The 57671-nt window shown below is 40.0% G+C and carries 52 protein-coding genes and 1 tRNA gene (2 of these 53 only partly in view); 28 read left to right on the top strand and 25 right to left on the bottom strand.

Annotated features, from left to right (window positions below; all coding sequences use genetic code 11):
- A protein-coding gene (locus I5M19_RS06315; RefSeq protein ID WP_200065358.1) for a hybrid sensor histidine kinase/response regulator transcription factor crosses the window boundary here: on the top strand, nucleotides 1-3214 show its 3' portion. The gene continues 908 nt to the left of window position 1, outside the view; 3214 of the gene's 4122 nt are visible here — the last part of the coding sequence; the start codon falls outside the window, past its left edge; the stop codon is at nucleotides 3212-3214.
- 11 nt (nucleotides 3215-3225) lie between these two features.
- On the opposite strand, the gene I5M19_RS06320 is transcribed toward I5M19_RS06315, so the two are convergent.
- On the bottom strand, nucleotides 3226-3750 hold the full coding sequence (locus I5M19_RS06320) for a DUF6702 family protein (protein ID WP_200065359.1): 525 nt from the start codon (nucleotides 3748-3750) through the stop codon (nucleotides 3226-3228).
- A 67-nt stretch (nucleotides 3751-3817) separates the two neighbouring features.
- Here I5M19_RS06320 and I5M19_RS06325 point away from each other — a divergent pair, with 67 nt between their 5' ends.
- The 3 genes from I5M19_RS06325 to I5M19_RS06335 all read left to right on the top strand — a co-directional run bounded on the left by I5M19_RS06325 (nucleotide 3818) and on the right by I5M19_RS06335 (nucleotide 8066).
- Nucleotides 3818-4396 carry a HupE/UreJ family protein gene (locus I5M19_RS06325; protein WP_200065360.1) on the top strand — a complete coding sequence of 193 codons (579 nt, stop codon included), beginning with the start codon at nucleotides 3818-3820 and terminating at the stop codon, nucleotides 4394-4396.
- A 29-nt stretch (nucleotides 4397-4425) separates the two neighbouring features.
- Complete coding sequence (locus tag I5M19_RS06330; protein WP_200065361.1) at nucleotides 4426-6834, top strand: M1 family metallopeptidase; 2409 nt, start codon at nucleotides 4426-4428, stop codon at nucleotides 6832-6834.
- Nucleotides 6835-6944: 110 nt separating this feature from the next.
- Nucleotides 6945-8066: a permease gene (locus I5M19_RS06335; RefSeq protein WP_200065362.1), complete on the top strand. Its 1122-nt coding sequence runs from the start codon at nucleotides 6945-6947 to the stop codon at nucleotides 8064-8066.
- On the opposite strand, the gene I5M19_RS06340 is transcribed toward I5M19_RS06335, so the two are convergent.
- From I5M19_RS06340 to I5M19_RS06365, 6 genes are all read right to left on the bottom strand, one after another.
- Complete coding sequence (locus I5M19_RS06340) at nucleotides 8063-8827, bottom strand: hypothetical protein (RefSeq protein ID WP_200065363.1); 765 nt, start codon at nucleotides 8825-8827, stop codon at nucleotides 8063-8065. The two genes, I5M19_RS06335 and I5M19_RS06340, sit on opposite strands and share 4 nt — an antisense overlap.
- Before the next feature lie 65 nt (nucleotides 8828-8892).
- The gene (locus tag I5M19_RS06345; protein WP_200065364.1) at nucleotides 8893-10164 is read right to left on the bottom strand and encodes a sensor histidine kinase; all 1272 of its coding nucleotides are present in this window, start codon (nucleotides 10162-10164) and stop codon (nucleotides 8893-8895) included.
- On the bottom strand, nucleotides 10161-10838 hold the full coding sequence (locus I5M19_RS06350; protein WP_200065365.1) for a response regulator transcription factor: 678 nt from the start codon (nucleotides 10836-10838) through the stop codon (nucleotides 10161-10163). The genes I5M19_RS06345 and I5M19_RS06350 overlap by 4 nt, the downstream gene beginning before the upstream one ends.
- A gap of 158 nt (nucleotides 10839-10996) precedes the next feature.
- Nucleotides 10997-12076 carry a mechanosensitive ion channel family protein gene (locus tag I5M19_RS06355; RefSeq protein ID WP_200065366.1) on the bottom strand — a complete coding sequence of 360 codons (1080 nt, stop codon included), beginning with the start codon at nucleotides 12074-12076 and terminating at the stop codon, nucleotides 10997-10999.
- Nucleotides 12077-12312: 236 nt separating this feature from the next.
- On the bottom strand, nucleotides 12313-13083 hold the full coding sequence (gene ku, locus I5M19_RS06360) for a non-homologous end joining protein Ku (RefSeq protein ID WP_200065367.1): 771 nt from the start codon (nucleotides 13081-13083) through the stop codon (nucleotides 12313-12315).
- A 2-nt stretch (nucleotides 13084-13085) separates the two neighbouring features.
- Entirely contained in the window at nucleotides 13086-13352 is a 267-nt protein-coding gene (locus I5M19_RS06365) for a hypothetical protein (protein ID WP_200065368.1), read from the bottom strand.
- A 163-nt stretch (nucleotides 13353-13515) separates the two neighbouring features.
- Between I5M19_RS06365 and I5M19_RS06370 the strand changes: the two genes are divergently transcribed.
- The gene (locus I5M19_RS06370) at nucleotides 13516-15855 is read left to right on the top strand and encodes a PAS domain S-box protein (protein WP_200065369.1); all 2340 of its coding nucleotides are present in this window, start codon (nucleotides 13516-13518) and stop codon (nucleotides 15853-15855) included.
- 158 nt (nucleotides 15856-16013) lie between these two features.
- The gene (locus I5M19_RS06375) at nucleotides 16014-16205 is read left to right on the top strand and encodes a cold-shock protein (protein ID WP_200065370.1); all 192 of its coding nucleotides are present in this window, start codon (nucleotides 16014-16016) and stop codon (nucleotides 16203-16205) included.
- A gap of 191 nt (nucleotides 16206-16396) precedes the next feature.
- Here the strand turns inward: I5M19_RS06375 and I5M19_RS06380 are convergent, their stop codons facing one another.
- The 3 genes from I5M19_RS06380 to I5M19_RS06390 all read right to left on the bottom strand — a co-directional run bounded on the left by I5M19_RS06380 (nucleotide 16397) and on the right by I5M19_RS06390 (nucleotide 19498).
- The gene (locus tag I5M19_RS06380) at nucleotides 16397-17143 is read right to left on the bottom strand and encodes a DUF4397 domain-containing protein (RefSeq protein ID WP_200065371.1); all 747 of its coding nucleotides are present in this window, start codon (nucleotides 17141-17143) and stop codon (nucleotides 16397-16399) included.
- Nucleotides 17144-17145: 2 nt separating this feature from the next.
- Nucleotides 17146-18408: an APC family permease gene (locus I5M19_RS06385; RefSeq protein WP_200065372.1), complete on the bottom strand. Its 1263-nt coding sequence runs from the start codon at nucleotides 18406-18408 to the stop codon at nucleotides 17146-17148.
- A 127-nt stretch (nucleotides 18409-18535) separates the two neighbouring features.
- Nucleotides 18536-19498: a GlxA family transcriptional regulator gene (locus tag I5M19_RS06390; protein ID WP_200065373.1), complete on the bottom strand. Its 963-nt coding sequence runs from the start codon at nucleotides 19496-19498 to the stop codon at nucleotides 18536-18538.
- 96 nt (nucleotides 19499-19594) lie between these two features.
- Here I5M19_RS06390 and I5M19_RS06395 point away from each other — a divergent pair, with 96 nt between their 5' ends.
- Nucleotides 19595-20338, top strand: coding sequence for an isocitrate lyase/PEP mutase family protein (locus I5M19_RS06395; protein ID WP_200065374.1), 744 nt, complete (start codon nucleotides 19595-19597; stop codon nucleotides 20336-20338).
- 1 nt (nucleotide 20339) lies between these two features.
- Nucleotides 20340-20957 carry a DinB family protein gene (locus I5M19_RS06400; RefSeq protein WP_200065375.1) on the top strand — a complete coding sequence of 206 codons (618 nt, stop codon included), beginning with the start codon at nucleotides 20340-20342 and terminating at the stop codon, nucleotides 20955-20957.
- A gap of 200 nt (nucleotides 20958-21157) precedes the next feature.
- Here I5M19_RS06400 and I5M19_RS06405 read toward each other — a convergent pair whose 3' ends face one another.
- The 5 genes from I5M19_RS06405 to pyrE form a co-directional block, all read right to left on the bottom strand.
- Nucleotides 21158-24274, bottom strand: a complete 3117-nt coding sequence (locus I5M19_RS06405; RefSeq protein ID WP_200065376.1) for a metallophosphoesterase — start codon at nucleotides 24272-24274, stop codon at nucleotides 21158-21160.
- A gap of 252 nt (nucleotides 24275-24526) precedes the next feature.
- Nucleotides 24527-24599: transfer RNA gene (locus I5M19_RS06410), tRNA-Lys, on the bottom strand.
- 103 nt (nucleotides 24600-24702) lie between these two features.
- A complete protein-coding gene (locus tag I5M19_RS06415) occupies nucleotides 24703-26331 on the bottom strand; it encodes an ABC-F family ATP-binding cassette domain-containing protein (RefSeq protein ID WP_200065377.1) in 1629 nt (542 codons plus the stop codon).
- Nucleotides 26332-26436: 105 nt separating this feature from the next.
- Nucleotides 26437-26832 (bottom strand): SRPBCC family protein, encoded by a 396-nt coding sequence (locus I5M19_RS06420; RefSeq protein WP_200065378.1) that lies wholly within the window; start codon nucleotides 26830-26832, stop codon nucleotides 26437-26439.
- Nucleotides 26833-26836: 4 nt separating this feature from the next.
- Nucleotides 26837-27478, bottom strand: coding sequence for an orotate phosphoribosyltransferase (gene pyrE / locus I5M19_RS06425; RefSeq protein WP_200065379.1), 642 nt, complete (start codon nucleotides 27476-27478; stop codon nucleotides 26837-26839).
- Here pyrE and I5M19_RS06430 point away from each other — a divergent pair.
- Nucleotides 27477-28100 (top strand): NUDIX hydrolase, encoded by a 624-nt coding sequence (locus tag I5M19_RS06430; protein WP_200065380.1) that lies wholly within the window; start codon nucleotides 27477-27479, stop codon nucleotides 28098-28100. The two genes, pyrE and I5M19_RS06430, sit on opposite strands and share 2 nt — an antisense overlap.
- On the opposite strand, the gene coaD is transcribed toward I5M19_RS06430, so the two are convergent.
- Genes coaD through I5M19_RS06450 form a run of 4 tightly spaced genes read right to left on the bottom strand, consistent with a single transcriptional unit; the run spans nucleotide 28084 to nucleotide 30517 of the window.
- Nucleotides 28084-28545 (bottom strand): pantetheine-phosphate adenylyltransferase, encoded by a 462-nt coding sequence (gene coaD / locus I5M19_RS06435; RefSeq protein ID WP_200065381.1) that lies wholly within the window; start codon nucleotides 28543-28545, stop codon nucleotides 28084-28086. The two genes, I5M19_RS06430 and coaD, sit on opposite strands and share 17 nt — an antisense overlap.
- Nucleotides 28546-28599: 54 nt before the next feature.
- Nucleotides 28600-29181 (bottom strand): GDP-mannose pyrophosphatase NudK, encoded by a 582-nt coding sequence (nudK, locus tag I5M19_RS06440; RefSeq protein WP_200065382.1) that lies wholly within the window; start codon nucleotides 29179-29181, stop codon nucleotides 28600-28602.
- Nucleotides 29181-29729: a 16S rRNA (guanine(966)-N(2))-methyltransferase RsmD gene (gene rsmD, locus I5M19_RS06445; RefSeq protein ID WP_200065383.1), complete on the bottom strand. Its 549-nt coding sequence runs from the start codon at nucleotides 29727-29729 to the stop codon at nucleotides 29181-29183. Before rsmD ends, nudK begins: the two co-directional genes overlap by 1 nt.
- A complete protein-coding gene (locus tag I5M19_RS06450; RefSeq protein WP_200065384.1) occupies nucleotides 29705-30517 on the bottom strand; it encodes a DUF3822 family protein in 813 nt (270 codons plus the stop codon). Before I5M19_RS06450 ends, rsmD begins: the two co-directional genes overlap by 25 nt.
- A gap of 66 nt (nucleotides 30518-30583) precedes the next feature.
- On the opposite strand from I5M19_RS06450, the gene I5M19_RS06455 reads away from it, so the two are divergent.
- Complete coding sequence (locus I5M19_RS06455; RefSeq protein ID WP_200065385.1) at nucleotides 30584-32008, top strand: ATP-dependent DNA helicase; 1425 nt, start codon at nucleotides 30584-30586, stop codon at nucleotides 32006-32008.
- Nucleotides 32009-32297: 289 nt separating this feature from the next.
- Here the strand turns inward: I5M19_RS06455 and I5M19_RS06460 are convergent, their stop codons facing one another.
- The gene (locus tag I5M19_RS06460) at nucleotides 32298-33629 is read right to left on the bottom strand and encodes a sensor histidine kinase (RefSeq protein ID WP_200065386.1); all 1332 of its coding nucleotides are present in this window, start codon (nucleotides 33627-33629) and stop codon (nucleotides 32298-32300) included.
- 199 nt (nucleotides 33630-33828) lie between these two features.
- On the opposite strand from I5M19_RS06460, the gene clpB reads away from it, so the two are divergent.
- Both clpB and I5M19_RS06470 read left to right on the top strand, forming a co-directional pair.
- The gene (gene clpB, locus I5M19_RS06465; RefSeq protein WP_200065387.1) at nucleotides 33829-36420 is read left to right on the top strand and encodes an ATP-dependent chaperone ClpB; all 2592 of its coding nucleotides are present in this window, start codon (nucleotides 33829-33831) and stop codon (nucleotides 36418-36420) included.
- A 186-nt stretch (nucleotides 36421-36606) separates the two neighbouring features.
- The gene (locus tag I5M19_RS06470) at nucleotides 36607-36951 is read left to right on the top strand and encodes a phosphoribosylpyrophosphate synthetase (RefSeq protein WP_200065388.1); all 345 of its coding nucleotides are present in this window, start codon (nucleotides 36607-36609) and stop codon (nucleotides 36949-36951) included.
- A 74-nt stretch (nucleotides 36952-37025) separates the two neighbouring features.
- Here I5M19_RS06470 and I5M19_RS06475 read toward each other — a convergent pair whose 3' ends face one another.
- Nucleotides 37026-37385 (bottom strand): hypothetical protein, encoded by a 360-nt coding sequence (locus I5M19_RS06475; RefSeq protein ID WP_200065389.1) that lies wholly within the window; start codon nucleotides 37383-37385, stop codon nucleotides 37026-37028.
- The gene (locus tag I5M19_RS06480; protein WP_200065390.1) at nucleotides 37382-37564 is read right to left on the bottom strand and encodes a hypothetical protein; all 183 of its coding nucleotides are present in this window, start codon (nucleotides 37562-37564) and stop codon (nucleotides 37382-37384) included. Before I5M19_RS06480 ends, I5M19_RS06475 begins: the two co-directional genes overlap by 4 nt.
- 84 nt (nucleotides 37565-37648) lie before the next feature.
- Here I5M19_RS06480 and I5M19_RS06485 point away from each other — a divergent pair, with 84 nt between their 5' ends.
- The 5 genes from I5M19_RS06485 (at nucleotide 37649) to I5M19_RS06505 (ending at nucleotide 42931) form a co-directional block, all read left to right on the top strand.
- Complete coding sequence (locus tag I5M19_RS06485; RefSeq protein ID WP_200065391.1) at nucleotides 37649-37954, top strand: DUF3175 domain-containing protein; 306 nt, start codon at nucleotides 37649-37651, stop codon at nucleotides 37952-37954.
- Nucleotides 37955-38086: 132 nt separating this feature from the next.
- Nucleotides 38087-39352: a M16 family metallopeptidase gene (locus I5M19_RS06490; RefSeq protein WP_200065392.1), complete on the top strand. Its 1266-nt coding sequence runs from the start codon at nucleotides 38087-38089 to the stop codon at nucleotides 39350-39352.
- A 24-nt stretch (nucleotides 39353-39376) separates the two neighbouring features.
- Complete coding sequence (locus I5M19_RS06495) at nucleotides 39377-40660, top strand: M16 family metallopeptidase (RefSeq protein ID WP_200065393.1); 1284 nt, start codon at nucleotides 39377-39379, stop codon at nucleotides 40658-40660.
- Between the two features lie 144 nt (nucleotides 40661-40804).
- On the top strand, nucleotides 40805-42274 hold the full coding sequence (gene guaB, locus I5M19_RS06500; RefSeq protein ID WP_200065394.1) for an IMP dehydrogenase: 1470 nt from the start codon (nucleotides 40805-40807) through the stop codon (nucleotides 42272-42274).
- A 72-nt stretch (nucleotides 42275-42346) separates the two neighbouring features.
- Nucleotides 42347-42931: an LOG family protein gene (locus I5M19_RS06505; RefSeq protein WP_200065395.1), complete on the top strand. Its 585-nt coding sequence runs from the start codon at nucleotides 42347-42349 to the stop codon at nucleotides 42929-42931.
- On the opposite strand, the gene I5M19_RS06510 is transcribed toward I5M19_RS06505, so the two are convergent.
- Entirely contained in the window at nucleotides 42928-43296 is a 369-nt protein-coding gene (locus tag I5M19_RS06510) for a cupin domain-containing protein (RefSeq protein ID WP_200065396.1), read from the bottom strand. The genes I5M19_RS06505 and I5M19_RS06510 overlap by 4 nt on opposite strands.
- 100 nt (nucleotides 43297-43396) lie before the next feature.
- Here I5M19_RS06510 and I5M19_RS06515 point away from each other — a divergent pair, with 100 nt between their 5' ends.
- The 7 genes from I5M19_RS06515 to I5M19_RS06545 all read left to right on the top strand — a co-directional run bounded on the left by I5M19_RS06515 (nucleotide 43397) and on the right by I5M19_RS06545 (nucleotide 51758).
- The gene (locus tag I5M19_RS06515; RefSeq protein ID WP_200065397.1) at nucleotides 43397-45025 is read left to right on the top strand and encodes an acyl-CoA carboxylase subunit beta; all 1629 of its coding nucleotides are present in this window, start codon (nucleotides 43397-43399) and stop codon (nucleotides 45023-45025) included.
- A 16-nt stretch (nucleotides 45026-45041) separates the two neighbouring features.
- Nucleotides 45042-45239, top strand: a complete 198-nt coding sequence (locus I5M19_RS06520) for a hypothetical protein (protein WP_200065398.1) — start codon at nucleotides 45042-45044, stop codon at nucleotides 45237-45239.
- A gap of 44 nt (nucleotides 45240-45283) precedes the next feature.
- Nucleotides 45284-46459: a dipeptidase gene (locus I5M19_RS06525; RefSeq protein ID WP_200065399.1), complete on the top strand. Its 1176-nt coding sequence runs from the start codon at nucleotides 45284-45286 to the stop codon at nucleotides 46457-46459.
- 30 nt (nucleotides 46460-46489) lie between these two features.
- Nucleotides 46490-47506, top strand: a complete 1017-nt coding sequence (locus I5M19_RS06530; protein WP_200065400.1) for a toxin-antitoxin system YwqK family antitoxin — start codon at nucleotides 46490-46492, stop codon at nucleotides 47504-47506.
- A 90-nt stretch (nucleotides 47507-47596) separates the two neighbouring features.
- Nucleotides 47597-48553 carry a thioredoxin-disulfide reductase gene (trxB, locus tag I5M19_RS06535; RefSeq protein ID WP_200065401.1) on the top strand — a complete coding sequence of 319 codons (957 nt, stop codon included), beginning with the start codon at nucleotides 47597-47599 and terminating at the stop codon, nucleotides 48551-48553.
- A gap of 145 nt (nucleotides 48554-48698) precedes the next feature.
- Nucleotides 48699-51011, top strand: a complete 2313-nt coding sequence (locus I5M19_RS06540) for a family 20 glycosylhydrolase (RefSeq protein WP_200065402.1) — start codon at nucleotides 48699-48701, stop codon at nucleotides 51009-51011.
- 15 nt (nucleotides 51012-51026) lie between these two features.
- Nucleotides 51027-51758 (top strand): hypothetical protein, encoded by a 732-nt coding sequence (locus I5M19_RS06545; protein WP_200065403.1) that lies wholly within the window; start codon nucleotides 51027-51029, stop codon nucleotides 51756-51758.
- 6 nt (nucleotides 51759-51764) lie between these two features.
- Here I5M19_RS06545 and I5M19_RS06550 read toward each other — a convergent pair whose 3' ends face one another.
- Nucleotides 51765-52487 carry a DUF72 domain-containing protein gene (locus I5M19_RS06550; RefSeq protein ID WP_200065404.1) on the bottom strand — a complete coding sequence of 241 codons (723 nt, stop codon included), beginning with the start codon at nucleotides 52485-52487 and terminating at the stop codon, nucleotides 51765-51767.
- Nucleotides 52488-52542: 55 nt separating this feature from the next.
- A complete protein-coding gene (locus I5M19_RS06555) occupies nucleotides 52543-53145 on the bottom strand; it encodes a CDP-alcohol phosphatidyltransferase family protein (protein ID WP_235985775.1) in 603 nt (200 codons plus the stop codon).
- 97 nt (nucleotides 53146-53242) lie between these two features.
- Between I5M19_RS06555 and I5M19_RS06560 the strand changes: the two genes are divergently transcribed.
- The 4 genes in view from I5M19_RS06560 to I5M19_RS06575 are tightly spaced (at most 30 nt apart) and all read left to right on the top strand, a layout consistent with a single transcriptional unit that may run on beyond the window.
- A complete protein-coding gene (locus tag I5M19_RS06560; protein WP_262895490.1) occupies nucleotides 53243-55285 on the top strand; it encodes a BatA domain-containing protein in 2043 nt (680 codons plus the stop codon).
- A 30-nt stretch (nucleotides 55286-55315) separates the two neighbouring features.
- Entirely contained in the window at nucleotides 55316-56572 is a 1257-nt protein-coding gene (locus I5M19_RS06565; RefSeq protein ID WP_200065406.1) for a dihydroorotase, read from the top strand.
- 1 nt (nucleotide 56573) lies between these two features.
- Nucleotides 56574-57245 (top strand): hypothetical protein, encoded by a 672-nt coding sequence (locus I5M19_RS06570; RefSeq protein WP_200065407.1) that lies wholly within the window; start codon nucleotides 56574-56576, stop codon nucleotides 57243-57245.
- 20 nt (nucleotides 57246-57265) lie between these two features.
- Nucleotides 57266-57671 carry the 5' portion of a DUF4199 domain-containing protein gene (locus tag I5M19_RS06575; protein ID WP_200065408.1) on the top strand. The gene runs 197 nt beyond the window's last position, so only the first 406 of its 603 coding nucleotides appear in the window; its start codon is at nucleotides 57266-57268; its stop codon lies off the right edge, out of view.

A 57671-nucleotide genomic window follows, 5' to 3' on the forward strand; every position in this document is an offset into this window, starting at 1 on the left:
TGCCACCAACCTGTTATGGTTCGGTACTGATGGTAATGGTGTACTTAAGGTAGCTAAAAAGGAAAACTACTTTGGTATTGTGCAAAAGCAGCCAAACGGGCAGTCGTTCCATATACCGGTTAGGGCTTTTTCCGAGATCAATAACGAATTGTGGATAGGCACAAAGGGTAATGGTATTATCACTATTAAAGATTGGGGTACCAAAAATGTAGCCTTTTCTACTATCCAGTCCTTCCATACCAATGTAGATTTGTTGGATAATTGTGTGTATGCCATTGAAAAAGGTAACGACGGTTTGGCCTATATTGGCAGCGATGCGCCGGGGGTTACACTTTATAACTTAAAGGACAAAACCTTTATAAGATGGGATGATATCATTAATAGTAAAAATTACCCTACGTTCGGTTCGGTGCATTGTATACTGTCTGATAAGGATGGTTCGGTATGGCTGGGACTTAATGAGAGCGGGTTGGTGCATTTAAAACTGGCTAAAACTAATGAGGGCAAGGTGAAAATAGAATACCTGAAACGGTATAAATACACAGGTAATGATAAAGGCCCCGCGGCCGACGTTATTTATACACTTGCACAGGGGAGTGATGATAGAATTTGGATAGGGTGCCGTTATGGAGGCTTAAGTGTTTTTAACAAAAAACTAAACCGCTTCAAAACTTTTAAAGCGGCAACATATAAAGGCAGCTTGTCTAACAACGATGTGCTGTCAGTTTATATTGATAAAGCAAAACGGTTATGGGTGGGTACAAGTTTCGGGCTTAATTGGATTGATGAGGCAGAAGCCGGTAGATCGGCACACCCTGTATTTGAAAAACTGAATACCTCAAGCGGTTTGCCCAATAATACTATACATGCTATAAATGAGGATAATGAGCACAATATTTGGATAAGTACCAACAAGGGCCTTGCAAAGATCAATCCTGAAAAATTAAAGATAGTTCATTACAAAGAGTCGGACGGCTTACAGAGTGATGAGTTTAGCGACAACGCAGTTTGGAAGGATAAAAAGGGCGTATTATATTTTGGTGGTATATACGGGTTTAACTATTTTTTACCTCAAAATATACACGTAAGTAACGAGCAGCCGCATCTGTTGATATCTGATATGCAGTTTGCCGGAAAAAACACACCTGAACGTGGATTAAGGGTGCTCACTAAAAACGGCTCATCTATAAACCGGCATTACGTTTTAAAGCCTCAGGATAATTATTTCGAACTTAACCTGCAACCCATTACCTATACTAACTCGCAAAAATGCCAGTATGCCTATTTCTTAGAAGGGGCAGATAAAGGGTGGCACTTTATAGGTAAGCGCGAAAAGATAATTTACAACAACCTGCCGCCCGGCGATTATACGTTGAGGATAAAATGGTCTAACGGGGAAGGAGCCTGGACGCCCGGAGTTACTGCTTTTACCGTTACAGTAAAACAATACTGGTGGCTCACACCGTGGGCTTTTATGATTTATCTGGCTATAATATCAGCAGGAGCATACCTGCTGATCCGTTATCGCCGGAATAAATTCCTGATGGAGCATGAATTAAAAATGGAACACATGCTGCGTAAAAAGGATGAAGACCTGCACCAGGAACAGTTAAACTTTTTTACCAATATAGCCCATGAACTGCAAACGCCTTTAACCCTGATATTAGGTTCGTTAGAGAGGTATTTATTTAAGTCTAAAAAAGCAGACCAGCAGCAAAGTGGAAACAACTTTTTATCTATTGTTAAACAGGAAGCCTCGCGTCTGCATTTTTTGGTTCATCAATTACTGGAGTTCCGCAAAGCGGAATCGGGCCAGTTGCAGAACCACTATAGCTATTTTAATATCTCCGAACTATTAGCTAACCGGGCGGGATTATTTAATGCCCTGGTAGAGCAAAAAGAGCTTGATTTTTCGTGCCATATAGAGGAAGGCATAGATATGTGGATGGATAAAGATAAACTGGAAAAGATCATCTTTAACTTGTTATCAAACGCGTTTAAACACTGCGAAAACAAGCAATACATTATTTTTTCTGCCCATACGTGCAAGGAAACCGATAAACTGGAAATAGTAGTGGCCAATTCGGGTTGCAAGCTTACTGATAATGAGATCAGTCGCCTTTTTGACAGGTTCTTTGTGGTAGATAGCAGCCAGCAAAACAAAATAAGCTCCGGTATTGGCCTGGCATTTACCCGCCAGTTAACACAGCTTTTAGGCAGCGAAATAAGCGTGAGTTGTGAGAATAACTGGATAGCATTTAAAACTCAGTTTCCATTGCATTTTGTACCCGATGAGAGCCAGAGGGTTAATGAAACAGAAAAAGGCGATAACGCGGCTTATATATTTAATTCACTGCCGGAAGGCCAGGATAAATCAGGACACATTAATTTGGCAGACAGTAATAAACGGTCACTTGTAAAAAGTTTTGAACAGGAGGATAAAAAAGCCATACTGATTGTAGATGACGAAGAAAGGATAAGATATCTGTTAAAAGATATTTTGGGTGATACTTATATTATTTATGAGGCATCTACAGGTAAACAGGCAGTGGAGGTAATTAACCGCGCTATGCCAGACCTGATAGTGAGCGATATTATGATGCCCGATATGAACGGCCTGCAATTGTGCGATCTGATAAAAAATACTTCCGAAACCTGTCATATACCATTCGTGCTTTTATCGGCACGTACTACTGTGCAACAGATGACAGAGGGTTACAGTTGCGGTGCAGATGCCTATATCCCTAAACCTTTCCAAACTGAGCATTTATTAGTGCGTATTCAAAAGTTATTGGAGTACCGCGATAAGCTGCACCAACTGTTTAATTCGGGGAATATAGATATGCAGCTGCATAACAAAGACCTAAACGACAGTGATAAAAACTTTATTGAAAAAGTTACCCGTGTAATTGAGGAAAATATTGATGAGGAATTGGATGGCGCGTTTTTAGAGAATGCCCTTAACCTGAGTAAAATTCAGTTGTATCGTAAGATAAAAACCTTGTCGGATATGACCCCTACTGAACTGATAAGGCATATCAGGCTGCAAAAAGCCTCATCCTTACTGGTAAATTCTGATCTGACAGTTTCAGAGATATTTTATCGTACCGGGTTTAACAATAAAACGTATTTTTTCAGGGAGTTTAAAAAGATATACAGCTGTTCGCCAAACGAGTATCGTTTAAAATACCGGTTGCCAACATTTAAAAACTAATTAAATTTCAATTAAAATACCTGTGTTATGCGGGTTGCCGGATAATCTAACTTGGCGCTTTTGCGGGTGCCGCTAACGGTCATGTGCACAATGTTTAGCTGATCGTTAAATAAATTGTGCAATATGCTATCGTAAGCCTCTATCTTTTTCGGGCTGGCTATTTTACCTGATTCTATATAAACATTGACGGCTTCGCGGTTTATTTCAAAACCAACATAACTTAAGGGTAGTAAAGTGTTGTCTGCCTTTAACTGAAAGTGGTCGGTCAGGTAATTTTTTACCATCACATCCATAGCCGCATGCATGTCCGGTTTGGACAGGTCGGACTTACTATGAAACTGTTTTTCAAGCGCGGATTCAAAATCATCAGTAAATATGGTAAAAATAACCTCCAAATGCCCGTCCTGGTTATTGAAACTAACATCGGCCGTGCTCACATGCAACGGGTGAAAGCTATCGTATTCAGGCTTGCTCCCCAAAAACGGGCCTAATAATATGTAACAATATAATATAGACTTACAGAATAAAGCGGTCATGTACTAAACGGATTTTATTTATAGTTTAATCGTGCTAAATTTACGCTTTTAACCTCCTTATTATTGTATGTCTGATCTGGTTTTTTATTTTAGTTTAGGGTGGAAGCACATCATCAGTACAGAAGCACTTGATCATCAGTTGTTCATCCTCGCCCTTGCCTCAGTATATACATTTAAAGATATTAAGCAGGTATTAATACTGGTTACTGCATTTACTATCGGCCATTCATTAACATTAGCGCTAAGTGTGCTTGATGTAATAAGGTTCCCAAGTAAATGGGTAGAGTTTTTGATACCCTGCACCATTTTTATTACCGCGTTGAACAATATTTTACAGATAAATAAAAAGGGGCGGAGCGCTAAAATAAATTATTACCTGGCATTAGGCTTTGGTTTGATACACGGTATGGGCTTTGCCAATGCCATACGTATAATGCTGGCGAAGGATCAATCCATAGGAATGGGACTGTTCGGTTTTAATATAGGGTTAGAAGCAGGACAAATTGTGGTGGTTGCCATTATCCTAATTTTTGCACTGATTTTTTTGAATTTTGTTAAGATAAAGCGGCGGGATTGGATATTTTTTTTATCTTCAGGAGTTTTTGCATTAGCCGTAAAAATGGCTGTTGAGAGGCTGCCGTTTTAATGAGTTAAAATAAATTTTATTTACATAATATGAAGCGAATTTTTACAAGCGTATTATTAACCTTAAGTATTGCAGGGGCTGCCGTAGCGCAGGATATTCAAAACAACCCGGGCAGTAACCATGGTAATAAATTTGAGCAGTTAGGCACTATACTCCGGTCGCCTAATGAGCAAAGAACTGCCAGCGGCGCCCCGGGCGTTAAATACTGGCAACAACGTGCAGATTATGATATAAAATGTACGCTGGATGAAAAGAACCTTAAGCTTACAGGAAGCGAAACAGTGACTTATTACAATAACTCACCTGACCCGCTTAGCTACATTTGGCTGCAATTGGATGAAAACCAGCACAGCAGCATCAATAATGCTAATTACCAAAGCAGCTCAACTATGCCGCGTGCATCAACTACGCAAAATATTGATCGTAACGAAGGCAGAAATACTGACGAGGATAACGGCTTGGGAGATGTGATCACCAAACTTACCGACGCTACCGGTAAAAGTTTGCCATATACCATCAATAAAACCATGATGCGTATCGATTTGGCTACGCCGTTAAAATCAGGAGAGAAACTGGTATTCAATATTGACTGGAACTATAAAATTACTGACCGTAAAACCATAGGCGGCAGGGGTGGTTATGAGTACTTCCCTGAAGATGGGAACTATCTGTTCACCATGACGCAGTGGTATCCGCGCCTATGTGTTTACAGCGATTTCCAGGGCTGGCAAAATCATCAGTTCACAGGTCGTGGCGAGTTTGCTTTAACATTTGGTAACTTCCACGTACAAATGACCGTTCCTGCCGATCACATTATTGGTGGTACAGGCGAATGTATCAATTACAGCGCTGTTTTAAGCCCGGAGAGAATGGCCCGGTACAATAAAGCGAAAACATCATCGGTTCCTGTACAGATAGTTACACTTGCCGAAGCTAAAAAGGCAGAAGCGTCACCTGCCAAGGGTACAAAAACCTGGGTTTTTCAGGCTAATAACGTACGCGATTTTGCATGGGGATCATCCCGCAAATTTATATGGGATGCCATGGGGCAAAACGTGGGCGGCAAAAATGTAATGTGCATGAGCTATTATGGTAAAGAGGCTTATAATCTTTACAGCAAATATTCAACCCGTTTGGTGGCGCACACTATTAAATCATATTCAAGCTTTACTATTCCTTATCCGTATCCGGTTGCTCAAAGCGTTGAGGCATCAAACGGTATGGAATACCCGATGATATGCTTTAACTATGGCCGTACTGAAAAAGACGGTACCTACAGCGAAAGCACCAAAAATGGAATGATAGGGGTTATCATCCACGAAGTTGGCCACAACTTTTTCCCGATGATCATTAACAGTGATGAGCGCCAGTGGACATGGATGGACGAAGGCTTGAATTCTTTTGTGGAATACCTTACTGAAGAACTTTGGGATAATAAGTTCCCGAGTAAAAAAGGCGCCGCTTATACCATTGTAAATTACATGAAACTGCCTAAGGATGAGTTAGAGCCAATAATGACCAACTCTGAAAATATCGTACGATTTGGCCCTAATGCTTACTCAAAACCTGCAACAGCTTTAAATATTTTACGGGAAACTATTATGGGTCGTAAATTATTCGACTTTGCATTTAAGCAGTACGCAAAACGCTGGGCATTTAAACATCCTACTCCTGAAGATCTTTTCCGTACGATGGAAGATGCGAGCGGTGAGGATCTGGATTGGTTTTGGAGGGGCTGGTTCTATGGAACAGATCCGGTTGATATTTCTTTAGATTCGGTAAAAGTTGGGAAAGCTGATCTTGCTGACAAAGCGCCTGATAACATGGGAAGACGATTTGGTCGTCGTGGTGAAGAGGTTGCGCCACCTGCGGTAAACAGCTTTGATGATATATCTAAAGTAAGAAACCGCGAAGACAAAACTATTAAATTTTATACCGACAGAGATACTGCAACCCGTGATTTCTACTGGAAATACGACAGAGGAATGGTTTCAGTTGATACCGCTAAATTCTCGGCTTTAGTAAAAGCGCAGCCGGAGCCTGAAGGTTTTGCGACCGAACCATTTACTGCTGAAGACAAAGCTAAATATGGCGGCAAGTATTTTTACGAACTGGACTTTAGTAATAAAGGCGGTTTAGTTATGCCTATTATTGTAGAATTTACCTTTACCGATGGTACAAAATCCATCGATCGCATTCCCGCCCAAATATGGCGCCTGAACGAGAAGAAAGTATCTAAATTCTATATTCAGGATAAAGAGGTGGCATCTATTAAACTCGATCCGATGCGCGAAACAGCGGACATAGACGAGAGCAATAACTATTGGGGTAAATTACCTCAGCCATCAAAATTTCAGTTATTCAAACAAAAAGTATCTGAAGGCCCCGCCCGTGGCCAGTCTTCGGGTTTAAATCCTATGCAGGCCGCAGGGAAATAAAAAATAACGATGTGATTTTTAAAAGCGTCTTAACTTAATTGTTAAGGCGTTTTTTTATGATGTTAACATGCGTGCTAAAACCAAATCTAACTAAACCTGTTTTAATTAACATGGATAAAATTCTACAAGTACCTGTTGAGTTTTTACACATGGCCTGGGATATTTACTGGGGGCTGGCATTTGGTTTTATGCTGTCGTCAATTATCAGGGCCTTTATATCTACCGAAAGTATTGCCTCGCGGCTCGGAAAGAATAATGTTGCCGCAGTAGGAATGTCCTCTTTTTTTGGAGCCATATCCTCTTCCTGTTCGTATGCGGCAGCATCCATGTCGCGTACATTATTATTAAAAGGTGCAACATGGTCAAATGCGGTGGCTTTTATGGTAGCCAGTACCAACCTGGTGTTCGAGATATTTATCGTTATCGTTTCGCTTTTGGGATGGTCATTTGTAGCAGGTGAAATAGTAGGGGGTATCTTCTTTATCATCATATCTTCATTACTTATTGCCTGGGTGTATCCGTCCAAGGTTAAAAAAGAGGCGCAAAAGGAAATGCATGAAAGCGAAAAGCGGGAAATGAAAGGGCACGACCACCAACACATGCATCACGATCATTCTTCACATCAACATAGCAAAGCCGGATTTAAATCGAAGTTGAAAGAAGCCGCCGGGTATTTTTATATGGATGTACTGATGGTAGGTAAAGACATCCTCATCGGCGTTGCTATTGCATCTGCGTTAATGGTGCTGGTACCCGATAGCTTCTGGAAGAATTTATTTTTAACAGATAATAGCTCTTTACCACATATTGCTGTACTGGCCTGGAATGCTGTAGCCGGTATAATAATAGCCATATTGGCGTTTGTATGCTCTGTAGGTAATATAGTGATGGCGGCTGTATTATGGAAAGGCGGCATATCCTTTGGCGGTGTCATCGCGTTTATTTTGGCCGACCTGGTAACTGTGCCTATGCTGATGGTTTACCGCAGGTATTACGGACTTAAAACGATGTGGTTTTTACTAATTACGCTAACCGTTTGTATTTTTATAACCGCGCTTTTTCTGGATTTTAGTTTCGAGGCTTTAAATTGGCTTCCTAAATCAAACACAGGTGGAATTACTCATGTAAACAACCAGTTTACGTGGGATTGGCAGGCCTGGCTCAACGTGATCTTTATACCCACCTCTATAGCTTATTACTTTTGGGGAAGACGGGGAATGAAAATGGCCTAAAATCTTCTGCCGAGTATCAACTTAATAATTGCTTTATCGGTACTTTTTGTAAATCCATAACCTGCGCCTGCGTTGAATTCCCAGTTTGGATCAAAATTCAGATCGGTAGCTATGTACACCTGATGCTCTTGTTGCTGAAAGGGATCATAATGAAAAAAGCGCCCGGTGCTTCCATAGTATTCCACACCTAAAGCTACAACATTACTTACATCGTAGCTGCCTTTAACATTAGGCGAAAAAATAAATCCCTGGTTAGCATCTGGTCCGGCAAAGCTTTTTTCCACCGTTGGATTTAAAGCTAAATATAATTTATTCCATTTTTTATCAACTATGGGTCTGATCTCTAAAGTGCTGGTGTTTGGAGAAAACTCCTTTTTTTGAAATCCAAATTCGGTAGATAAACTTACGCCAACGGGCCATTTCCAGCTATCCGGAACTGCGACGCGTGGGCGTATGTGCGATCCTACATAAGCTGTTCTTCCGTTATTACCTATAGAGTTAAAAATGTAAAATCCGGTTTCGAACCAGGTTGTCCAGCCATGAGTTATTTCTATTGTTTCGTGTACTACGTGGTTTGATGGTAGCTGTCCGTAGCTATCTGCAATTTTGCTTCCGCTTATCGTGTAATTGCTATGCAACTCCACCATGGTTCGGCCTTTATCAACCGTAGGTGATGCATATACCTGTATCTCATAATTATCTTGCGCTCTGACTGTTAATGTAGTAAAAAATATCAGCAGGACAAATAAAACGGTTTTCATTAATTTAATATGATTGATAAGGTATCAATCAAAATTATTAATGAACTCTGTAGAGAATCTGAAGATTAGTTATTGGTAGTAGCAACAGGCAGATCAATTATAAAAGCATGCATGCTGTTTTTAAAACTATAGGTAATGTTGAATTTATAATACAGGCAAATGCTTTTTACCAGCGTAAGTCCAAGTCCGGTCCCTTGCGAATTTTTTCCTTTTAAAAATCGATCGAACACACTGTTATTATCAAGTGGCGTAATATCTCCCGTGTTTTTTATGATGAATTGACTTGAGGACAGTATTATATGTAATTGCCCGTTGATATTGTTGTGCCTTACAGCGTTGCTGAATAAATTATTTAATAAAATATCTGTAAGATATTTACTTGCTGTTATTACCCTATCCTGCAGGTGTGTGGTCACACTGATGTTTTTAGATTGCATCAATTCCTGAAATTGCTGTATTTTTTCATTTACAGCTTCTTGCAGGTTAAAAACCTCATCATCTTTAATAAGACTGTTGTCAATTTTAACTAATAAAAGAAGTGATTGGTTGAGCCTGGTTGATTTATTAATAGATGCGTAAATATCATTTATATGTGTGAGTTGCTCTGCGTTTAATCTTTCGTCTTGTATAAGAGTATCCAGTTTTGCAGTTATAACTGCAAGAGGAGTAAGCATTTCATGCGATGCATTTTCAGTAAAACTTTTAAGGTTATGAAAATCAGTTTTTGCCCGTATAGACATTTCAGCCACCGCGCTGTTCATCTCCCTGAATTCATCAACTTTATTAGTTTGAAATTGCAGTTCCGAATCATCAGAGATGTTAAATAATTTAATTTTATTTAAAGTGTAATAAAATGGCTTCCAAAGGTCGTTTAAAATATACCGGTTGGTAATAAACAGAATAATCAGGAGCAGGGTCATTAATGCAAGCGTTATAAGCGTAATGATCTGGATCAGATACTCCGTGCTTTCCTTGGAAACAGATATGGTGAACAGGTAATTTTGATTATTGTAGCGTAGTAAACCCTTTACCGCCCGCCTGTCTTCAATTCTTTTTTGTTTAGTATTATAATAAACGGTATCAAAAAAGTAGGTGTCCATCTTTTTCAGCCCGGTTTTTACAAAAGTTGCCTCATCTTCGTCAAAATCGGTCCGGGTAGGTAAGTGGTGACGGTAATTAATATAGGCTAAAACTTCAGATACTTCTTCAGAAAGGTCGCTGTCAAATTGTCTGCGGGCTATATAATTGATCACAAAAAAGTAGATAATTGCACCGGTTATTAATACCGAAACAGATACAATGATGCTTGCTTTATTATAATGGCCTGCTAATTTCATGCATCGGCAAATTTATAGCCTATACCATAAACCGACTTGATATAATCTTTGCAATTAGCATCAATAAGTTTTTTCCGTAGATTTTTAATATGCGTATAGATGAAGTCAAAATTATCATGCATATCCATTTCGTCACCCCACAAGTGTTCGGCAATTGCACTTTTTGATATTACTTTGCTCTTATTGGCAATAAAGTAGAGTAGCATATCATATTCCTTGCGCGTAAGTATAATCGGAGTATGATTTACGCTAACAGTCCGCCCGTTTAAATCTATTATAATTTCATTGAAAATCAGATTATTGTTACTATTAGCATTTTGTCTCCGGTAAATTGCGGCTATCCTCGCTTTTAATTCAGCCAAATGGAATGGCTTGGTCAGGTAATCATCGGCACCCATGTACAAGCCCTTTATCTTATCATCAAGCGAATTACGGGCAGTTATAATCAATACGGTTTCATTTTTTCTGGTATTTTTAAGGTATTCCAATATGGCAAAGCCTTCGCCATCAGGTAAACCGATGTCCAATAAAACACAATCATAATTATAGGCCGCTAATTTGTCTATAGCATCGGTACAATTGCCACACCCTTCGCATATGTTACCATCTTCGTTAAGATAAGAAGTAATGTTTTCGCGCAGACCCTGTTCGTCTTCTATAATAAGTAATTTCAATTGTTTTTTTATCAAATATAGCTTTTGATATTGAAGTAAATCTGAAGGATGATATGGTAAATATTGGGGGTGTGTGTATTTGATCTGCCTATATTTATAGATAATAAAAAACCCCTTTATATGGATCAAAGGAGTTTTTCTTTTATTGAAACAGATCTTTATTCCATTTTACTATTGTTCTCTAAGGTGGTGTCTTTGTTTAAAAATAAGGTTTGTGTAGGGTAGGCAAACTCTATTTTTTCTGCTTCAAAAGCAGTGAAAATATCCAGGTAAATTTCCTGTTGTTTATCCATATAAAGCGTATAGTCAGACCCTTCAATGTAATATACAAATTCAAAATCCAGGCTGAAGTTTCCAAAGCCCGAGAAATGTCCCCTGTCAAACCGAACCTGCTCTTTGCTTTGTATAATGTTTTTAACCATTTCGGGTATTTCTTTTACCTGTGCATAGGGAGTTTGGTAAAGCACACCCAGTTTAAAAACAATACGCCGCGTTTCCATCCTTTTATAGTTATGTACCTGTGCATTGGTTAAAAAGGTGTTGGAGCATATTAGTTGTTCGCCGTTAAGGGTTTTAAGGCGGGTGGTTTTTATGCCTATATAATCAACCACGCCCATTTTATCGTCAACGATAATAAAATCGCCTATCTCAAATGGTCTGTCGAAGAAGATCACGAAATAGCTGAACAGGTCACCCAGTATAGTTTGTGCTGCCAATGCTATAGCAATACCGCCTATTCCCAAACCGGTAATAAGGGTAGTTACATCATAACCCAGATTATTGATAATGAAAATAAAGCCCATTATCCAAACCACAACATTCAGAATAATAAGTAAGCCACGGGCTTGTTTCTGTTTTATTTCGGCATCATCCTGGGTTTTTATGAACGAGAATACAAAGTGCTTTATAAATGAAGTGATAATTCCAAGTACAAAATAGGTAGCTACGAATAAAAAGGCCACATGCAGTATGCGAGTAATTGAGGCTGGTATTATGAGCGTATTAACAGCAAAGTAAAATGCCGCTATATACAACAGGGGCACTACTGATTTTTCGATGGTCTCGATCAGGAAATCATCAATAGTAGTAGTTGTGCGCGCAGCCCATTTTTTTAACTGAGATAGCCCTACACCCTTAAAAACTTTAATAAGAATGATACAGCCAATAAATATCAGGATACTTATACCCCATGCTAATAAAGTGTTGCCAAGAAAAATACTGTCGAAAGTTTGGTTCATAGATTAAATAAATTTTGATCCGCAGGGCGGATAACTTCATATAAGGCAGCTCCGAAATTGAAATTCACTAAAAGGTGCTGCCGAAAAACTGTAGGGCATTATAACATGCTGCCGGGATAAGAGCGGCGTCTTCGCAATGAATATAAGCCTTACTTAAGACAAGCTCTGTCAAATTCCAAAGGTACAAATAATTTAAAAAGGTAAATATTTCAGAGCATTTGGGTGTGGAAAGATACTTATGCGCCTTTTTTTACCTGTAAGCTGCTCATCAGCTGATCGTACAGATCGTTGCTGGTTGTTTTCTTGGGTTTTAATTTTTTGATTGTAGGGCGCTTACCTTTAGCTTTTGCTTCTATTATCTTCATCAGTTCGGTATGGTATTCATCTTTGTATTTGGACAGATCGAGTGGTTCGGCATATTGGTTAATTAACGCCAGGCCCATATCTAATTCTTTCTTGCTCACTTTTACATCGTTATCCAGCTTCAGTTCGCCCTGATCGCGTATTTGCTGCTCAAAACGAATACGTGTAACCACAATTGCCTTATCTACAGGGTGAACTATACATAAACTCTCTGTACTCCGTAAAACAAAAAGTGCCAGACCTGCCTTACCGGATTTTTTTAAAGCTTCCAGCAACAGGGCATAGGCTTTATTATTTTTTGTCTCCGGCTCAGTGTAATATGATGTTTCATAAAACATGGGATTTACCGACTCGATGTCCACAAAATTTTCGATCTCTATTACCTTGCTTTTTTCAGGCGCGGCTGCTTCAAAATCTGCATCCTCAATAATAACATAGTCGTCATCATATTTGTAGCCCTTAACAATCTTGGCATAGGGTACTTCTTTTTTCGTGTTTTCGTTAACCCGCTGGAATTTAATGTGCGCGTGATCGCGACTGTCCAGCATATCCAGATCAAGAGATGATGTTTGTACCGCAGAATACAATTTAACCGGAATACTAACCAGCCCAAACCCTATTGAGCCCTTCCATATTGATCTCATAGCTATTTTTCTTTTAAATTCTTATTTATACCGTGCGGATGGTGAGCCTCTATCTGGTCTGCCAGCAAATGCAATATCTCTTCGTCCACGCCACCCGGATTTTTACATATATGCAGACACTGATGCTCATCCGGTTCAAAACTGGCAACCATTGTACCATTTTCAAATACGCGCACTTTACAACGTTCACCGTCATGATGCAGGTATTCACCCACCTCAAAGCAATGCGTTTTCTTATCCTTACTTACAGTTATAAAATAATTCTCCATTTGTTTTTTTTATAAACATTTATCCGCTATAAAAGTTCTTATAAAACTTAGTAAAGCAGACGTCTAATTTTATTAATGCATATGCTGTCACATTTGCTTAACTTTTTAAATTTCCTAACTTTAGCAACCACAATTCCCCCAATTGTATGATTTTTCCGTCATCATGAGATTCAGTAGAAATTTAAGGCTTGGTTATGGCTTTTCCGTAGGTATTTTAATACTTGTAGGTGTGTTTTCGTACATAACGCTCAATAATTTACTACAGAGTAACAGAGCGGTAACACACAGTAATATTATTATCAGCGAACTGGAGAACACCATTTCCGTGATGAAAGATGCGGAGACCGGTCAAAGGGGATATCTGCTTACCGATAAAAGGCAATTTTTGCAGCCTTATAATGGCGCTTACAATAAAACCCTTGGTCTGATAAAGCATTTGCAAGCATTAACAAAAGACAATGTTCAACAGCAACAGCAACTAAACGAAATACAGAATATTGTTACCCAACGAATGAATATTTTACAGGCGTTGATCAATAAAAGGAAATCAGGCCTGACCATCACCTCAACGGATCTTGAGCAAAGCAAAGCTGCAATGGATACTTTGCGTAGAGCTATAGCCAAAGCAGAAGATAATGAACGTAGTTTGTTACGTGAAAGGCTCCGGGTTTTAAACAGGTATGTTATGGTGGCCCCATATGTTATTGTTTTTGCTGTCCTTTTAGCCATTTTAATTGCTGTGTTATCCTACTTAAGGGTTATTGCCGATATTAAGGAGAAAGACCGGTTAACAAATAAACTGCAGCTAAAGGAAGAGGAAACCGCGGCTTTTAATGAGGAACTTACCGCGGCTAATGAAGAGATAAAGGCCAGTAATGAGGAGTTGATATCAATAAACGAGGAGTTGATAAGCGCGCAGGACGAGCTGGCCCTGTTAAACGATTCGCTGGAGCAAAAAATAATTGAACGTACGCAATCGCTCGCCAAAAGTGAGGAAGAAACACAGGCCCTTAATGAAGAACTTACCGCGACTAACGAAGAGTTAGCTGCCGCTAATGAGGAAATGCTGGCAACTAATGAGGAATTGGAAAAGAGCAGGGAGGAGGTTAGAAAAAGCGAGCATTTATTCCGCTCTATTGCAGTTAATATCCCCAACTCCTTAATTATAGTTATAGATAAGGAGCATCGTTACCTGAGTGTAGAGGGAGACATGAAAGCGAAAATGGGTTATACTGAAGATAATTATGCAGGCAAATACGCAGCTGCGCTAAATACACCACAAAGTTATGCCGCCTCTAAACCATTATTTGAACGTGTTTTAAATGGCGAACAATTTACTCAGGAACAAAAAAACAGTACCGGCGGGTATTTTCGAATTGATTATGTGCCCTTACGTAACGAGGATGGAGAAGTATACGCAGCGCTTATTATCACACTGGATATTACAGATATAAAAAAGGCGGAAGAACATAGTGCCAAACTTGCAGCCATTGTTGAATCATCAGATGATGCTATTATTGGCAAAACACTTGATGGTGTTATAACAAGTTGGAACAAGGCCGCCGAGCGAATGTACGGCTATACAGTGGCTGAAATGATTGGCGAGTCGATCATGAAATTAATACCGGAAGAGCGCTGGGATGAAGAACCGGGGATTATATCACGCCTGAAATCCGGAGAGCGGGTAGAACATTTTGAAACCAAAAGAATAGGTAAGGAAAAGAACGAGATAGATGTATCGTTAACTATTTCACCCATCCGTGATGCACAAGGGAACATTATAGGTGTATCAAAAATAGCAAGGGATATTACCGAAAAGAAACGCGATGAACAGCGGAAAAATGATTTTATTGGCATGGTGAGCCACGAATTAAAAACACCATTAACATCCCTGTCGGCGCTTATACAGGTGGCTTATCTAAAATTGCGCACCGGCGAGGATAAGTTCCTTAAAAATGCTATGGAGAAAGCCAGCATGCAAACAAAAAAAATGGGCACCATGATCAACGGCTTTTTAAATATATCCCGGCTTGAATCAGGGAAGCTGCAGATAGAAAAACAAGACTTTAATATTGATGAACTGCTTAAAGAAGTAATAGCCGAACAGGAAATGTTTGTTTCTACCCATACAATAAAGATGGAGCTTTGTGACAATGCTGTGGTACATGCTGACCGGGATAAGATAGGATCTGTGGTTTCTAATTTACTAAGTAACGCAGTTAAGTATTCTCCAAAAGGAACGTCCATATTTGTAAATTGCCGGCTTTTAGATAATAAGGTACAGATTAGCGTAAAGGATGAGGGGATGGGAATACCGGCTGATGACGCGATCAGGGTATTTGATCGTTACTTCCGTGCAGAGTCGCAGCAAACCAGGCATATATCAGGTTTCGGCATCGGGTTATATCTGAGTGCCGAGATCATAAAAATTCATGATGGTGATATCTGGGCTGAAAGCGCCCCTCATGAAGGGTCTACCTTTTACTTTACCCTGCCATTATAAAATTAAGGTACAGTTTACAAATTACGCCGATAAATAATAACGCAATATATACTAATGCACTACTTATTATTACACGTTTATATTTGCCTGTAATTTAAATAATTACGATTATGTCAAATAAAAACATTACCTTTATCAAAATAATTAAATAAAATATAATGCAAACAGGAACAGTAAAATTTTTTAATGAGTCAAAAGGATTCGGATTTATCACACCAAGTAATGGTGGCAGCGAACTTTTTGTTCATGTAACCGGACTAATAGACACCATTCGCGAGAATGATAGTGTAGAGTTCGATGTAGAAGAGGGCAGAAAAGGCCCCAATGCGGTAAATGTAAAAGTAGCTTAATCTCTATATAAAAATTACTCGTGAAGCATCCTCTAATTAGAGGATGCTTTTTTTTGGAATGTTTTTTTGATTAGCCAAGTATTATTTTCAGTTTCGGGTCTGATAATATTTATAATCCAATTTACACCACAAACTAACAATGCTTTTAAAAAGAGCAATACCGCTTATGCAATAATTAAATTGAGCTTACACTACTGATTTTCAGATTTGTTTTCCAGCAGTAAAAGCTTAGCACGCTTATTTCCTATAATATCACCGGTCAAAACAGCGGTGTAAAAATATCCCTGCTTTAAATTGGTATTCTCGTCGATAACGGCATGCTGCTCATTTGAAAATTTTAATTGTAGGTGATATACACCTGCCGACACAGGTTTAAAAGTTCCCATGGCGGGATATGCCTGTGTAAAATTAATTTTTTCGTTATTCTTATCTGTAATTGTCAGGGTTAAGGGTTCGGCTCCTGCAAACGCATTTATAAATCGCAGCTTACTTTGTCCGCTTTTAACTTTTGTAACATCGCGTATAAGTATAATACGCGGCAGGAAACTATTGGGCTGAGAGCTCTCCGCACCTGAAAAAACAGTGTGTAGTTTATCACTAAATGTTTGCTGATTCACTTTTTTACTTAGGCCGGGTACACCTTCTAACAGGAAGGTGTATTTCCCTGCATTCCCTAAACCAAATTCTTTGTGTAAAATTAACTTGCCGTCAGCTTTAACATCAATATTGGCCATGCCTGATGGCAAGACCTTAAAAGACTGATCGGTGCCAAACTGCGGGTAAAATACGGCTTCCCGGTTCTCGCATTTTACGGTGACTTCCACTTTTTCTACGTCTTGCAGGGCGTTAATTACCTTTATCTGTGTAGTAGGATTACGCTCCGATTTACAACAGATAAAAGCCGAAATAAAAATATAGATAAACAAATTACGCTTCATTATCATTTTGTTTTTTTAAGTAGGAGCGGCCTGAAAAATATAATTATCACAATAAAGAACACCAGAATGGCAAGAGGGACGGGTGATATGATAGCAAGCCTTGCTATCAGAGTGAGACCAATCAAACATGCGAGTACACAGCCGGTAACAGGTATCCATTTAACTGACTTTTTAACTCTCGATGCGGCTATAACGTTTACCGCGCCAAATGTGAAGATAAAAACCAAACTGGCCGCCTCCACAAGCGTAGAGAGCTTGCCGATCATAGCTAAAACAGCTGCACAAATACCAATTAAAATTACAGATCTGTCAGGAATTCCTTTGCTGTTGGTATGCTCAAAAAAGGATGGAAGCTCCCCGTCGTCAGCAACGCGTTTACTAAGATTAGATGTTGAAAACAGCGTGCTGTTAATAGCCGCCGCGGTAGCAAACACAGCTGCAATTGTCATAACAAGCAATCCTGGCCAGCCAATTGCCTGCCGGGCTGCTACAGATAAAGCAACTTGCTTTTGGTCAATTAAACCAATTGCGCCGGCCAGCATGGTAGCACCTAATGCAACCAGGATATAAATAATAATGACAAAAAATACAGCATACAGAATAGTGGGTTTTAATATTTTTTTGGGATTTTTTATTTCATCATACTCGTAAGTAAGTAATTGAAAGCCCTCGTACGCCATAAAAATACTCGCGGCTCCTATACTTGCGCTCCACCAGGGTCTGGGTTCAATGCCCGCAGTAAGCTGTATACTGTCCCAATGCATCATACCTATTATAGCAAGGGCTATTAATGCTAACAGATTGACCAGTACTATTATGATCTCTACATTTTTGGTTTTGGTTACCCCCAATAAATTTAAACCAACCATGCACGCTACAATTGCCAAAGCAAATGCCCTTGTTATTAGGGTGCTGGTGCCTAAGGCATATGACAGGTAATGCCCAAAAGCAAATGCATAAACAGAAATTGTTAAAATATACCCTATGATAAGCAGCCATGATAAACTGCCTGCTATACCATTTTTGTTAATTTCGCGCATGAACCTGAAAGCGCCTCCGCTTTCATCAAACTGAACAGAAAGTTCACAATAGCTATAAGCTGTACAAAAAGCTAATATTCCGCTGATTAAAAAGCTAAGCCATGCCCATTCACCGGCAACTGCTATTACTACCCCTAAAGCCGTATAAATACCACCACCTACCATGCCGCCTGCAGCCAATGCCCAAACAGCGGGCCACGCCAGGCTACCTTTAGATTTCGCCATTTAATTATAACAGCCGTATATGTGTACTGTTTAGAATATATAAGAATAATATTTTACGGTACCGGAATTGATGACGGGCGTTAACCAGAAGTTACAGATAAGTTCATCCTTATCATTTCCTGTTTGTTTATGCGGCATCTTTGTTATAACGGCTACGGTATTCCAGCGGCGAGAGCCCTGTTATCTTTCTGAAAACTTCACGAAAGGCTTTTTGATCGGCATAGCCAACCTCGTACATAACTTCGGTAACCGTTTTGCGACTGGTCTCAAAAGCTTTTTTGGCGGCCTCTATTTTAACACGCTGTGCATATTCGGTAGGTGTAACGCCGGTTGCCTTAATAAAACGACGATCAAAGTTGCGACGGCCAATGGCAAAGTTAGCTGCCAATGATTCGATCGCTATTTTTTCATCAGGCCTTTGTTCAATATATTCCTGAGCTTTTTTGATCATTTCATCGCCATGTTTTTTCTGGCCCTGAAAGATGATAAAATCTGATTGACTGTTTCGGTCCAGCTCTATCTGGAAAATCTTGGCGCAGTATATCGCTGTTTCCCGGTCATAATATTTTTCAACCAAGTAAAGAATGAGGTTCAAAAATGAATAGGCGCCCCCATTTGTATAAAGCCCATATTCATCAGTAATAAGCAGATCGGTTTGCAGGTTAACCTTTGGATAAAGCCTTTTGAAATCATCAGCGGCGGTCCAGTGAGTCGAGCAGTTTTTGCCATCTAACAACCCGGCAGCTGCCAACAAAAATGCCCCCGTACAAATACTGGCCACCGCAGCCCCACAGCGGTATTGGCTGCCGATCCAGTTAATAAGTTTCTCATTTACGGCAGTAGATTCCTGATAATTATGATTCAATGAAGGAATGATTATGAGGTCGGTGCGCTGGATCTCCGAAATGTGTTTATGCGGACGCGCGCTGAACAGCCCGCCGTGAAAATTGATAGTTGGGGAAATACCTGCCAACTCTATTTTGAAAACCTCCTTGCGGAAGGCATTAGCCCGGCTTAATATTTTATAAGCTCCCACAATACTGCTTAAATTATTCTCGCCGTCGGGTACCAGTATGGTTAAGTGTTTCATAAGTGTAAAGATAAGTCATTCTTGTAGTCTAAATCAACCCGTCACAATGTCTAAATAACACCTTATTTAAGTGTATATGTTGCAATAAATTTGCATATGCAGCATTACGAAACGTTTTACAATCTTCATCAACAAGCGGGTGCTTTTTTCTTACCGAATGCCTGGAATGCCAAAAGTGCCCGATTAATAGAGGCAGCCGGCTTCCCGGCAATAGCTACATCAAGCGGTGCCATTGCAGATTCCCTTGGTTATGCTGATGGTGAGCAAATCCCATTTAAAGAGATGCTCTTTATTGTTAACAGGATCAAAGCTTCTACAACTATCCCCCTTACAGTTGATTTTGAAAGAGGGTATAGTAACGACCTCATGGTTATTAATGATCATGTTCAAAAGTTACTCGATACAGGTGTTGTTGGTATCAATATAGAGGATACCGAAGGCGAAGATATTTACCTGCGTAAATTGAACAGTATCAGAGATTACCTTACAAAAACCGGTCAGCAGTTATTTATTAATGCCCGTACTGATGCTTTTTTACAAAAACTGCCGTCGGTGTTGGATACCGTTATACACAGGGCAAAACTTTATAAAACGGCCGGTGCTGATGGTCTCTTCGTTACCGGTGTTAATGATAGTGCTGTAATTAAAGAGATAACAGCAACGGTTGCTTTACCGGTAAATATTGTTGGCAACCCTAAACTGGCTACTACAGAGGCTTTGGCGGATATTGGTGTAAAAAGGATAAGTATGGCGGTTTTTGTTTATCGGGCTACATATGCACACCTGGAGCAATTGGTAAAAGAAATAAACACAGCACAAACCTTAACACACCTATTTTAATATGAAACAGTTCATTATCATCGCATTACTGAGCATTACCATATGCCGGAGCAATGCACAACAAAAAACAAACCCTATGCTAACAAATGCCGAAAGACAAAAAGCCGTTGAATTATTAAAGCAGACCGAAGACGGTGTTGTTGATGCCGTTAAGGGTTTAAGCGAAGCCCAGTTAAATTATAAACCCGCTGCTGATAGGTGGAGCTTGGCCGAATGTGTAAAACATATTGCCATTGCCGAAAGTGAACTTTGGGCGATGGCAGAGCCCTCGTTAACACAACCTCCGAACCCGGAAAAAAGGGGGGAGATCAAATTCAGCGACGATGATCTGATTAAAGCAGTAGAAGACCGTACGCAAAAATCAAAAACCTTTGCGGCTTTAGAGCCGGCCAATACACCTTATAATTCCGTAAAGGAAGCAATCACAGCTTTTAGAACCCGGCGCGAAAAACTGATCGCATTTGTTAAAAACACACAAACAGATCTGCGGAGCCATGTATTGCTTTTACCTGTAGGAAGTTATGATGTTTATCAGTTTATCCTGCTTATAGCTGCTCACAGCAACAGGCATACCCAACAGATAGAAGAAGTTAAAGCCGATCCGAATTTCCCGAAGTAGATGAGAATACCTTGCAGAAAAGTCTACCATTCAGGTACACACCTTTAATAGGGTAACTATAATTTATAAAGTAAAATAAAAAGGCACAGTAATTAATTATACTGTGCTTTTTTGTGACCGAAAATACTACTACCGAACTTTTTATTGAGGATTGTAAGAGGATCGAATTTAATAAATATAATAATCACAGCAACATTACATCATGCACTTGATTTTTGGTCTTTCTTTTTTTGTATATCTTCAAGAAATTTATATCTTTTTTTCTTTTCCACGCGCCCTAGATCTTGCTGAATATCTGCCATTAATTTCTTATATTCCGCATCTAATTCTTGAGAGTTCTTCCTAAGATGAAAGTATGACATTATTTTTAAGAAAGAAATGTCTTTCGCATATTTGTATTTTACTGATTTTACAAACCCCTTGACTACTTCAGGATATTTTGATCCTCTAATATCGGAATACATGTAGATTGAAAATAATTTTTCATATTCTGAAGCACTTAAATTTAATTTATCAGCTTCGATTTTATTTAAAATAACTGGCTTTAATTTGGGACTTCCTACCCAATCATACAATGCGACCTGATTAATTAAAGGAAGCATTTTAATAAACAAATTGAAGTTAATATTTTTCGGAAAATGCTTAGGACTCGTCTTAAACTCTTGGTAATATCTTATAAGGGCATTCCGATAGTGCATCATGAATGCTATCGAACTTAAAGTGATATACTTGTAGCATTCTACTTTTAGATTAAATGAATCAACGTCTTCACTGTTTTTAAGAACATTCGCAGCAAGTTTCAACACCATATCAACATTTTTTTTGGTTGATCTTGCATGGGCGCCTTTTTTCTCAATAGTTGTATTGACTGGCGAATTAGAAAGTTGATGGTCATAGTAATCATCTAGCTCTTCGGACTTTGGTTTTTGATAAACTATATCTTCATTTGCATGATACGCAATTGTTCCTGCGTTCGAAACTGGCTCTAATGCCTGATCTATTTCTGTTGAATGGGTCTGAATAGACAAAACGTCTTCTCCAAAAGCTTCAATTAATCTATCTAAAGTAAATTGCAATACAGCTTCATCATCCCGCTTAAGGCCTGCATAATATGTAATTTCTTCTGTATAATCTAAATACGTAGGTTCTGAGAACACGCTTGCTTTAAAATTAGTACTAATATCAAAATGAATCGCTAAGAAATAATGAAAAGCAAAGGAAGCTTTAAATCTGACTTGATTTTCATAGTCATATGTAAGAATGCCACGTCTGATTAGGTCATCTAGTACTTTCTGAGGTTGACCATGAAAGCGACTCGCTAAGTATTCACTTACGAAATCTAACAACTTTACATATCCAATAGAATAATTGGTGTCACCATCACCATTATCCTTCATGAATTTTGCAATAAAAGACAACAGCCGCTGCTTATTTTTGAAATCAAACGTGCTGCTATAGATATTTTCAATTTTCGTCTTCTCTAAAAGGTTTTCAATAAATAATTCAACCAATACCGAGTTATTAATTGGTTTCTTTTCTTGTTTTTCAAATATCCAAAGAAACATAGTGACCGATAGCGGTGTTCGTGGTAAGCCAAAATCCTTGAAGCTTTTTAAAAGCTTATCCATTTTTTCCTGAAAATCGATCTCTTTTCCTTGAAACCATTTGTTGATAAGCTGTTTAATTTCTTTGCTCGAAAATGATTGGATAAAGCTAAGCTCGAAATTAAATACATCGTTATGACCCAAATATTCCGTTGGTATTTTATTTTCGAGAATCGACGTCGATGCGGCGATCAATTTTATATCGCTGTAAGTAGCTAATAATTTCTTTAACGATGTAAGAACATCTGTATGCCTATCTGAAAATGAAAAATCGTCAATTAAGAGAACAAGGGAGTGGGACTGTAAAAAAATAGGAAGTTCAGCTGCTGAAATGCCTAAGAACTCGCGAATCATTTTTTCAGGATCTTTACCTCGAAATTCACTGAAATTAAAAATTAATGGTATCCTTTTGAGATCGTCAAACTTGTCCAAAGAATCAAGGAATAGTTTATCCAATAGCAATGTTTTTCCTGACTCTTTACTTCCATAAATAAGATAATTGGATTTACTACGGAGTAAACCATCAATACTGTACTGTACGGTATCCTCCTCCTTAAAAGACCTATCGGGACAATTTAAGATAGTTGGCTCAACAAAAATGTTTTCTACAGAACAAATAACATCTGTCGCAGTATTAGACATGATGATGTGATTGTTAAGTTTATCGGCGTTCTGATTGCGCAACCGATTCACTAAATCAAGATTTTTTTCGAGTTCTTTCAAATATTGTGGCTTTACCAGCGAAAATTCCACTGTGCCATCTTCTGTCCCAACTTCTGTATTTGGAACAAATGTTCTTGTTTGTTCAATATACTTTCGATAATGTACGTGGATTTTATCATTAGGAAAGAAATCTATTATGCTGTAACCATTTACATGTTTCCTTTCAGTAGGACTATCTGCAATTGTCGAATTCGCGATAGAAGTAAAATAACCTCCATTAATCGCTATTGAGTAAATCCCGTCTGCTTCATGAACGTGACCACAGAAGTATGCGCTATACTCGTTATTCAATTCGATATTAACCGCTTCCTTATCAAATCTATTGAGAAAACTAAGGGGATGATGAGCCAAAGCAAGCTTAATATCACAATCTTTAAGGAACTCCAGCGAATGTTGTAACTGTGCTTTTCCTATCAATAGTTTTTCTTTATCCGAATCATCCTTACAGAGCCAAGATGAGTTTAAACAAGTTATGCCAAGGAGAGAGTTTGAAAGATTAACTTTGAAACTATTTTCAAACGATGATAGCTGCTTATTATTAAATGACTTGTAAAAGTTAACTTCCCACTTTTTATAATCTTCCAATCTTTCAAGATGGTGACGTGGATTTTCACGACAGTCGTTGATGAAACTAGTCAAAGCTACTTCATTATCTAACTGTTGTTTTAATCCGGTATCCGCGTATTCATCCATTTTATTTCTGAAGACATCATGATTGCCCGGCACACAAAATATTTTATTTTTAAGGCCTGGGTTGCTTTCAAGTATAATGTCAATGAAATGAGCTTCAAAACTTTCAAATGCCATTATCTTATATTCACCAAAATTCTTTGCACCCCTATCGATCATATCTCCAGTGAAGAATAGAACAGAGTCATCAGTAGCAAATTTCGATAAATCTGTCGCTAGCGCAGCGGTTAGAGCTTTCTTTTCAAATGATGGGGCATCAGACTCTAAGTGATAATCTGACAAATGGATAATTCTAATCATGTAAGGGTGGTTTAAGTTATTAAGGGTGAATTTGAATCAAAATCCAATTACGAATATAATAATATTCAATTTTAAATCGTACATAGGTTTAACTTCCTGATTTTCTCTTTAATACTATAATCCTTATTTAAGTTTTTGCTTTGGCATTAAAGCCTATACAATGACAAAATTGTTTGTTATTTAAGGGATAATAGAAGTTATATGCAAAAAAAAATGTGGTTGAGAGAGAAAAAATCTCTTCAACCACATTTGTGACCTGGGAGAGGCTCGAACTCTCGACCCACTGATTAAGAGTCAGTTGCTCTACCAACTGAGCTACCAAGTCGTGATGGTATAATTTTACTGGGCTGCAAATAAACGAAAATTTTTACTACTGCGGAAGCGGTTATTGAAATAGGATGTAAATTTCCACTTCAAACTTTCCGTTTTTAACTTACCGCGTACATTTCTTCGCGTTGGTTTTTTATGTCTTCGCTTTCAATGTATTCATCAAAGTTCATCAGCTTATCAATAGTACCACTTGGCGTTATCTCAATAATGCGGTTGGCCACGGTTTGCATCAGTTCATGGTCGCGCGAGGTAAACAGGATGGTTCCCCTGAAGTCGCTCATGCCATTATTAAGTGCCGTAATCGATTCCAGATCAAGGTGGTTGGTAGGTTCATCAAAAAGCAATACATTGGCCTGTTGCAGCATCATACGGCTAAACATGCAACGCATTTTTTCACCACCCGATAATACATTGCTCTTTTTAAGCACCTCCTCGCCCGAGAACAGCATGCGGCCCAAAAACCCGCGGATAAACTGATCGTCCGCCTCGCCGGTGGAGTATTCCCGCAGCCAGTCTATCAGGTTCATGTCCTTACCCTCAAAGTATTCGGTATTATCAATAGGGATATCGGCCATGTTAATGGTAACACCCCATTTAAACTCGCCTGTATAATCTTTATCGCGCCCGGTTAAAATATCATATAGTGCAGATGTTGCCAAGCTGTTGTTAGATAGAATGGCAATTTTATCATTCTTGTTTACCAGTATATTCACGTTATCAAACAGTACTTCACCGTTCAGCGTTTTGCCCAGGTTTTCTATCTGCAAAATCTGATCACCGGCATCACGCCCCTGATTATTGAATATAATACCCGGGTATTTGCGGTTAGATGGCTGTATCTCATCCAGGTTGATCTTATCCAACGCTTTTTTACGACTGGTTGCCTGTTTTGATTTGGAAGCATTGGCACTAAACCTGCGGATAAACTCCTGCAGTTCCTTAACACGGTCCTCCATCTTCTTATTCTGATCCGAACGTTGTTTTAACGCCAGCTGGCTCGATTCATACCAGAAGGTATAGTTACCGGTATAAATGGTCATTTTAGCAAAATCGATATCTACAACATGGGTACAAACCGTATCCAGGAAGTGCCTGTCGTGCGATACGACCAATACAATAGCTTCATATGATGCCAGGAAATCTTCCAGCCAGTTCACCGTATGGAAGTCAAGGTCGTTAGTAGGCTCATCCAGCAATAAAATATCAGGTTTACCAAAAAGTGCCTGTGCCAATAATACCCTTACTTTTTGCGTGCCATCCAGTTCTTTTACCAGTTTATAATGCAGATCTTCCTTAATACCCAGGTTACTCAGCATGGTAGCGGCATTACTTTCCGCATTCCAGCCATCCATTTCCGCGAAAAGAGTTTCCAGTTCACCGGCACGTAAACCGTCAGCATCGCTAAAATCCTCCTTCATGTAAATAGCGTCTTTCTCCTTCATAATGGCATACATTTCTTTATGCCCCATCATAACGGTTTCAAGTACGCTAAATTCATCAAAGGCGTAGTGGTTCTGGCTAAGTACGGCCATACGTTCGCCGGGAGTAAAGCTCACCGAACCGGTTGTAGGGTCAATATCGCCCGACAGTATCTTTAAAAAGGTGGATTTACCAGCCCCGTTGGCACCAATAATACCATAGCAATTGCCTTGTGTAAATTTAAGGTTAACGTCTTCAAATAAAGTTCGTTTTCCGTAACGGAGAGATAAATTAGAAACTGTAATCATGCTGCACTGTAATTTGCCGCAAAGGTAAGGTAAATAGTTAAAAATAACTATCGGTGGCCCATTAAATGAAATAACGCTGATATAAATACAGCTAATACCGTAAACTTAAGTGAGCAATGTAGCCAGCCTTTGTGTTTCCTCATCTGCCAGTTTTTGAAGAGGCTTTGAGGCGAGCATCTTCATCATCATATTAAGATCTGCTGTAATAGTAAAGGTTGCTTCAGTACCACCGTTAATTTCTATCAGGTCCCATTTTAATTCCATATCAAAAGGCGGCTTCTCTGCGGGAATTATCCTGATCAGATCGTCTACTATCCTTTGCTCAATTTTTAACTTAAGCGTCGTAATATTTTCTATAGTAAAGCTTGCCTCGTCCTGGGTAGAGTTCCAGTCTTTAATATTATCAGGCATTAATTGCCGGTGATTGTTCATATCGGCCAAAAACAGGTAAACATTATCTACCGGCCGTTTAATAATTATCTTACTTTCAAAAACGCTCATGTCTTTATTTTCCCCAGGTTGAAGGGCTTTCCCGCCATTTTCTTAATATTTCCACGTCCGCAGGTAATATATATTGAAACTCTTCCGCGTATTTTATAAGGGAATTATAATTTGACAGCGTATGGAACGGACATTTGGCATTTTTAAAATTTTCAGTAGCTTCATCAAAGCCATAGCTGAAAATAGCCGCTAAGCCTGCTACGGTGTAACCCGCGTCCCTTAATGCTTCAACCGCCTGTAAGCTGCTTTTACCTGTGGATATCAGGTCCTCAATAACCACTACACGCTGCCCGGGCGATATTTCACCCTCAATAAGGTTACCTGTACCGTGGTCTTTAGGTTTCGAGCGTACATAAATAAACGGCAGGCCAAGTTCCTGGGCAACAAGCGCTCCCTGCGGTATTCCGGCAGTAGCAACTCCTGCTATACAGCCCACGGAGCCAAATTCTTCGTGAATGCCGGCACACAGTCTTTGCCTGATGTAGGTACGAATGGTTGGATGCGATAAGGTGATACGGTTATCACAATAAATTGGTGATTTCCAACCGGAGGCCCATGTAAAAGGATTATTAGGTTGTAATTTTATTGCTTTAATTTGCAGCAAAAATTCAGCTACTTGCTGCTCAGTCTCACTATTAGTAAACATGGCTCAAAAATACAGAATTTATATTAACGAAAAAGTGATTTTAATTACCACTGCGTTGCCTGATAAGCCCGAAAAATATCAAGCGATTGATGCTGAGCATTTTGATCTGAAAATAATTTATTCATGGGTGATAAAACATAGCGCCTCGTTTTTTTATGTTTTATGTGACGATGCTAAGGCTTATATGAAAAGCGTGATGAAAAACATCACCCTTATTGAAGCTGCCGGCGGTTTGGTGCAGAACGAGGCCGGTAAATACCTGTTTATTTTCCGTAACGATAAGTGGGATTTGCCAAAAGGCAAAATAGAAAAAGGCGAAAAAACCAAAGTAGCCGCCGTGCGCGAGGTAGAGGAAGAGTGCGGCATAAAAGTGAGCCGGCTTGATGAGAAGATCTGCAAAACCTACCATACTTATATTTATAAGGGCAGGGTAGTGCTAAAAAAAACGCACTGGTTTATGATGCAGCATAAAGGCAAGGCCAAACTTGTGCCGCAAACCGAAGAGGGAATAACCGATGTGCAATGGTTTGCTAAACCGCAGGTTAACTATATCTTACAAAATACCTTTCCGTCTATTATAGATGTGCTGGAAAAAGCCGAATTGATTACAGGTACGGTATAGCTTCTTTAGGCATAAATTGGGTAACATCACCATTATAGCGGATGATCTCGCGTACAATGCTGGAGCTTATAGAAGAATAACCCGGTTTGCTTACAATAAAAATACTTTCTATTTCGGGCTCCAAAGCGTGGTTCATTTGTGCAATGGCTTTTTCATATTCAAAATCAGATACGGTACGTATGCCCCTTATCATATATCCTGCGCCAATGCTTTTGCAAAAATTAACGGTGAGGCCTTCATAAGCTATAACGTGTACTTTTGGCTCATTGGCAAATACCGCTCTCAACATTTCTTCGCGCTGACCTACGGTGAGTAAACCCTGCTTAGTGCTGTTTACACCTATACCGACATAAACTTTGTCGAACAGATCTAAGGATCGTTTTAAAATGTCTACATGGGCTTTGGTTACGGGATCAAATGAACCGGGAAATAAGGCTGTTTTCATATATAAGGATAATATGATCTGCTAAAATCAAAAGTAACCATTATGGCTGATATATTACTTTAATAAATGATTTATGGCGGCATGCTGCAAAAGCATAATGGTTTTTGCATCCATAATTTCGCCGGTAGTTATCATGTCAAGTGCCCGGGAGAAGGGCAGCTCTAATACTTCAATATGTTCCGTTTCTTCCTCTAATCCACCTCCTTCGCTAACTTTCATGTCCTTGGTATATTCGGCAGTAAAAAAGTAAAGAATTTCGGTAACGGAACCGGGCGACATATAAGCCTCAAATACCTTTTGTACATCGGTTATTTTATAGCCGGTCTCTTCTTCCGCTTCCTTTCGTATGCAATCTTCCGGATTATCCTTGTCCAGTAAACCGGCGCATGCTTCAATTAAAAAGCCGCTTTGATTGCCGTTTAAATAGGTGGGCATCCTGAATTGCCGGGTAAGTATTACCGTTTGCGCCGCCTTGTTGTAAAGTAAAATAGTTGCCCCGTTGCCACGGTCGTAAGCCTCGCGCGATTGCGGTTGCCATTCGCCGTTTTTTTGCAGGAATTCAAAATCTACTTTTTTAAGGGTGTACCAGTTATCTGATAAGATACTGGTTTTCAGATTTCTGATCTTGTTACTCATCAGCTTGTTTCTTCTGGTGCTTTAAAAAACGAAAATGAAGAGTGTCCGTATTTGCGTTGCTCCGTAAAAGCGGAATGATTACTCAGGTTTTGTAACGACTGATGTTCAACTATCAGTAGCCCACCCGGTTTAAGCAGATTTTTATCAAAAATGATCTTTGGTATTTCGGGTATTTTGTTCAGGTCATAAGGCGGATCGGCAAATATCAGGTCATACTGTTCGGTTTCCATCGCCAGGTACTTAAAAACGTCTGCCTTAAAGGTATGTATTTGTGTTAACCCATGCTGCCGCGATGCATCCTTCAGGTAATGTACACAATGGATGCTTCTGTCAACCCCGATTACCTTGCCCGCTCCGCGCGATGCAAACTCCATAGCTATATTGCCGGTTCCGCTAAAAAGATCTAATACGGTGATCTCCTCAAACTCGATAATGTTTTGCAGGATATTGAATAAGGCTTCTTTTGCAAGGTCGGTAGTTGGACGAACGGGTAAGTTTTTTGGCGGATTAAGCCTTAAGCCTTTTAATTTTCCTCCGATGATGCGCATAACGATAAGGCAGCAAGGGTTAGTAATTTGTGAGGCACTACTTGTTCGGGCATTTCAAGCGGATATATATCATTCAATTTTACTGTGCCAAAAAACTTTTCCAGATAGGTAAAACTACTATCAGTAGCATTAATATCGCCGCTTAAAATAAGGTTGGTTTGTTTCATGTTCAGCGAAAGTTCTTCGGCAACAAACGCGCTATAATAAGCGAGTTCTTCGGAGTTGGTATAACTAAAGAAATTATAAAAGCGCAGTTTGTTTTCCTTAAAGAATAAGAACTCGGCTACACCTTCATCCATATTTACATATAGGTTGTTATTACCTGAATTATTTGCGGCAATCAAATTTATCCAGCCTTTACCCTGGTAAACAGTATTACTTATATCAAAATATTCACCGTTAGGTACTAAAGCTTCATCAACCTTGTAAATAATAAAATTTTCATTATCTAAAGATTGCGCGTATACCTTTTCGGTTTCCTTAACATCCAGTAAACGCGCCATGTCTGCAACACGGGTATCATCAAAAAGGGTTGTTGGCAGTAAGGTGAATCCCGTTGTTGGTAACCCCGTTATTACTTTTTTATAGTCGGCAGTTAATATGTCTTTATATTCCTGCGGGTTTTTCAACTCCTCCGGCGGGCAATTCTCGGCCCAGGCAAGTAGTTTTTTTTCAAAAATAATGGCATAACTGAACGATTGTGCGTTTAATTGCAGCAAAAGGGTGTAATGATGCGCCTGGTCAAGGTTCAGTTCTTCGTCTGTGTATTTAAAACTATGTTCGCTCATGCAGGTGAACAAAAGTAATATTTTTTAGATTACTTAATTAATATACTTATAGGCATTTTTGTAACTATGCAGCTAACCGATTATATCAGTAAAGCATTTCCGCATCAACCCACACCACAGCAACAGGAACTGTTTGTTAAATTACATCAGTTTTTAATGAGTGATAACGGTGACGAATGCTTTATACTAAAAGGCTATGCGGGTACAGGTAAAACCACTGTTTTAGGAGCTTTAGTAAAAGCACTTGGCAAATATAATTACCGATCAGTACTGCTGGCGCCAACCGGGCGCGCTGCAAAGGTGATCACCAATTATTCCGGACGCAAAGCGTATACCATTCATAAAAAGATCTATCGCAAAAAATCGGCACTTAATGTGGATGAATCTTTTATGTTAGGCGATAATCTGGCTGCAAATACGCTTTTTATAGTAGATGAAGCATCCATGATAGCCGATCAGTTAAGTGGAAATAATCGCGAAACCCTGCTGCACGATCTGGTAAATTATGTATACAATACCAAAAACTGCAAGCTGATGCTGGTTGGCGATACCGCACAGTTACCGCCCGTTGGCGATGATGAAAGCCCGGCACTGGATGATAAATTGATGAAAGACCGTTTCGGACTGGATATTCATCGTTTTGAACTTACCGATGTGTTGCGTCAGCAAAAGGATTCCGGGATTTTATACAATGTTACACGCGTTAGGGATATTATCCGGGAGGGTGATGTTACTATGCCACAGATAGTAACTAAAGGCTATAAAGATGTATTTAGGATGAGTGGCGAGATGCTGGAGGAAGGCTTAAACTATGCGTATAATAAATACGGCATGGAAAACAGTTTGGTAATATGCCGTTCTAATAAAAATGCCAATTTATATAACCGGCAGATACGCGGCAGAATACTAATGCGCGAGGAGGAATTAACCGGCGGCGATCAACTGATGGTGGTGAAGAATAATTATTTCTGGCTGCAGGATCAGGAGGAGGGAAGCACCGGGTTTATTGCCAACGGTGATATTGCGCGGATAAAAAAAGTACGCCGTTTCGAAGAAATGTACGGTTTCAGGTTTGCTGATGTACAACTGGAGTTTATTGATTATGCCGAAGACCCGGTACTTGATTGTAAAATATTGCTGGATACCCTGTATTCCGAATCGCCGGCCCTGCAATCTATTGATCAGAAAAGGTTTTACCTGGAGGCCATGAAGGATTATGACCACATCCCTAACAAACGCGCCAAGCATAACGAATTAAAGCTAAATCCTTATTATAACGCTTTACAGGTAAAATTTGCATATGCCATTACCTGCCACAAGGCGCAGGGAGGGCAATGGGGCGCTGTATTTGTTGATCAGGGCTACTTAACCGAGGAAATGGTAAACACCGATTTTTTGCGTTGGTTCTATACCGCATGTACCCGTGCAACTAATGAACTTTTTCTGGTAAATTTTAACGAACGTTTTTTTGTGCAAAAGAGTGATCTCTGATACCTTAAACCTATCCTGTAACAGATACAAGTTTCATGGCTATCGGTTAGATATATGTTACATTATAAGATCTAAAGCATCAAAAATAGTGTTCCGAAATCCAAAAAGCGGAACACTTTTTAAATAATTTTAATTAGCTGTAATTCAAATATATCCAATGTTTATATGAAGTAGACTACCTGTTAAATATAAAAATACAAATATGATAACTTGCTGATTAAAAGTGTGTTCCGCTTGTTCCGTTTTTTGTATACACACCAGCGGAACAGAACAGAAATAAACTAATTTGCTATTCTGCTTGTGGCAATTCAATGGTGAATGTACTGCCCTTGCCTTCCTCACTTTGGACACTTATTTTGCCGTGGTGTCCTTCTACAATTTGCTTTACAATACTTAAGCCTATCCCGGTTGACTGTTCACCTTTAAGCCCTGTGCGGCCTGCGCCCGAAAAGCGCTCAAAAAGTTTTGGTATCATATCCTTAGGAATACCCAATCCGTGATCCTTCACCTGTATAACTATTTTTTCCTTTATCCGGTTCAGGTGTAACTCTACCTTGTCGGTTTCTTTAGAAAATTTAAGCGCATTACTTATCAGATTGTCAATAACTCGGGGGAACTTCTCATGATTAATTTGCGCGTATGCAGCTTTAACATTACTTATCAATACTACATTTTCCTTGCCGCCTAATTGTATTTTCCAGGTATCAGCAATGCCTTGTAATAATTGATTCAATTCGGTCCGGCGGGTATCAAAGGAGTTATTGTTTTCGCTTTTGGCTGCTTCCAGCAGATCGTCAATAATGGTGCGCGCTTTAACGCACGATGTTTTCATCATGCTCAGGTTTTCCTGAGTTTCTTCATCAATATCTTCCAGTTCCATCATCATAGCTAATGATTCAACCGCGGCTATCGGGTTCCGCAGATCATGTGCTACGGTACCTAACACCTGGTTTTTAAATATATTTGCTTTCTCAATTTCTACGTTCTTTTCGCGTATCTCAATTATTTGCCGGTAATAACTCGCTTTGTACGAAAAAAAGTACCTGGAGGTCATATAAAAACCCGCTATTAAAATAGCCGAGATCATTTGGTTGTATATCATCTCTGTAGGGTCGGCCTGTGCATGCAGCAGCATTATGCTGAAAAGCATTTCAATACCAACTATCAATACAATGGTTTCGTAGTATTCAAATACAAAAAGCACACTCACTATACTTAAAGCTATAAGATACAGGGTGAGGGCGTTGCTGGGGTCGGATGTGGCAATAAAGCTGGAATACATGCCGCAAACAATAAGGTATAGCGAGAATATAAAAACAAAAAGCGCCATACCTGTTGAACCATGGCGGGTTGTTCTGAACCGCTGCACCATTAAATGGCTTATGAGGTAAAAAAACGGAGTTACAATAATATATATCCAATTGGTAAAGCTGAATTCAGGAAAATTTTGTGCCTTAGTTAAACTTTCCGGAAAAATGTGATAAAGTATCCGGATGACCAGATTAAGCGTTAAAAAAATGAAGCTTGCAGTACGTACGCTTAACAGATTTTGATAGGTATAATAATTGCGATATGCTACGCTGTATTTGGAAGGAAGCCGTGTGAAAAAATGCGTATCCAATTGATAAAATAACTTTAGGGGGTTGGCCAAAAATATAAAATATATATGCTACGTTAAAATATAATTAACATTTATATAAGCTGGCTTTTTGGCTGGTTATCAGTGAGTTTTATTGACAAAATGACTGCTTGTTTTGTTTTCGGGTGTCAAAGTTTCAGTTATAAAAATATGGCAATTAATTTGTTCAGAACTAAATACTATGAATTTTAACAACTTTACTATAAAAGCACAGGAAGCCATCCAAAAGGCTTCTGAGATTGCCACAGGTAATCAGCAGCAGGCTATTGAAACAGCCCACTTAATGAAGGGCTTGTTATTGGTAGATGAAAATGTTATCACCTATCTGTTAAAAAAGCTCAATGTTAATCTTAACAGGTTAAATGAGATCGTTGATCAGCAGATAGAAACTTTCCCAAAGGTTAGCGGCAGTAATGTTTATTTATCATCGTCGGTAAATACGGTTTTGCAAAAAGCACAGTCATATTTAAAAGAATTTAAGGATGACTTTGTATCTGTAGAGCATTTGCTGTTAGGTATTTTAGCGGGCGGTGACAAAATATCAAGCGCGCTTAAAGATTTGGGCGTAAATGAGAAAGATCTTAAAAAAGCGATCATGAGCTTGCGTGGCGATAGCAAAGTAACCGATCAAAATGCCGAAGCTACTTACAACGCACTAAATAAATACGCTCGTAACCTTAACGAATATGCCGCCTCTGGTAAACTTGACCCGGTTATTGGCCGCGATGAAGAAATTCGCCGGGTAATTCAAATATTATCAAGGCGTACTAAAAATAACCCAATTTTAGTAGGCGAGCCGGGTGTAGGTAAAACCGCTATAGCCGAGGGTATTGCGTTCCGTATAATACAGGGCGATGTCCCTGAAAGTTTAAAAACCAAGGTAGTGTATTCCTTAGATATGGGCGCGCTTATAGCAGGTGCCAAATACAAAGGCGAGTTTGAAGAACGCCTGAAAGCTGTGGTAAAAGAAGTAACCCAAAGCGATGGCGAGATCATCCTGTTTATTGATGAGATACACACTCTTGTAGGAGCTGGCGGGGGCGAAGGTGCTATGGATGCTGCAAATATTTTAAAACCGGCATTGGCCCGTGGTGAATTACGCTCCATAGGTGCCACCACGTTAAATGAATACCAAAAGTATCTGGAAAAAGATAAAGCGCTGGAGCGTCGTTTCCAAAAAGTTATGGTAGAAGAACCTGATACTGCAGATGCTATATCTATCCTGAGAGGATTAAAAGAACGCTATGAAGCACACCATAAAGTGCGTATAAAAGATGAAGCAATTATTGCTTCTGTAGAGATGTCGCAACGGTATATATCTGACAGGTTTTTACCTGATAAAGCTATCGACCTGATGGACGAGGCCGCGTCAAAATTACGCCTCGAGATGGATTCGGTACCCGAAGTGGTGGACGAACTTAACCGTAAAATTATGCAGCTCGAAATTGAGCGTGAAGCTATCAAACGGGAAAAGGACGATCGCAAGGTGAAAGATCTGAGCGAGGAGATTGCCAACCTGTCATCGCAGCGCGATTCTTTACGAGCCAAATGGCAGGGCGAAAAAGATCTGGTTGATGGTATCAATCAAAAAGTAGAAATGATTGAAAATTACAAACTGGAAGCAGATCAGGCCGAGCGTGCGGGTGATTACGGTAAGGTAGCTGAATTGCGCTACGGCAAGATACGCGAAGCGCAGGATGAGGTAGAAAAATTGAAATCAGCTTTGCGCGAAAATCAGGATGACAACCGTATGCTGAAAGAGGAGGTAACTGCCGATGATATTGCAGGCGTGGTATCCCGCTGGACAGGTATTCCGGTTTCAAAAATGATTCAAAGCGAACGTGAAAAACTATTGAACCTGGAGGCCGAACTGCACAAACGTGTGGCAGGGCAGGAAGAAGCAATTGAAGCTATAAGCGATGCCATACGCCGTAGCAGGGCAGGGTTGCAGGATAAGCGAAAACCTATCGGTTCATTTATATTTTTAGGTACTACCGGTGTGGGTAAAACGGAACTGGCCAAAGCTTTAGCCGAGTTTTTATTTAATGATGAGGCCTCGTTGGTACGTATTGATATGAGTGAATATCAGGAACGGCATTCCGTATCGCGTTTAATTGGTGCGCCTCCGGGATATGTGGGTTACGATGAAGGCGGACAGCTTACCGAAGCTGTAAGGCGTAAGCCATACAGTGTGGTATTGCTGGACGAGATTGAAAAAGCGCATCCTGATGTCTTCAATATTCTGTTACAGGTATTGGACGATGGTCACCTGACTGACAATAAGGGTCGTGTGGTGAATTTTAAGAACACCATCATCATCATGACCTCTAATATCGGTTCTAACATTATCCAGGAGAATTTCCAGGATATGCAGGATGAGAACCGGGATGAGGTTATCGCTAAAACCAAGAACGAATTATTTGTGCTGCTGCGCAGCACAATAAGGCCGGAGTTCCTGAACCGTATTGATGAGATCATTATGTTTACCCCGCTTAGCCGCGATGAGATAACCGATATTGTTAAATTGCAGTTTAAGCATGTACAGCAAACATTGGCCGAAATGGGTATTACCATTGAAGCGTCAGATGAGGCTTTGGATTGGCTGGCACAACTTGGCTACGACCCGCAGTTTGGAGCACGACCGTTAAAACGGGTTATTCAAAAAAGAATACTGAATGAATTATCTAAGCAGATACTTGCCGGTAAGGTAGATAAAGACAGCAAAATAAAACTGGATATGTTTGATAATAATTTTGTGTTCATGAACACATGAATTATATAAATTGATATAAGTAAGGGGCGCCAATTGGTGCCCCTTTTTAATTTAATGGAAAATTGATTTCAGCCGTTTTAAGCCAATTGAAAATATTAATTCTAATACTCTTAAAAGTAAAACAACATTCGGTATTGCTGGTTTAAATGGTATAATCTGTATCACAACATATAAACAATACTTAATATGAAAAATTTTGAAACTATGGTGGATGCCACCAACGATCTGAACAAAAGAGGATATACGGCTAACTTAAGCCTGGAAGGTGATACCATCGACGATAAAGACCAGGATATTCATATGAACGAGGATGACTTCGAAATTGATGAATTTTATCGTTTCGAAGGGCAAAGCGATCCGGCGGATATGTCTATTGTATATGCTATCAGCTCCGAAAAATATAATTTAAAAGGGGTATTGATCAACGCTTTCGGTACGTATGCTAACAATAGCGAATCTGCCATACATGCAAAATTACATCATCACCAGGTGAGCAATCAATTGCATGGCGAAGACAGACCAAAAGAATAACAAAAATATACTTATGAAGAGTTAAAATTACGAAGCAGTCCCATAATTTTAACTCTTCATATTTTCCAGCCCTCTCAATAATTTTTTCCACGAGCCTGAATTGCAGGACCTCCAATACGCATTAAAATTTGTAGCTGTGCAGCTAATTCTTCTTTTATCCATGCATATCTGGGAATCATATTAAATAAGGCTTCGGCGGCACATACCTTTACAGCCACTTTCACTTTCGGATCAATTATCCAATCAAAAAATTGTCCGATAGCTGGTTCCATGTCAACCTTTATTAATGCATTCTGTACGGCTTCATGAGCGTTAGGCTTAGTTGATAACATTAAGATGCGCGCATAGTGGCGTTTACAACTCTCGTTACGCACCTCATTTATTCTTGATAGCAGATAAGCAAGGTTTGCAGCATGTTCAGTCGGGTATCTCAAAAAAATATTATCCAACACCATGCGGCTCTGAAAGCAATGGTTTTATCAGGATGAAAAGTGACATCTATTAATTCATTTATGTCAAACTGGTTATTATTCAAAATTGCAGAAAGCTGATCAACTTTGGTTTTTCCAAAGGTAGTCATAAGCTGTTCAATCAACTGTTCTTTATGAAGCATTGCTGTGTATTCAGGAATTTAAATTTATAAAAACTTTCCGTTTTTAGCACGGTATTAATATTAGTAATCAATCAATAAACAGCCATGCCGGTTAAACGTAAAGCAAAAAGGGGAACAAAAAAGTGGTCGGCAAAAGTGACCAAAGAGAGCGATGCTCTTGACCTGGAGAATGATGTTTTTAAATTAAAGGATCCGGAAAAGATAGCCGAATCGTTAAAGGAATCGGCCGAAAAAAGTCGTAAGCGAAAAGCCTCGCCTTTCCAAAGCGCTATGTCCATGTTAAATTTTTACATTAACCGTGCGGGAAAGAATCTGTCAAAAACGCAGAAGAAACCGTTAGAGCAGGCTAAAAATAAACTGCGTAAGTTATATGGACGTGCCGAACAATAAGTTATAGTGTGTTAACATTTGTTTTTCAAATACTTAACTAAATTAGCCCTGCCAATTTTAAAAACTTTACAACATTTCAACTTTAGGGCTTTTTAAAAAGTATACATTTGTTCGTTAATTAATCGTTATTGCATGGTTAAATTCAATCGTTTTACATTAAGCAATGGCCTGCGGGTTATTGTTCACGAAGATAGTACAACACCTATGGCGGTGCTCAATATTTTATATGATGTTGGCGCCCGAGATGAGGATCCCGAACAAACAGGTTTTGCGCATTTGTTTGAGCATTTAATGTTCGGCGGATCAGTAAATATTCCCAATTACGATGGCCCTTTACAAATGGTAGGCGGCGAAAATAATGCCTTCACCAGTAATGATATCACTAATTATTACATCACGCTGCCATCTGCCAATCTGGAAACTGCTTTTTGGCTGGAGAGTGATCGTATGCTGAGTTTGGCTTTTAGCGAAAAAAGCCTTGAGGTACAGCGCAATGTAGTAATTGAGGAATTTAAACAACGTTATCTGAATCAACCTTATGGCGATGTTTGGTTAAAGTTACGCCCTATGGTTTATAAAAAGCATCCGTACAGGTGGGCAACCATTGGTAAAACCATAAAGCATATTGAAGACGCACGCATTGAGGATGTAAAAGCGTTTTTTAAAAAGCACTATAATCCGCAAAACGCTATTATGGTGGTTGGCGGCGATGTGAAAACCGAAGATGTAAAAATATTGGCCGAAAAGTGGTTTGGCCCAATACCGGCCGGCGAAAAATATAACCGGAACCTCCCTCAAGAACCCGCACAGCAGGAAGAGCGCCGCGAAACCGTTACCGCGAAGGTGCCGCTTAATGATGTTTATATCGCCTTCCAGATGGAGAGTAGGGCCGATACAGGATATTACGTAGTGGAACTGTTGTCGGATATACTTTCGCGCGGTCATTCTTCGCGCCTTTTCCGGAGTTTAGTGAAAGAGAAGCAATTATTCAGCGAGGTGCATGCTTACATTACCGGTAGTTTGGATAAAGGAATGTTTGTGCTGGAAGGTAAACCGCTGGAGCATGTAAGTACGGATGAAGCTGAGGCCGCGATATGGCACGAATTGGAAAAGTTAAAAACAGAAGAGGTATCTGCCGATGAGCTGACCAAGGTGCAGAATAAAACGGAATCTACTATGGTGTTCTCGGAGATGTCGCTGTTAGACAGGGCCATGAATTTGGCTTATTATGAACTGATGGGCGATGCTGAACAGTTTAATCATGAATCAGAAAAATACCTGGCCGTTACCCCGGCGCAAATAAAAGAACAGGCCAACAAAATATTCCGAAAAGATAATTCATCCACACTTATATATCTGGCAGAAATGCCCGAAGAAGTAGTGGATATTATAAGCTGATCACATTGTGATAATTAATATAAAATGAGTGTATTAAACAGAAAAGATGCACCCCGTTTTAACGGGGTTGAAAATATAAATCTGATACAACCTGAACATAAAAAGCTGGCAAACGGCTGTAATGTGTTTTCCTTTAATTCCGATGCGCAGGATCTGGTGCGCATAGAATGGATATTTAACAATCTGCGGTTTGATCCGTCTGAGCCATTATTGAATGTAGCTGTTAACACCATGCTGGTAGAAGGTACAAGCCGTTTAACCACTGCTCAGATTGCCGAGAAAGTAGATTTTTACGGGGCTTTTTTACAGGCAGATTATCATCATGATTATTCGCAAATTACCCTGTATTGTTTATCAAAGCATCTTAACCAGATATTGCCCATAGTAAAGGAAGTAATTACCGATTCTGTTTTTCCGGAAAAAGAACTGGAAACCTATGTGCGCAATCAGCAGCAGAAATTACAGGTGAGTCTGCAAAAAAACGATATACTGGCACGGCGGGCTTTTAATAAAACGATATTTGGCCCCACAATTTACGGTTTGAGCGCTACTCCCGAAAATTACAAAAGCCTGAAACGCGAAGATATGCTGCGCCATTTCAGGCAAATGTATCAGCCTGCCAATTGTACCATTATTATCGCAGGTAAAGCTAATAAGGAATTGTTGGAGCTGGTGACCGATACCTTTGAACATTCATGGGAAAATACAGGCCAGGCTGCTGATATAAGTCAGCCGGAGCCGGAGCCATCTGCGGAGAGATTTATTTATATTGAAAAACCCGAGGCATTGCAATCGGCAATACGTATAGGTACCCCATTCGTAAACCGTATACACCCGGATTTTCCTAAACTGCAGGTGTTAAATACGGTGTTAGGCGGATATTTTGGATCAAGACTAATGGCTAATATCCGCGAAGATAAAGGTTATACCTATGGTATCGGTTCGGGCATGTCGTCATTAAAACACGCGGGTACGTTCTTCATCGCGTCAGAGGTAGGAGCAGACGTAAGCAGGCAGACGATAGCGGAGGTGGAAAAGGAGATCAATCTGTTAAAAGATCAGTTAATTCCTGAGGAAGAACTTTCGCTTGTGCGAAACTATATGTTAGGTTCATTACTGGGAAGTTTAGAGAATATCTTGTCGCATGCAGATAAATTCAAGACTCTTTATTTTGCAGGACTTGGTTACGAATATTATGAACGGTATACCGATACGGTTAAAAATATCACTCCTGTGGAACTAAAAGAACTCGCTAATCAGTATTTTAATTTCGACCAGTTTTATAAGGTAATAGCCGGAAAATATTAATTGTTAGAAGTATAAACGGTTACAAATGTTGCCGGTATACTTTATTGCATAAAATTAACATCATTTGCATGTGAAGTGCTTGCAAATCTGCATGTCGAAGCGTATCTTTGCCCGGCAAATAATAACTCCATTTAATTATTTGCTATGCAGCCAGACTCCTCAAAATTTATCGCCGAAGGTTTAACATATGACGACGTATTGTTGCTCCCGGCTTACTCCGAAGTTTTACCGCGCGAAGTTGATACCAGCTCTTTTTTAACCAAAAAGATAAAGCTTAATATTCCGCTTGTTTCCGCAGCAATGGATACCGTTACCGAGTCGCAGTTGGCAATTGCCATAGCGCAGGCAGGTGGTTTGGGCATGCTGCATAAAAACATGAGTATACAGCGCCAGGCAGAAGAGGTTAGGAAAGTAAAGCGCTCAGAAAGCGGAATGATACAGGAACCGGTAACCCTTCACGAAGCCGCAACCGTTGCTGATGCTATTAAAATAATGCGAGAATACCGCATTGGTGGTATTCCGGTGGTTGATAACACAGGCAAGCTTAAAGGCATTATTACCAATCGCGACCTTCGCTTTCAGAAGGTAATGGCTACGCCGGTTGCTGATGTAATGACCAAAGACAATCTGATCACTGCCGCCAAGGGTACTACATTAAGTCAGGCTGAAGAAATACTGCAAAATTATAAAATAGAAAAGCTGCCGGTTGTTGATAACGAAGGGCAACTGATAGGGTTGATCACCTTTAAGGATATCCAAAAGTTCAAGAATTTTCCGAATGCATGTAAGGATGAACATGGCCGTTTACGTGTAGGTGCCGCGGTTGGAGTTACTCCGGACACTATGGACAGGGTAGAAGCCCTTGTTAAGGCCGGCGTTGATGTAATAGCGATTGATACGGCACACGGGCACTCCATATACGTTATAAATAAAGTTAAAGAAGTTAAAAAAGCTTATCCTGATCTGCAGGTAATTGCAGGCAATGTAGCTACAGGCGAAGCTGCTAAGGCTTTGGCCGATGCCGGTGCAGATGCCGTTAAGGTAGGTATAGGACCGGGTTCTATTTGTACTACCCGTATTATTGCAGGGGTAGGTGTTCCGCAGCTTTACGCGGTTTACGAATGCGCCAAAGCCCTGCAAGGCACAGGAGTACCCGTAATTGCCGACGGTGGCATAAAACATACCGGCGATATTGCCAAAGCCATTGCCGCAGGTGCCAGCTCTATTATGGCAGGGTCGTTATTTGCAGGGGTAGAAGAATCGCCGGGCGAAAGTATCATTTATGAAGGCCGCCGTTTTAAATCATACCGTGGCATGGGTTCTATCGAAGCGATGGAGCAGGGTTCAAAAGACCGTTACTTCCAGGATGTAGAGGACGATATAAAAAAATTGGTTCCTGAGGGTATTGTGGGTAGGGTGCCGTACAAGGGTATGCTGTCCGAAGTGATCTACCAGTTTGTTGGTGGCCTGCGCGCCAGTATGGGTTATTGCGGTGCTAAGGATATTGAGACCATGCAGGAAGCAAAATTCGTTCGTATAACCTCCTCAGGTATCCGCGAAAGTCATCCTCACGATATTACTATCACTAAAGAAGCTCCGAACTATACAAGATAAATTATTAACGGTTGATGGGTAATAAAGATCCATCAACCGTTTTTGTTTTAATAACCTACATTAACAATATCCATGCAAAGTATATGCGTATTCTGCGGCGCCAATTATAACGGCGACCCTGTTTTAAAACAAGCAGTTGAACAACTGGCAGAAATAATGGTAAACCGTGATATTACTTTGGTATATGGTGGGGGTAAGGTTGGGGTAATGGGTCTATTGGCCGATGCTGTTTTAGTTAATGGCGGTAAAGCCATTGGCATAATACCTCAATTTTTAATGGATAAGGAAGTGGGCCATACCGGACTTACCGAATTACACATCACCGAAAATATGCATCAGCGCAAACAATTGATGAATGACCTGTGCGATGGTATTATTATGCTGCCCGGCGGCTTTGGTACGCTGGAAGAATTCTTTGAGGTACTTACCTGGCTGCAGTTGGGTCTGCACAATCATCCGGTTGGGGTGTTAAATGTTAACGGATTTTACGATCACCTGCTGATGCAAATGGATGTGATGGTAGAGCAGCGTTTTTTAAAGCCTGCTAACCGGCAACTGGTATTAACCTCGGCAAACCCGGTCGAGCTGGTTAATTTGATGAATAATATTCAAATACAACCAGACGAGGTTTGGTTTAGAGACAGGAACCTGACTTAGGGTTTCGTTTTTAGCTTAACGGTTTTAGTTTTATATTTTCCTTTATTACCCTCTCCGCCAAGCGGGCCATAAAATATTACCCAGGTTGCAAAATCGTCGGTAAAGTTTTCAAAGCGGTGCTCAATTCCTGCCGGTACAAATAACAGATCGCCTGGGTTAAAAATTGTGCGTTTCCCATCATTTGAAAAATCCCCTGTTCCGCTCATGATCACATATATCTCATCCTGCAAGTGCGGCGTTTGCTTATCAATTCCATCAGGACGGTAAATTTCCACCGACATATTACCATGTTTCATGACCTGCGCAAACAGGCTTTCTGAATTACTGTTTAAAATATCTAATGCTTCTTTACTGCTTACTTGCATAATTAAAGGGGAATATTATATTAACTAATAAAAAGTTAAAGGTATTAAAAAGCTATTTACGCGGTAAATTTTATAAATTACCCAACCTATTGTAAACGTTATGGACCTGGAATTTAATAAGAATGAGGATGTTAATAAGCAACTGGTTTACGAAGTTAACCGTAAACTGAAAGACATATACCTTGGCGGTGGCGAAAAGGCTGCTGCTAAACAAAAACAAAAAGGTAAAATGCTTGCCCGCGAAAGGGTGGCCTACCTTATAGATAAAGATAAACCCTGGCTGGAGGTTGGTGCATTTACCGCAGATGGCATGTATGCCGAACATGGTGGCTGCCCATCAGGCGGCGTTGTTTGTGGTATTGGTTACGTATCGGGCAGGCAATGTGTGGTGGTAGCTAATGATGCTACAGTAAAGGCAGGAGCATGGTTCCCTATTACGGCGAAAAAGAATTTACGCGCGCAGGAAATAGCCATGGAAAATCGACTGCCCATTATATATCTGGTGGACTCTGCCGGCGTATTTCTGCCTTTGCAGGATGAGATATTTCCGGACAAAGAGCATTTTGGGCGAATCTTTCGTAATAACGCGATGATGAGCAGTATGGGTATTATCCAAATATCTGCCATTATGGGGTCATGCGTAGCGGGTGGGGCTTACCTGCCTATTATGAGCGACGAAGCAATGATCGTAGAGGGAACGGGATCGGTGTTTTTGGCCGGATCATATCTGGTTAAATCGGCCATAGGTGAGGAGGTGGATAACGAAACGTTGGGCGGTGCTACTACGCAATGCGAAATATCAGGTGTAACAGATTATAAACAGCCCGATGATAAAACCTGCCTGGATTCCATCCGCAACATCATGAGCATGACGGGTGATTTTACCAAAGCCGGATTCGACCGGATTAAATCCGAAAAACCCAAATTAAAAGAAGAAGATATTTACGGTATTTTACCGGACAGTCGCGAGAAGCAGTATGACATGATGGAGATCATTAAACGTTTAGTGGATGAGTCGGAATTTGAAGAATATAAGGCGGGTTTTGGTCAAACCATTATTTGCGGTTTAGGCCGAATAGATGGCTGGGCGGTAGGCATTGTTGCCAATCAGCGTAAGGTGGTCAAATCTAAAAAAGGAGAAATGCAGTTTGGCGGGGTTATCTATTCAGACTCCGCCGATAAGGCCACCCGCTTTATTATGAATTGTAATCAAAAGAAAATCCCTTTGGTGTTTTTGCAGGATGTTACCGGTTTTATGGTAGGCAGCCGGTCGGAGCATGGGGGCATTATAAAGGATGGCGCTAAAATGGTGAATGCCGTAGCTAACTCCATAGTGCCAAAATTCACCATAGTTGTAGGCAACTCTTACGGTGCAGGCAATTATGCCATGTGCGGTAAGGCTTACGATCCGCGGTTGATCTATGCCTGGCCTACTACTAAAATAGCCGTAATGGGTGGCTCACAGGCCGCTAAGGTGTTGGTACAAATGCAGGCCGCCGGCTTAAAAGCCAAAGGCGAGGACGTGGACGAAAACAAAGAACAGGAGCTGCTTAAGCAAACTACCGACAGATACGATTCACAAACTACCCCTTACTACGCCGCCGCACGCCTTTGGGTTGATGGTATTATAGACCCGTTAGAAACACGCAAGGTAATATCAATGGGAATAGAAGCCGCGAATCACGCGCCTATTGAAAAAGCTTTTAATGTAGGGGTGATACAGACGTAGTTGTTGCGATTTAATAATGGGAATAGTACAGATACAATATATTTTTACTTATTATAAATATAAAAAGAGCGATGTTATTAACATTTTATACGAATCGGCTAATCCTGAAAATTGTATGATAGATGATGGTGAAGACCCGGGATACATGTATTTTTTATGCCTGTTTCCGGGTTTATTAATTTTATTCATTGGTATTGGAATGTTGGTTATATAAGCTGCTTTTTTTAATCACATCTTATTAATTCTTATCTTCCATATATGAAAAAGTTACTGCTTCCGCTTTTGTTGTGTTCAGCTTTCAGACTTTTTGCTCAAAATGCTGAGAGGATCCATCAAAAGGCCATTTTGGTTGATACTCATAATGACGCCCTGTCGAATGAACTGATCACAAAGGCTGATCTGGGTAAACGGCAAAGAGAAGGTAATTTCGATCTGATAAGGGCAAAAGAGGGAGGTTTAGATGTACAGGTATTCTCTGTTTGGTGCAGCGGACAGTATGGTAATGGCACCGCTTACGCCTATGCTAACCGCGAGATAGACTCTTTGTATGCGCTCATCAATCGTAACCCGGATAAAATGATGATGGTACGTACCGGTAAAGAATTAAAAAAAGCCGTTAAACAGGATAAACTCGCGGCCCTTATAGGGGTAGAGGGCGGCCACATGATAGAGGACAGGATGGATTATATAGATTCGCTGTATAACCGGGGTATGAGTTACCTCACCCTTACCTGGAATAACAGTAACTCATGGGCAACTTCCGCAACCGATGAAGTATTACACAGCGATTCGCTGCAACACAAAGGACTTACCGACTTTGGCAAACAGGTAGTAAGGCATCTGAATGAACTGGGCGTGATGATAGACCTGTCGCACCCCGGTGAACAAACTTTTAACGATGTTATGGCCGTTACCACCAAGCCGGTTATCGCATCTCACAGCTGCGCTTACGCGCTTGATCCGCATCGTCGTAACCTGAAAGATTACCAGTTAAAGGCTATTGCCAAAAATGGGGGAGTAGTGTTTGTTAACTTTTATAGCGGATTTCTGGATAGCACCTACTTTGATAAACACGAAGCTTACCTTACTAAACATAAAACACAACTGGATTCACTGATAAAAATTTATAACGATTACGATCTGGCAAGTATCAGGCTGAATGCCATCAACAAAGCCGAGGCTGATGAGATGCGCCCACCTTTAAGTTTGCTGATTAAGCATATTGATTATATGGTTAAATTGATGGGGGTGGATCATGTAGGTATCGGGTCGGATTTTGATGGCGCGGAATCGTACCCACTGGGGTTAGACAGTGTAACCGATTACCCCAAAGTAACTGCCGAACTACTCAAAATAGGTTACAGCAAAAAGGATATCAACAAAATATTAGGTGGTAATTTTATCCGGGTGTTAAAGGAAAATAAAGGAGAATGATTATCTTTAGATAACCTTTGCTTTATCGATATGTTTAAAAGTTTTATTGTTTTTATCTTCATTTCTTTTTTTGGCTTACCCGTTTTCGCTCAGCAAACCCGTACTTATTTCTTCAAAGAAGACGGAAGCAGTACAACTCAAGAGTTTAACGCAAAGTCGTTTATATTGATGACCAAACAGCCTGATGATACTGTTTGGTATATTAAGCAATATGACATGGATCATAATTTAATGGCATCCGGGTCCTATATGGATGATAAATTAATAACGCCTCACGGGTATTTTAAATATTACAAGACAATCCCCGAAAAGCATTATGAAAAATTCAATTTTTCTCAACATAAAATAGATACAGGTACAGTTAAAGCAAAAAGTTTATTGACAAAAGAAGGGGTTTTTCTCAATGGGAAAAAGTCTGGTAAATGGATGGAGTATAATGAAAATGGGAATCTGAAATTGGAAAACATCTATGTAAATAATTTACTTAACGGAACTTCAAGAACTTATGATAATGCTGGTAATGTAATTGGTATAGGCGATTATGCTGATAACCAGAGAGAGGGTGTCTGGAGATTGTTTAGGAGTGACGGAGAAGTTTTTAAAATAATTACTTATAAAAATGATAAAATAATTAATGCGAAAAGTAATAACGTAAAACCCGCAAATATTAAAAATATATCTGTTGGTTATGATCTTGCTAACTATTTAAATCATAAACTTGATGTTTATGACTATGGTAATTCCGACGACTATTCGGTAGTATATCATTTTAGAATAACTAAAGAAGGGAAGTTAACTGACCCTGAAATATACAAAGCACATGCACTTAGAGTTGATACAGCTATAGTATATGCCTTATTAGCTGCACCAAATTTTAAATCAGCCATTAAAAATAATGAACCCGTACCACAATCTTGTTCTATAATTTTGGAAATCACCGTGAATAAAAAAAGAAGAATTAGAGTTAAGTACAATTATTATATTACATCTGTTGATGTCACAAACGGTATTTTTTCTCTATTAGGTATAGGGAATGATTTACCCTGAGCGTCTCGTGACTGATGATAAGTTTTACGGATTGTTGACCTTCCTGTTTTATCTTTTTATTAAATTCGCATCTTATTTTAAAGAATACAAATGTCACAAGATACTGAACACGTTAAATGTTTAATTATAGGCTCGGGTCCTGCCGGCTATACCGCAGCAATATATGCATCGCGGGCAGATCTTAAACCGGTTATGTACACGGGCTTGTTAGCAGGCGGACAACTTACCCAAACTACCGATGTGGAGAATTTTCCCGGTTACCCTGATGGAATAATGGGTCCCGAAATGATGGAAGATTTTCGTAAACAGGCGGAACGTTTAGGAACAGACATCCGTTTCGGGTATGTTAGTTCGGTTGATTTTTCGGCAATGCCGCATAAGGTGGTAGTTGATGAGAGTAAAACCATTTTAGCTGATACCGTAATTATTTCTACCGGAGCATCCGCCAAATGGCTGGGTTTGGAGTCTGAACAAAAGTACAGTGGTTTTGGTGTGTCGGCATGTGCTGTTTGTGATGGTTTTTTCTTTAAAGGACAGGATGTGGCCATTGTTGGCGCGGGCGATACCGCGGCAGAAGAAGCCACTTATCTGGCAAAATTATGCCGCAAGGTATATATGATCGTACGCCGGGATGAATTCCGTGCTTCTAAAGCAATGGTTCACCGGGTATTAAATACGCCAAATATCGAAATACTATACAACACCGAAACCATTGAAATTTTGGGCGACGGGCAAAGCGTTAATGCCGTTAAGGTGTGCAATAACCAAACCCAGGAAACTACAGTTTTAGATGTTACCGGCTTTTTTGTTGCTATTGGTCACAAACCTAACACTGATATTTTCAGAGGGTGGATACACATGGATGAAACGGGTTACATTAAAACCCGCCCCGGTACCACAGAAACCAATGTGGAAGGCGTATTTTGCTGTGGTGATGCACAAGATCATATTTATCGCCAGGCGGTTACCGCTGCCGGTACAGGTTGTATGGCCGCTATAGATGCGGAACGTTATCTTGCCGCACAGGAGCATATTGTTACCGCGTAAAATATTTAATTGAAAAATTTATAAAGAGGCTGTCCCCAAAAGGATAGCCTCTTTTGGTAATGTGTTTTTTACAGCTTACATGAGGCAATATTTTGAATTTATGTTAAATTCACCGTCTCAATATAAATCGGGTTAAATTTTTGTTATGTATAAAAAAATATCTCTGCTGTTTTTTTCGGTATTAATATGTTCAACGCTTGTTGTAAAAGCACAGGATGATCCTAATATGGGTATCATTCCGGCACCGGTATCAGTAAAAAAAATGCCGGGTGAATTTGTGCTGAGCCAGCAAACTATTATACAGGCAGATACACCATCAAATAAAGCGGTAGTGTTTTTCTCGGATTACCTGCGGGATAATATGGCTTACAATAAACAGGTAGGCATACGTAACGCTAATGCCGGCTCTACTGTAATATACTTAACCTCTACCGGAACGGAGAATCTACCTGCCGAAGGTTATCGCTTAACCATAACACCAAAGCAGGTTACTGTAGCAGGTAAGGGAGCAGGTTTATTTTATGGCATACAAACGTTGATACAACTAATGCCTGCCGAAAGGGCGGCTACGGCTAAACTGCCCTGCGTGCAGATAGAAGATTATCCGCGCTTTGGTTATCGTGGTTTAATGCTGGATGTTTGCCGCCACTTTTTTTCGGTGGAGTTTGTAAAAAAATACATCGATCTGATGGCTGCCTATAAACTGAATAATTTTCACTGGCACTTAACAGACGATCAGGGCTGGCGCATAGAAATTAAAAAATATCCTAAGCTGACGCAGATAGCCAGCCAAAGGGCGCAAACGGTAATAGGTAATTATCACGACCGTACTCCGCAGCAATATGATAATACGCCCTATGGTGGCTATTATACACAGGATCAGATTCGCGATGTGGTGAAATATGCCGCAGCCCGTTATATTAATGTGGTGCCCGAAATTGAAATGCCGGGCCACTCGCAGGCCGCCCTGGCCGCATATCCTGAATTAAGCTGCGACCCCAGTCTGGATTATAAGGTTGCGGAAACCTGGGGCGTTTTTAATAATATTTATTGCCCGTCCGAAAAAACGTTTGCTTTTTTACAGGAGGTGCTTACCGAAGTGATGGATCTGTTCCCGAGCAAGTACATCCATATCGGCGGTGACGAAGCTCCTAAAACCGTTTGGAAAAACTCCAAGTTCTGCCAAAATCTGATCAAAAAATTAAAGCTTAAGGATGAACATGGCCTGCAAAGTTACTTTATACAACGTATGGAGAAGTTTGTCAATTCAAAAGGCCGCAGCATAATTGGTTGGGACGAGATATTGGAAGGTGGCCTGGCACCGAATGCCACAGTGATGAGTTGGAGAGGTGAGCAGGGCGGTATTGATGCGGCCAGGCAAAACCACGACGTTATTATGACCCCGGGCAGCGGTGGTTTGTATATTGATCATAGTCAGGGCCGTTTAGATGAAGAACCATTAAGTATTGGTGGTAACGAACCGGTTTCCAAAATATACAGCTATAACCCTACGCCGGCGGCTTTAACAACTGAGCAGCAAAAGCATATTTTAGGGGTACAGGCCAATTTATGGACAGAGTACATCCCTACCGAGAATAAAGTGGAATATATGATACTGCCGCGCATGCTGGCCCTGTCTGAAGTAGCGTGGACACCGCTCGCTAATAAAGATTTTAAGAATTTTAATGAAACCCGCCTGCCGGAACATTTTGCCTGGCTGGATAAAGAAGGGTATGATTATCGTGTACCGGCAGCTTTCGGTACAAAAGACACGATTATGATAGGTTCACAATTGAATGTGAATTTAAAAAGCCCGGTTAACGGGGCTACTATCTATTATACTATTGATGGCTACACCCCGCGCGAAACGGATTTAATTTATACCAAACCGATGACCCATGACGTTCCGTTAGATCAGTACCGCGAACTAAAAACCATAGTTATCACACCATCCGGCAAACGAAGTCGCGTTACCACAACCTATGTTTATAACAAGGCGCCTTTGGCACCTGTAAATTATACGGGCAACAATATGGGTTTAAGTTATAAAGTGATGTCGGGCGCGTATGTAAATACTACCCAAATTAATCCCGCCGCGGTAGTTGATACCGGCATAGCCAAAAGCTTTAGCGTAGCAACATCTGCCTTCAAAAAAGCATTTGGTAATTACGGGGTGGTGTTTGATGGGTATATTAAAATAGACACAGATGGTAACTACGGTTTTTCAACCCAATCATCAAACGGATCGGTGTTATTGATTGACGACCAGCCTGTTGTTGATAATGACGGAAGGCATGGTGCTTATGAGCAGGGTGGTGCTGTGCCGCTATTAAAGGGTTTTCATCATATTGCCATTAAATATGTAGACTCGGGTACACGGGGAGGAAATTTAAGAGTATTTATGACCATTCCTGGAAAACCAAAGGGAGAAATTTCGCCCGATATGTTGTACTATTAAGAATTAATATCGCCAATGAATGCTAAATATTTGCCGCTACTGATATTATTTGCATTAATTACCGCTTGCAATAGCAAGGATAATAAAGCCGTGACCAACGTTCCGGTGTCCGTAAAAAACAACGGACTGATGGAGCCATTCCGGTTTCATAAAGCTATAGAAGTATCGCCCGGGCAAACCTATGATGTGGTAAGCTGGGGGCGAGGCTCAACGGATGTGGGTGCCTTTGCTATACTACATTCAGATTCGGCGGGCATGAAATACACCACAACCACCGGCGATCTGGATGGTACTATTAGTGACGTATATAATTCAGACATGGATGTTGATGGTAATCCGGAAATATTGATACAGTCAAAAGGGAAGGATACCATCAACTTTACTAAAATATACGCATTTGAGTTTGATGATAATAAAGCTGAAAAGCTAAATTTTCCGAATCTGACATCATCGCAAAAGGCGGGATACCGCGGAGATGATAATTTTTATATAAAAGACGGCAAACTGATACGTGAGTTCCCGATATATGACGGTAACACTAAAAATGCCAAACCAACCGGAGAAAAGCGGCAGTTGGAATATGGTTTACGTAATAACAGTTTCACTGTAACTCAGCTGAGTAAAGATGCTGAAAAACAAACAGCTGATAAACCGGCACAGCAAACGGTAAAGCAAGCCACGTCTGTAAAAAAGAAAATCACAAAGAAAAAATCTTCTACTAAAAAGAAAAGAAGACGTAGGGGTTAATGTTAACTATTCTTTGGTCATATTTATCATATCTTTAGCGTTAGCTATGGCAACGGCATCATAATCGTTATTAAAATAAAACCAGCCCTTCTGCGCCTGTTTATTGTGCTTAACTACGTTAACTATGTGCTGTAGAAATTCATTGGAATAGGGCGACCGGTACAGATTAGGCACACCATGAAAACGATAGTAAATTACCGGTGTGTTCTGGATAACCTCATCCGGCAGGGTTGGGTGGCTCATTCCGCAAAATGTAATATGATGTTGTGCCAATTTTTCATAAACCTCGGGTTGCCACCAGCTCACATGCCGCGGTTCAAGTATATTCATAAAATCAGGATTAAGAGCATTTATTATTTTTTCCAGTTTCTCCTCTGTGTAATTAAAACTTGGTGGAATTTGAAACAGCACAGGGCCCAATTTCTCCCGTAAACCGTTATTTATAGTTTCGTAAAAGCTGTTAACCAATTCATCAGTATCATTGAATTTTTTGTAGTGCGTTATCGCTCTTGGGGCTTTAACGGCGAAACGAAATTCCGCAGGACTTTTTTGATACCAATTCTGTAAAAAGGATAGTTGGGGGAAGCGGTAAAAAGTGACGTTAAGTTCCAAAGTGTTAAAATGCTCACAGTAAAAATCGAACCATTTACGCTGCGGCAAATCCTCAGGATAAAACGTTCCACGCCAGTCTTTATAGTGAAATCCCGAACATCCGATATGCCAATCCATTGCCTGTTTTACGGAATAACGAGTCGGTCTGATTTTTTGTTTTAAGTGTAAATTATTATCCGTTAAATAGTTTGTGGCGTTTAATGGGTTTGCCTTTTCGCATCAGTACAGCATGATAAACGGTGGGTATATCATTTGTCCAGTGTTTTATAATAAAGAGAATGGCTATAATTTCTAACCGGGTGGCAAAGCCAAGATAAAAACAAATAATAAATAAAACCTGTGAGTTGCCCGTTGCAATGAGTTGTATGAGTGTGGTAAATAGCACGAGTGTCCATAATTTGGAGCCAATGGCATGTGTGGCTACCTCCTTTTTAAAGCGCAGATAGCTGATAATGTAACACAATCCTTCTGCTGCTGATAATATTAATATTTTTATCCAATTATCCTTAAAAAACTGCGGAGTGATTAAATAACATGCAATTACGATGCACAGCCAAAAAAACTGATCAACGCCGGAGTCGAGTCGTCTTAATTTGGGTGTAGATATGTTGAGGTGGCGGGCTATTATACCATCAAAAATATCAGCTATTAACCCCAGAAAGATAAACGTAATTATGATCCAGGTAAAAAAAGCAGGTTGCAAAATGCTCAGCAGGATAATTATTACCCCCAGTAATATTCTGGAATAAATTAATAATAAGGGAACCTTTTTCATGTTTATAACACTAATGTAGGTAAAAACGATGCTTAACCGCCCTGCATTTGTGCACTTTAATTTGCAAATTTGCATAACATCCAATCCGCATAGGTAAATGCATTTTTTATATCCCGTTTTTTTGTTTGCGTTATTAACACTGGCTATCCCTGTATTGGTGCACCTGTTCAATTTTAAGCGTTACAAAAAAGTGTATTTCAGTAATGTTCAGTTCCTGAAAGAAGTGCAGGAGCAACAGGCTTCGCGCAGGAATATTAAAGAGCGGTTGATACTGGCAGCACGCATGTTGGCGCTTGCATTTTTAGTTTTTGCCTTTGCCCGCCCGTTCATCCCCGGTAAAGAAGCCGCAAATGCAGGTAAGCAGCAGGTGGTAAGTATTTTTGTTGATAATTCCTATTCCATGCAGAATCTTAGTCCTGAAGGATCTTTGCTTGATGTTGCCAAACAAAAGGCTAAGCAAATAGCGGCGGCATATTCCATGAACGACAGATTTCAGCTACTAACCCAGGATTTTGAGGGCAAACATCAACGCTTATTAAACCGCGAGGAATTTAACGACGCGGTAGACGCTGTAAAGATAAGTCCGCAGAGCAGAACGCTGGATCAGATTATAGCAAGACAACGATCATTAATGGATATGCAGCCTAACGCGGTAAAGAGCAGTTATGTGATATCCGATTTTCAGAAAAACATAAAACCACCAACAGTTATAAGCGATAGTGCTGCGGTAAAGCTGGTGCAATTAAAGGCAAATGTTTTACCAAATGTTGCAGTTGATACAGCCTGGATGCTTAATGCCATCCATCGCCCGGACGAAACCGAAAAAATGGTGGTGCGCTTAAGAAATTACGCTGATAAATCCGCTGAAAGGATTCCTTTAAAGTTGACCATTAACGGCGTGCAAAAAGCTATTGGCAGTTTTACTGTGGATGCCCGATCGTCGCAAACGGATACACTCACTTTTTCGGGCTTAAAGGCAGGCTGGCAGCGTGCCCAGATACAATTGCAGGATAATCCTGTGATATTCGACAACGATTTCTATATGGCTTTTAAAGTGAATGATGTTTTACCGGTATTGTTAATTAATGATGGCACAGCAAATAAATATTTGAAGGCTGTATTCGGCAGTGATGATTTCTTTTTGTCGACAAATGTCAATAGCGGGAATGTTGATTATTCCTCGTTGAATAATTACCCGTTGATAGTTTTAAGTGATATAAAAAATATTTCGACCGGACTGGCGCAACAATTAAATGCTTACACACGCAGGGGGGGTACTTTGATGATCTTTCCGTCCGCTGATGCTGATCTGATTAGTTATCAGGCATTGTTACAGCCCATGGGTGCAGCTTATCCGGTTAAGCTAATTACCGAAGATGTAAGGGCGTCGACCATAAACCTGCGGAGTGCTGTATTTAAAGATATGTTTGAATCGATTCCCCGGAATCCTGATCTGCCAAAAGTGAAAAAATATTATGACTTAAATACGGCAGGTAAAGGTGGTGAAGAATTAATGCGGCTGGCAACCGGGCAGCCTTTATGGGAGTACTGCAACTATTTAAAAGGCAAAGTATACCTGTGTGCGGTTCCCCTTGATGAGCGTTTTAGTAATTTACCTGTGCACGGGCTTTTTGTGCCTGTAATATTCAGGATAGCCCTGTTGAGCGGGCACGATCAACCTTTATTTTACAGTATTGATGATAAAGTGATAGAGACGCCACCGCTGCAATCAACGGAGAAGCAATTAGTAAAGCTTATAAAGGGCGAAAAGGAAATTATACCGGATATAAAACAGCAGGAGGGGGCCACAATAATGTATTTACCCGATGAATTAGCGGAACCCGGAATTTACGACCTTAAAAAACAGGATAGTACAGCAGGAGTTATTGCTTTTAATAATAACAGGAGCGAATCGGATATGAGTTATTTGAATACGGAGCAAATGAGTGAGCTTTTTTTAAAAAAGGCTAAAATATATCCTGGTAACAGGCTTAATGCAACTAATATAAATGCAACTGAAAATTCGGGTCTTCAATTATGGAAACTTTGTATAATTTTGGCACTGATCTTTTTGGCTGCAGAAACATTGCTGATCCGTTTCTATAAAACAAGCACAGGCTTTGTATCACAACCAGGCTGATCACTTAAAACCCACCTTTAAACAGCGCTAATGAATTTGCTTATCAAATCCGCCACTGTTATTGATCCGGCATCCACCCTTAACGGTAAAGTAACCGATATTTTAATTAAAGATGGAATTATCACTAAAATGGGGACTTCCATTACTGATGAAGCCGAAATATTTGAAGCAAAAGGCAGCTATATAGCCCCCGGTTTTTTTGATCTTAACTGTAACATCGGTGAACTGGGATTAGAAACCAAGGAGGATCTTAAAACCGGAACGTCTGCGGCTGCGGCAGGTGGTTTTACAGGTTTAGCATTAATGCCTAACACCCATCCGCCTGTGCATTCAAAGGCGGAAGTGGAGTACCTGCTTAACCGTGCAAAGGGGAATTTAGTGGATATATATCCTCTTGGAACTATCTCCTCTAAACGTGAGGGTAAGGATATGGCTGAAATGTACGATATGTACAACAGCGGGGCCAAAGCGTTTACCGATGGCAACCGCCCTGTGCAGGATTCGGGATTAATGGAGCGTGCCTTATTGTATGTACAGGGTTTTGGTGCTAAAGTAATATCGTACCCCGAGGATGCATTTATTGCCGGTAAGGCAAAAGTTAACGAGGGCGTGGTAAGTACCATGTTGGGAATGAAGGGTATTCCATCGCTCGCTGAAGAACTGATGATAGCGCGAGATCTGTATCTTGCCGAAGAAACAGGCGCATCTATACATTTCACTACCGTGTCAACCGCGAGATCTGTAGCGCTTATAAAGGAGGCACGGAGCAAAGGTATTAAAGTTACCTGCGATGTTGCGGTGTATAACCTGGTGCTCACAGATGAGGCGTTAATGGGCTTTGACAGTCTTTACAAGGTAAAGCCCCCTCTGCGTACCCGTGCAGATGTTGATGCCTTGATTGCAGGTGTAAATGACGGAACTATTGATGCCATAGTGTCGCAGCATACACCACACGAAATAGAATTTAAAGATGTAGAGTTTGAGGTGGCAGAATTTGGAATAACCGGCCTGCAAACAGCGTTTTCCTTAGCCGTAAAAGCAGGGCTTGATGTTGAAATTATAGTGGAAAAATTAGCTATATCTCCGCGTAAAATATTAAATATAGCGGTACCTTTAATTGCCGAAGGACAGCCTGCTAACCTGGTGTTATTTGATATGCAGAAAGAATGGGATTATACCAGGGAAGCTAATCTGTCAAAAAGTTATAATTCGCCGTTCATCGGGCAGAACTTAAAAGGAAAAGTTTTGTTAACCTGTAATAATAATCAACTTTTTAACTCTAAGTAATATGACCGACCCCAAAGTAAGATCAGCTGTTACAAGCGCATTACAGGCTTTTGCTAATTACAGCGATTTTGATGCTGTATCTCTTGATCGTCAAATTGAAGATGTGTTTGCATCAGACGACGACTTTTTAAAGAAAGTTGACTCCCTTGATGAGGTTTTTGATGCTCATCCCCAGGCCGAAGACCTGCGGGAAGTGTTTTTTGATTTGTTGATGATCAATTTTTTTAGCGAGGATGTTAAAAAGCTGGAAGATGATTATCTGGAAACACCGGAATGGGAAAGCATAGAAGAACAAACCCTGGACAGAGGTACCGAACTGTTAAACTTGCTTTTATACCTGAATGAATGTGAGGACGAAGAAATAGATCCGGAATTGGAAGATTATCTGAAAGAGTTTTTGCTGGTTGATGAAGACGAATTTCAGGATGAGTACAGGATATACGAGCCAGTAATAGCAAACCAGATATTGGTGGAAAGTCCCGTTAATGAAATAAATAAAGTAGCTGAAAGCTTGCCTGATGATTCGGAGTTGAAAGAATTGTTTTTTCCGATGATGTGCTTTTTTCAAAATCCATCCCCATCGGCAAACGAAATAGAAAATATAGCGAACAATGCTTCTAATACGCCTTTTGATATGGCGGTTTTAGAAATATTAGTTAGCTTTAATAAATAATCAATTAAACCTTATTAATCATGACTGACCAACTCAGAAGCAAAACTATCAACAATTTGTCGCTTAAATACGGCTTGTTAATAGGAGGCATCTCCATTGTTTTATCGGTAATTTTCAGAATTATAGACCCGCTGTTGCAATTTACCAATACATGGATATCGTTATTAGCATTTGTAATAGTTATAGTTCTATTAGTGATTTTTGGGATAGAAGTACGAAAGAATGTGGGAGGATTTTGGAATTATGGAGAAGCATTCAGAAGCCTTATTATCATGTCGGTATTTATTTCCATATTGACGGTACTTTATAGTTTTATATTATTCAAGTATATTGATCCTGAGTTGCCGACTAAGGTTAATGCCGCAATTTTAGATAATTTAACAACCAAGCTAAGCAATATGGGCCTGGATCAATCTAAGATGGATG

Source organism: Mucilaginibacter segetis (assembly GCF_016522075.1).
Classification (GTDB): Bacteria; Bacteroidota; Bacteroidia; order Sphingobacteriales; family Sphingobacteriaceae; genus Mucilaginibacter; species Mucilaginibacter segetis.

Excerpts from the sequence above, each read along its gene's own strand:
- I5M19_RS06490 (WP_200065392.1), top strand. The coding sequence starts at position 38,087 with ATGGTTAAATTCAATCGTTTTACATTAAGCAATGGCCTGCGGGTTATT.
- I5M19_RS06320 (WP_200065359.1), bottom strand. The coding sequence starts at position 3,750 with ATGACCGCTTTATTCTGTAAGTCTATATTATATTGTTACATATTATTA.
- I5M19_RS06560 (WP_262895490.1), top strand. The coding sequence starts at position 53,243 with ATGCATTTTTTATATCCCGTTTTTTTGTTTGCGTTATTAACACTGGCT.
- pyrE (WP_200065379.1), bottom strand. The coding sequence starts at position 27,478 with ATGTTTACTAATAGTGAGACTGAGCAGCAAGTAGCTGAATTTTTGCTG.
- I5M19_RS06485 (WP_200065391.1), top strand. The coding sequence starts at position 37,649 with ATGCCGGTTAAACGTAAAGCAAAAAGGGGAACAAAAAAGTGGTCGGCA.
- I5M19_RS06565 (WP_200065406.1), top strand. The coding sequence starts at position 55,316 with ATGAATTTGCTTATCAAATCCGCCACTGTTATTGATCCGGCATCCACC.
- I5M19_RS06405 (WP_200065376.1), bottom strand. The coding sequence starts at position 24,274 with ATGATTAGAATTATCCATTTGTCAGATTATCACTTAGAGTCTGATGCC.
- I5M19_RS06495 (WP_200065393.1), top strand. The coding sequence starts at position 39,377 with ATGAGTGTATTAAACAGAAAAGATGCACCCCGTTTTAACGGGGTTGAA.
- I5M19_RS06570 (WP_200065407.1), top strand. The coding sequence starts at position 56,574 with ATGACCGACCCCAAAGTAAGATCAGCTGTTACAAGCGCATTACAGGCT.
- I5M19_RS06420 (WP_200065378.1), bottom strand. The coding sequence starts at position 26,832 with ATGAGCGTTTTTGAAAGTAAGATAATTATTAAACGGCCGGTAGATAAT.
- I5M19_RS06450 (WP_200065384.1), bottom strand. The coding sequence starts at position 30,517 with ATGAGCGAACATAGTTTTAAATACACAGACGAAGAACTGAACCTTGAC.
- I5M19_RS06335 (WP_200065362.1), top strand. The coding sequence starts at position 6,945 with ATGGATAAAATTCTACAAGTACCTGTTGAGTTTTTACACATGGCCTGG.
- I5M19_RS06415 (WP_200065377.1), bottom strand. The coding sequence starts at position 26,331 with ATGATTACAGTTTCTAATTTATCTCTCCGTTACGGAAAACGAACTTTA.
- I5M19_RS06325 (WP_200065360.1), top strand. The coding sequence starts at position 3,818 with ATGTCTGATCTGGTTTTTTATTTTAGTTTAGGGTGGAAGCACATCATC.
- I5M19_RS06505 (WP_200065395.1), top strand. The coding sequence starts at position 42,347 with ATGCAAAGTATATGCGTATTCTGCGGCGCCAATTATAACGGCGACCCT.
- I5M19_RS06555 (WP_235985775.1), bottom strand. The coding sequence starts at position 53,145 with ATGAAAAAGGTTCCCTTATTATTAATTTATTCCAGAATATTACTGGGG.
- coaD (WP_200065381.1), bottom strand. The coding sequence starts at position 28,545 with ATGAAAACAGCCTTATTTCCCGGTTCATTTGATCCCGTAACCAAAGCC.
- I5M19_RS06390 (WP_200065373.1), bottom strand. The coding sequence starts at position 19,498 with ATGAAACACTTAACCATACTGGTACCCGACGGCGAGAATAATTTAAGC.
- I5M19_RS06365 (WP_200065368.1), bottom strand. The coding sequence starts at position 13,352 with ATGGAGAATTATTTTATAACTGTAAGTAAGGATAAGAAAACGCATTGC.
- I5M19_RS06540 (WP_200065402.1), top strand. The coding sequence starts at position 48,699 with ATGTATAAAAAAATATCTCTGCTGTTTTTTTCGGTATTAATATGTTCA.
- I5M19_RS06515 (WP_200065397.1), top strand. The coding sequence starts at position 43,397 with ATGGACCTGGAATTTAATAAGAATGAGGATGTTAATAAGCAACTGGTT.
- I5M19_RS06550 (WP_200065404.1), bottom strand. The coding sequence starts at position 52,487 with ATGGATTGGCATATCGGATGTTCGGGATTTCACTATAAAGACTGGCGT.
- I5M19_RS06525 (WP_200065399.1), top strand. The coding sequence starts at position 45,284 with ATGAAAAAGTTACTGCTTCCGCTTTTGTTGTGTTCAGCTTTCAGACTT.
- I5M19_RS06530 (WP_200065400.1), top strand. The coding sequence starts at position 46,490 with ATGTTTAAAAGTTTTATTGTTTTTATCTTCATTTCTTTTTTTGGCTTA.
- I5M19_RS06455 (WP_200065385.1), top strand. The coding sequence starts at position 30,584 with ATGCAGCTAACCGATTATATCAGTAAAGCATTTCCGCATCAACCCACA.
- I5M19_RS06395 (WP_200065374.1), top strand. The coding sequence starts at position 19,595 with ATGCAGCATTACGAAACGTTTTACAATCTTCATCAACAAGCGGGTGCT.
- I5M19_RS06510 (WP_200065396.1), bottom strand. The coding sequence starts at position 43,296 with ATGCAAGTAAGCAGTAAAGAAGCATTAGATATTTTAAACAGTAATTCA.
- I5M19_RS06380 (WP_200065371.1), bottom strand. The coding sequence starts at position 17,143 with ATGAAGCGTAATTTGTTTATCTATATTTTTATTTCGGCTTTTATCTGT.
- I5M19_RS06400 (WP_200065375.1), top strand. The coding sequence starts at position 20,340 with ATGAAACAGTTCATTATCATCGCATTACTGAGCATTACCATATGCCGG.
- I5M19_RS06545 (WP_200065403.1), top strand. The coding sequence starts at position 51,027 with ATGAATGCTAAATATTTGCCGCTACTGATATTATTTGCATTAATTACC.
- I5M19_RS06330 (WP_200065361.1), top strand. The coding sequence starts at position 4,426 with ATGAAGCGAATTTTTACAAGCGTATTATTAACCTTAAGTATTGCAGGG.
- I5M19_RS06430 (WP_200065380.1), top strand. The coding sequence starts at position 27,477 with ATGGCTCAAAAATACAGAATTTATATTAACGAAAAAGTGATTTTAATT.
- nudK (WP_200065382.1), bottom strand. The coding sequence starts at position 29,181 with ATGAGTAACAAGATCAGAAATCTGAAAACCAGTATCTTATCAGATAAC.
- clpB (WP_200065387.1), top strand. The coding sequence starts at position 33,829 with ATGAATTTTAACAACTTTACTATAAAAGCACAGGAAGCCATCCAAAAG.
- trxB (WP_200065401.1), top strand. The coding sequence starts at position 47,597 with ATGTCACAAGATACTGAACACGTTAAATGTTTAATTATAGGCTCGGGT.
- I5M19_RS06370 (WP_200065369.1), top strand. The coding sequence starts at position 13,516 with ATGAGATTCAGTAGAAATTTAAGGCTTGGTTATGGCTTTTCCGTAGGT.
- I5M19_RS06520 (WP_200065398.1), top strand. The coding sequence starts at position 45,042 with ATGGGAATAGTACAGATACAATATATTTTTACTTATTATAAATATAAA.
- I5M19_RS06345 (WP_200065364.1), bottom strand. The coding sequence starts at position 10,164 with ATGAAATTAGCAGGCCATTATAATAAAGCAAGCATCATTGTATCTGTT.
- guaB (WP_200065394.1), top strand. The coding sequence starts at position 40,805 with ATGCAGCCAGACTCCTCAAAATTTATCGCCGAAGGTTTAACATATGAC.
- I5M19_RS06470 (WP_200065388.1), top strand. The coding sequence starts at position 36,607 with ATGAAAAATTTTGAAACTATGGTGGATGCCACCAACGATCTGAACAAA.
- I5M19_RS06480 (WP_200065390.1), bottom strand. The coding sequence starts at position 37,564 with ATGCTTCATAAAGAACAGTTGATTGAACAGCTTATGACTACCTTTGGA.
- I5M19_RS06340 (WP_200065363.1), bottom strand. The coding sequence starts at position 8,827 with ATGAAAACCGTTTTATTTGTCCTGCTGATATTTTTTACTACATTAACA.
- ku (WP_200065367.1), bottom strand. The coding sequence starts at position 13,083 with ATGAGATCAATATGGAAGGGCTCAATAGGGTTTGGGCTGGTTAGTATT.
- rsmD (WP_200065383.1), bottom strand. The coding sequence starts at position 29,729 with ATGCGCATCATCGGAGGAAAATTAAAAGGCTTAAGGCTTAATCCGCCA.
- I5M19_RS06385 (WP_200065372.1), bottom strand. The coding sequence starts at position 18,408 with ATGGCGAAATCTAAAGGTAGCCTGGCGTGGCCCGCTGTTTGGGCATTG.
- I5M19_RS06375 (WP_200065370.1), top strand. The coding sequence starts at position 16,014 with ATGCAAACAGGAACAGTAAAATTTTTTAATGAGTCAAAAGGATTCGGA.
- I5M19_RS06355 (WP_200065366.1), bottom strand. The coding sequence starts at position 12,076 with ATGAACCAAACTTTCGACAGTATTTTTCTTGGCAACACTTTATTAGCA.